Origin of the sequence: Exiguobacterium sp. s157, assembly GCF_018618205.1 — a bacterium.
GTDB classification, from domain to species: Bacteria; Bacillota; Bacilli; order Exiguobacteriales; family Exiguobacteriaceae; genus Exiguobacterium; species Exiguobacterium chiriqhucha.
The window spans coordinates 1-57,080 of record NZ_JACSLQ010000007.1 but is presented as its reverse complement, the minus strand read 5'-3'; the positions used below and the strand labels follow the sequence as shown (position 1 = coordinate 57,080).

The 57,080-nt window shown below is 51.6% G+C and carries 60 protein-coding genes and 3 riboswitches (1 of these 63 running past the window's edge); of the genes, 46 read left to right on the top strand and 14 right to left on the bottom strand.

Features of this window, described 5'->3' with window-relative positions; translation table 11 throughout:
• The 4 genes from KNP67_RS12740 to KNP67_RS12725 all read left to right on the top strand — a co-directional run.
• Positions 1-1,162 carry the final stretch of a bifunctional 2',3'-cyclic-nucleotide 2'-phosphodiesterase/3'-nucleotidase gene (locus KNP67_RS12740; RefSeq protein ID WP_214756727.1) on the top strand. 1,577 nt of this gene lie to the left of the window's left edge, so 1,162 of the gene's 2,739 nt are visible here — the last part of the coding sequence; its start codon lies off the left edge, out of view; its stop codon occupies positions 1,160-1,162.
• A 207-nt stretch (positions 1,163-1,369) separates the two neighbouring features.
• The gene (locus KNP67_RS12735) at positions 1,370-2,812 is read left to right on the top strand and encodes a carbon starvation CstA family protein (protein ID WP_021065477.1); all 1,443 of its coding nucleotides are present in this window, start codon (positions 1,370-1,372) and stop codon (positions 2,810-2,812) included.
• A 95-nt stretch (positions 2,813-2,907) separates the two neighbouring features.
• On the top strand, positions 2,908-3,579 hold the full coding sequence (gene trhA / locus KNP67_RS12730) for a PAQR family membrane homeostasis protein TrhA (protein ID WP_214715917.1): 672 nt from the start codon (positions 2,908-2,910) through the stop codon (positions 3,577-3,579).
• A gap of 157 nt (positions 3,580-3,736) precedes the next feature.
• Positions 3,737-4,654 carry a proline dehydrogenase family protein gene (locus KNP67_RS12725; protein ID WP_029595082.1) on the top strand — a complete coding sequence of 306 codons (918 nt, stop codon included), beginning with the start codon at positions 3,737-3,739 and terminating at the stop codon, positions 4,652-4,654.
• A gap of 15 nt (positions 4,655-4,669) precedes the next feature.
• Here the strand turns inward: KNP67_RS12725 and KNP67_RS12720 are convergent, their stop codons facing one another.
• The 4 genes from KNP67_RS12720 to KNP67_RS12705 all read right to left on the bottom strand — a co-directional run bounded on the left by KNP67_RS12720 (position 4,670) and on the right by KNP67_RS12705 (position 6,879).
• Entirely contained in the window at positions 4,670-4,891 is a 222-nt protein-coding gene (locus KNP67_RS12720) for a YcxB family protein (RefSeq protein ID WP_029595083.1), read from the bottom strand.
• Between the two features lie 78 nt (positions 4,892-4,969).
• A complete protein-coding gene (locus KNP67_RS12715; RefSeq protein ID WP_131472371.1) occupies positions 4,970-5,242 on the bottom strand; it encodes a hypothetical protein in 273 nt (90 codons plus the stop codon).
• A gap of 57 nt (positions 5,243-5,299) precedes the next feature.
• Entirely contained in the window at positions 5,300-5,854 is a 555-nt protein-coding gene (locus KNP67_RS12710) for a YcxB family protein (protein WP_131472373.1), read from the bottom strand.
• 122 nt (positions 5,855-5,976) lie between these two features.
• Positions 5,977-6,879: an SDR family oxidoreductase gene (locus KNP67_RS12705; protein WP_214715906.1), complete on the bottom strand. Its 903-nt coding sequence runs from the start codon at positions 6,877-6,879 to the stop codon at positions 5,977-5,979.
• Positions 6,880-7,093: 214 nt separating this feature from the next.
• Here KNP67_RS12705 and KNP67_RS12700 point away from each other — a divergent pair, with 214 nt between their 5' ends.
• The 6 genes from KNP67_RS12700 (at position 7,094) to gcvH (ending at position 14,142) form a co-directional block, all read left to right on the top strand.
• Positions 7,094-9,505, top strand: coding sequence for a 3-hydroxyacyl-CoA dehydrogenase/enoyl-CoA hydratase family protein (locus KNP67_RS12700; protein ID WP_214756726.1), 2,412 nt, complete (start codon positions 7,094-7,096; stop codon positions 9,503-9,505).
• Positions 9,506-9,524: 19 nt separating this feature from the next.
• Positions 9,525-10,697 carry an acetyl-CoA C-acetyltransferase gene (locus tag KNP67_RS12695; RefSeq protein ID WP_021065484.1) on the top strand — a complete coding sequence of 391 codons (1,173 nt, stop codon included), beginning with the start codon at positions 9,525-9,527 and terminating at the stop codon, positions 10,695-10,697.
• A gap of 13 nt (positions 10,698-10,710) precedes the next feature.
• Entirely contained in the window at positions 10,711-12,495 is a 1,785-nt protein-coding gene (locus KNP67_RS12690) for an acyl-CoA dehydrogenase family protein (RefSeq protein WP_029595088.1), read from the top strand.
• Positions 12,496-12,582: 87 nt separating this feature from the next.
• The gene (locus KNP67_RS12685) at positions 12,583-13,311 is read left to right on the top strand and encodes a hypothetical protein (protein ID WP_021065486.1); all 729 of its coding nucleotides are present in this window, start codon (positions 12,583-12,585) and stop codon (positions 13,309-13,311) included.
• A gap of 45 nt (positions 13,312-13,356) precedes the next feature.
• Positions 13,357-13,719 carry an arsenate reductase family protein gene (locus KNP67_RS12680; protein ID WP_021065487.1) on the top strand — a complete coding sequence of 121 codons (363 nt, stop codon included), beginning with the start codon at positions 13,357-13,359 and terminating at the stop codon, positions 13,717-13,719.
• Positions 13,720-13,758: 39 nt separating this feature from the next.
• The gene (gene gcvH, locus KNP67_RS12675; protein WP_021065488.1) at positions 13,759-14,142 is read left to right on the top strand and encodes a glycine cleavage system protein GcvH; all 384 of its coding nucleotides are present in this window, start codon (positions 13,759-13,761) and stop codon (positions 14,140-14,142) included.
• Between the two features lie 42 nt (positions 14,143-14,184).
• On the opposite strand, the gene KNP67_RS12670 is transcribed toward gcvH, so the two are convergent.
• The gene (locus KNP67_RS12670) at positions 14,185-15,237 is read right to left on the bottom strand and encodes a PTS sugar transporter subunit IIC (RefSeq protein ID WP_029595091.1); all 1,053 of its coding nucleotides are present in this window, start codon (positions 15,235-15,237) and stop codon (positions 14,185-14,187) included.
• Between the two features lie 187 nt (positions 15,238-15,424).
• Here KNP67_RS12670 and KNP67_RS12665 point away from each other — a divergent pair, with 187 nt between their 5' ends.
• The 15 genes from KNP67_RS12665 to KNP67_RS12600 all read left to right on the top strand — a co-directional run bounded on the left by KNP67_RS12665 (position 15,425) and on the right by KNP67_RS12600 (position 29,625).
• Positions 15,425-15,682: a thioredoxin family protein gene (locus KNP67_RS12665; protein WP_021065490.1), complete on the top strand. Its 258-nt coding sequence runs from the start codon at positions 15,425-15,427 to the stop codon at positions 15,680-15,682.
• Positions 15,683-16,134: 452 nt separating this feature from the next.
• Positions 16,135-16,240: riboswitch (SAM riboswitch) on the top strand.
• Positions 16,241-16,317: 77 nt separating this feature from the next.
• Positions 16,318-17,346: a methionine ABC transporter ATP-binding protein gene (locus KNP67_RS12660; RefSeq protein WP_021065491.1), complete on the top strand. Its 1,029-nt coding sequence runs from the start codon at positions 16,318-16,320 to the stop codon at positions 17,344-17,346.
• On the top strand, positions 17,336-17,998 hold the full coding sequence (locus KNP67_RS12655; protein WP_021065492.1) for a methionine ABC transporter permease: 663 nt from the start codon (positions 17,336-17,338) through the stop codon (positions 17,996-17,998). Before KNP67_RS12660 ends, KNP67_RS12655 begins: the two co-directional genes overlap by 11 nt.
• A gap of 30 nt (positions 17,999-18,028) precedes the next feature.
• Positions 18,029-18,862 (top strand): MetQ/NlpA family ABC transporter substrate-binding protein, encoded by an 834-nt coding sequence (locus KNP67_RS12650; protein WP_029595094.1) that lies wholly within the window; start codon positions 18,029-18,031, stop codon positions 18,860-18,862.
• A 101-nt stretch (positions 18,863-18,963) separates the two neighbouring features.
• A complete protein-coding gene (locus tag KNP67_RS12645) occupies positions 18,964-20,178 on the top strand; it encodes an MDR family MFS transporter (protein ID WP_021065494.1) in 1,215 nt (404 codons plus the stop codon).
• Between the two features lie 172 nt (positions 20,179-20,350).
• Positions 20,351-21,112, top strand: a complete 762-nt coding sequence (gene sufC / locus KNP67_RS12640; protein WP_087576453.1) for a Fe-S cluster assembly ATPase SufC — start codon at positions 20,351-20,353, stop codon at positions 21,110-21,112.
• 12 nt (positions 21,113-21,124) lie between these two features.
• Positions 21,125-22,393 (top strand): Fe-S cluster assembly protein SufD, encoded by a 1,269-nt coding sequence (gene sufD / locus KNP67_RS12635; protein ID WP_021065496.1) that lies wholly within the window; start codon positions 21,125-21,127, stop codon positions 22,391-22,393.
• Between the two features lies 1 nt (position 22,394).
• Positions 22,395-23,615, top strand: a complete 1,221-nt coding sequence (locus tag KNP67_RS12630; RefSeq protein WP_214756725.1) for a cysteine desulfurase — start codon at positions 22,395-22,397, stop codon at positions 23,613-23,615.
• Positions 23,605-24,039, top strand: a complete 435-nt coding sequence (gene sufU / locus KNP67_RS12625; RefSeq protein WP_024372279.1) for a Fe-S cluster assembly sulfur transfer protein SufU — start codon at positions 23,605-23,607, stop codon at positions 24,037-24,039. The genes KNP67_RS12630 and sufU overlap by 11 nt, the downstream gene beginning before the upstream one ends.
• Positions 24,040-24,058: 19 nt before the next feature.
• The gene (gene sufB / locus KNP67_RS12620; RefSeq protein WP_029595099.1) at positions 24,059-25,456 is read left to right on the top strand and encodes a Fe-S cluster assembly protein SufB; all 1,398 of its coding nucleotides are present in this window, start codon (positions 24,059-24,061) and stop codon (positions 25,454-25,456) included.
• A gap of 134 nt (positions 25,457-25,590) precedes the next feature.
• Positions 25,591-25,965, top strand: a complete 375-nt coding sequence (locus KNP67_RS12615; protein WP_214756723.1) for a YciI family protein — start codon at positions 25,591-25,593, stop codon at positions 25,963-25,965.
• 90 nt (positions 25,966-26,055) lie between these two features.
• Positions 26,056-26,170, top strand: a riboswitch (SAM riboswitch).
• A 111-nt stretch (positions 26,171-26,281) separates the two neighbouring features.
• The gene (locus KNP67_RS12610; protein ID WP_214756721.1) at positions 26,282-27,664 is read left to right on the top strand and encodes an LVIVD repeat-containing protein; all 1,383 of its coding nucleotides are present in this window, start codon (positions 26,282-26,284) and stop codon (positions 27,662-27,664) included.
• A 69-nt stretch (positions 27,665-27,733) separates the two neighbouring features.
• Entirely contained in the window at positions 27,734-28,153 is a 420-nt protein-coding gene (locus tag KNP67_RS12605) for a hypothetical protein (protein WP_051627703.1), read from the top strand.
• 58 nt (positions 28,154-28,211) lie between these two features.
• Positions 28,212-28,541 (top strand): DUF6678 family protein, encoded by a 330-nt coding sequence (locus KNP67_RS15585; RefSeq protein WP_051627704.1) that lies wholly within the window; start codon positions 28,212-28,214, stop codon positions 28,539-28,541.
• Positions 28,542-28,650: 109 nt separating this feature from the next.
• A complete protein-coding gene (locus KNP67_RS12600; protein WP_214756720.1) occupies positions 28,651-29,625 on the top strand; it encodes an L-lactate dehydrogenase in 975 nt (324 codons plus the stop codon).
• 35 nt (positions 29,626-29,660) lie between these two features.
• On the opposite strand, the gene KNP67_RS12595 is transcribed toward KNP67_RS12600, so the two are convergent.
• Positions 29,661-31,043, bottom strand: coding sequence for an alanine/glycine:cation symporter family protein (locus KNP67_RS12595; protein ID WP_131472383.1), 1,383 nt, complete (start codon positions 31,041-31,043; stop codon positions 29,661-29,663).
• A 92-nt stretch (positions 31,044-31,135) separates the two neighbouring features.
• Between KNP67_RS12595 and KNP67_RS12590 the strand changes: the two genes are divergently transcribed.
• The 9 genes from KNP67_RS12590 (at position 31,136) to KNP67_RS12550 (ending at position 39,624) form a co-directional block, all read left to right on the top strand.
• Positions 31,136-31,408: an acylphosphatase gene (locus KNP67_RS12590; protein WP_214756719.1), complete on the top strand. Its 273-nt coding sequence runs from the start codon at positions 31,136-31,138 to the stop codon at positions 31,406-31,408.
• Between the two features lie 241 nt (positions 31,409-31,649).
• A complete protein-coding gene (brnQ, locus tag KNP67_RS12585) occupies positions 31,650-32,969 on the top strand; it encodes a branched-chain amino acid transport system II carrier protein (protein WP_029595106.1) in 1,320 nt (439 codons plus the stop codon).
• A gap of 114 nt (positions 32,970-33,083) precedes the next feature.
• A complete protein-coding gene (locus KNP67_RS12580) occupies positions 33,084-34,265 on the top strand; it encodes an MFS transporter (protein WP_021065505.1) in 1,182 nt (393 codons plus the stop codon).
• A 17-nt stretch (positions 34,266-34,282) separates the two neighbouring features.
• Positions 34,283-35,128, top strand: a complete 846-nt coding sequence (locus tag KNP67_RS12575) for a DUF72 domain-containing protein (RefSeq protein WP_131472387.1) — start codon at positions 34,283-34,285, stop codon at positions 35,126-35,128.
• Positions 35,129-35,142: 14 nt separating this feature from the next.
• Positions 35,143-36,483: a bifunctional metallophosphatase/5'-nucleotidase gene (locus tag KNP67_RS12570; protein WP_242679026.1), complete on the top strand. Its 1,341-nt coding sequence runs from the start codon at positions 35,143-35,145 to the stop codon at positions 36,481-36,483.
• Positions 36,484-36,531: 48 nt separating this feature from the next.
• Positions 36,532-36,912 carry a YutD family protein gene (locus tag KNP67_RS12565; RefSeq protein ID WP_021065508.1) on the top strand — a complete coding sequence of 127 codons (381 nt, stop codon included), beginning with the start codon at positions 36,532-36,534 and terminating at the stop codon, positions 36,910-36,912.
• A 165-nt stretch (positions 36,913-37,077) separates the two neighbouring features.
• A complete protein-coding gene (locus KNP67_RS12560) occupies positions 37,078-37,383 on the top strand; it encodes a hypothetical protein (RefSeq protein ID WP_131472389.1) in 306 nt (101 codons plus the stop codon).
• A 102-nt stretch (positions 37,384-37,485) separates the two neighbouring features.
• Positions 37,486-38,163, top strand: coding sequence for a DUF975 family protein (locus tag KNP67_RS12555; RefSeq protein WP_029334641.1), 678 nt, complete (start codon positions 37,486-37,488; stop codon positions 38,161-38,163).
• 255 nt (positions 38,164-38,418) lie between these two features.
• Positions 38,419-39,624, top strand: coding sequence for a YibE/F family protein (locus KNP67_RS12550; protein WP_131472391.1), 1,206 nt, complete (start codon positions 38,419-38,421; stop codon positions 39,622-39,624).
• A 199-nt stretch (positions 39,625-39,823) separates the two neighbouring features.
• Here KNP67_RS12550 and glpX read toward each other — a convergent pair whose 3' ends face one another.
• Positions 39,824-40,804 (bottom strand): class II fructose-bisphosphatase, encoded by a 981-nt coding sequence (gene glpX, locus KNP67_RS12545; RefSeq protein ID WP_214756718.1) that lies wholly within the window; start codon positions 40,802-40,804, stop codon positions 39,824-39,826.
• Between the two features lie 158 nt (positions 40,805-40,962).
• Here glpX and KNP67_RS12540 point away from each other — a divergent pair, with 158 nt between their 5' ends.
• Complete coding sequence (locus KNP67_RS12540) at positions 40,963-41,406, top strand: DUF86 domain-containing protein (RefSeq protein WP_214717638.1); 444 nt, start codon at positions 40,963-40,965, stop codon at positions 41,404-41,406.
• Between the two features lie 4 nt (positions 41,407-41,410).
• Positions 41,411-42,181: a TIGR01457 family HAD-type hydrolase gene (locus KNP67_RS12535; protein WP_021065513.1), complete on the top strand. Its 771-nt coding sequence runs from the start codon at positions 41,411-41,413 to the stop codon at positions 42,179-42,181.
• Between the two features lie 34 nt (positions 42,182-42,215).
• On the opposite strand, the gene KNP67_RS12530 is transcribed toward KNP67_RS12535, so the two are convergent.
• The gene (locus tag KNP67_RS12530; RefSeq protein ID WP_228617585.1) at positions 42,216-42,473 is read right to left on the bottom strand and encodes a NifU family protein; all 258 of its coding nucleotides are present in this window, start codon (positions 42,471-42,473) and stop codon (positions 42,216-42,218) included.
• A 96-nt stretch (positions 42,474-42,569) separates the two neighbouring features.
• Here KNP67_RS12530 and KNP67_RS12525 point away from each other — a divergent pair, with 96 nt between their 5' ends.
• On the top strand, positions 42,570-42,863 hold the full coding sequence (locus KNP67_RS12525; RefSeq protein WP_029595112.1) for a DUF1462 family protein: 294 nt from the start codon (positions 42,570-42,572) through the stop codon (positions 42,861-42,863).
• Positions 42,864-42,901: 38 nt separating this feature from the next.
• On the opposite strand, the gene KNP67_RS12520 is transcribed toward KNP67_RS12525, so the two are convergent.
• The gene (locus KNP67_RS12520; protein WP_214756717.1) at positions 42,902-44,332 is read right to left on the bottom strand and encodes a S8 family serine peptidase; all 1,431 of its coding nucleotides are present in this window, start codon (positions 44,330-44,332) and stop codon (positions 42,902-42,904) included.
• 237 nt (positions 44,333-44,569) lie between these two features.
• On the bottom strand, positions 44,570-45,625 hold the full coding sequence (locus KNP67_RS12515; protein ID WP_034778394.1) for an NAD(P)/FAD-dependent oxidoreductase: 1,056 nt from the start codon (positions 45,623-45,625) through the stop codon (positions 44,570-44,572).
• Between the two features lie 97 nt (positions 45,626-45,722).
• Between KNP67_RS12515 and KNP67_RS12510 the strand changes: the two genes are divergently transcribed.
• From KNP67_RS12510 to KNP67_RS12500, 3 genes are all read left to right on the top strand, one after another.
• Positions 45,723-45,959: a YuzB family protein gene (locus KNP67_RS12510; protein ID WP_021065517.1), complete on the top strand. Its 237-nt coding sequence runs from the start codon at positions 45,723-45,725 to the stop codon at positions 45,957-45,959.
• Positions 45,960-46,169: 210 nt separating this feature from the next.
• Positions 46,170-47,381: a NupC/NupG family nucleoside CNT transporter gene (locus KNP67_RS12505; protein WP_214756716.1), complete on the top strand. Its 1,212-nt coding sequence runs from the start codon at positions 46,170-46,172 to the stop codon at positions 47,379-47,381.
• Between the two features lie 63 nt (positions 47,382-47,444).
• On the top strand, positions 47,445-47,990 hold the full coding sequence (locus KNP67_RS12500; RefSeq protein WP_029595116.1) for a 2'-5' RNA ligase family protein: 546 nt from the start codon (positions 47,445-47,447) through the stop codon (positions 47,988-47,990).
• 91 nt (positions 47,991-48,081) lie between these two features.
• Here the strand turns inward: KNP67_RS12500 and KNP67_RS12495 are convergent, their stop codons facing one another.
• Entirely contained in the window at positions 48,082-48,609 is a 528-nt protein-coding gene (locus KNP67_RS12495) for a nucleotidyltransferase family protein (RefSeq protein ID WP_131472412.1), read from the bottom strand.
• A 129-nt stretch (positions 48,610-48,738) separates the two neighbouring features.
• Positions 48,739-49,326: an ECF transporter S component gene (locus KNP67_RS12490; protein WP_029595118.1), complete on the bottom strand. Its 588-nt coding sequence runs from the start codon at positions 49,324-49,326 to the stop codon at positions 48,739-48,741.
• 159 nt (positions 49,327-49,485) lie between these two features.
• A riboswitch (FMN riboswitch) is annotated at positions 49,486-49,627 on the bottom strand.
• Between the two features lie 97 nt (positions 49,628-49,724).
• Between KNP67_RS12490 and KNP67_RS12485 the strand changes: the two genes are divergently transcribed.
• Positions 49,725-50,081: a HesB/IscA family protein gene (locus KNP67_RS12485; protein ID WP_029595119.1), complete on the top strand. Its 357-nt coding sequence runs from the start codon at positions 49,725-49,727 to the stop codon at positions 50,079-50,081.
• Positions 50,082-50,122: 41 nt separating this feature from the next.
• Here KNP67_RS12485 and KNP67_RS12480 read toward each other — a convergent pair whose 3' ends face one another.
• Positions 50,123-50,365, bottom strand: a complete 243-nt coding sequence (locus KNP67_RS12480) for a hypothetical protein (protein ID WP_029595120.1) — start codon at positions 50,363-50,365, stop codon at positions 50,123-50,125.
• Positions 50,366-50,494: 129 nt separating this feature from the next.
• Between KNP67_RS12480 and KNP67_RS12475 the strand changes: the two genes are divergently transcribed.
• Positions 50,495-51,349, top strand: a complete 855-nt coding sequence (locus KNP67_RS12475; protein ID WP_214706587.1) for an NAD-dependent epimerase/dehydratase family protein — start codon at positions 50,495-50,497, stop codon at positions 51,347-51,349.
• Between the two features lie 35 nt (positions 51,350-51,384).
• Here KNP67_RS12475 and KNP67_RS12470 read toward each other — a convergent pair whose 3' ends face one another.
• Positions 51,385-52,362, bottom strand: coding sequence for an NAD(P)/FAD-dependent oxidoreductase (locus tag KNP67_RS12470; protein ID WP_034778371.1), 978 nt, complete (start codon positions 52,360-52,362; stop codon positions 51,385-51,387).
• A 266-nt stretch (positions 52,363-52,628) separates the two neighbouring features.
• Between KNP67_RS12470 and KNP67_RS12465 the strand changes: the two genes are divergently transcribed.
• The 4 genes from KNP67_RS12465 (at position 52,629) to ptsG (ending at position 56,979) form a co-directional block, all read left to right on the top strand.
• Positions 52,629-53,840: an NAD(P)/FAD-dependent oxidoreductase gene (locus KNP67_RS12465; protein WP_021065525.1), complete on the top strand. Its 1,212-nt coding sequence runs from the start codon at positions 52,629-52,631 to the stop codon at positions 53,838-53,840.
• 126 nt (positions 53,841-53,966) lie between these two features.
• A complete protein-coding gene (locus KNP67_RS12460) occupies positions 53,967-54,284 on the top strand; it encodes a YuiB family protein (RefSeq protein ID WP_029595123.1) in 318 nt (105 codons plus the stop codon).
• Between the two features lie 105 nt (positions 54,285-54,389).
• Positions 54,390-55,235, top strand: coding sequence for a glucose PTS transporter transcription antiterminator GlcT (gene glcT / locus KNP67_RS12455; protein ID WP_021065527.1), 846 nt, complete (start codon positions 54,390-54,392; stop codon positions 55,233-55,235).
• Positions 55,236-55,452: 217 nt separating this feature from the next.
• On the top strand, positions 55,453-56,979 hold the full coding sequence (gene ptsG / locus KNP67_RS12450; protein WP_021065528.1) for a glucose-specific PTS transporter subunit IIBC: 1,527 nt from the start codon (positions 55,453-55,455) through the stop codon (positions 56,977-56,979).
• Positions 56,980-57,080: the final 101 nt, after the last annotated feature.

Genomic DNA, 57,080 nt, shown 5'->3' with positions numbered 1-57,080 from the left:
TCCTGCCAAGTTCGATATCGGTGGAACACTGAAAAACAAAGATGCGAACCGCGTCAAGAACGTGAAGTATAACGGCAAGCCGATCACACTCGACCAAGAGTTCCTCGTCGCGACGAACAACTATCGCGCTGGCTCGACATCGTTCCCGGGTCTCGGTGGCGGGAAGAACATCGTTTACCGTTCAGCGTATGAGACACGGAACGTGATTTCGGACTATATCGTCTCAGGCAAGCTCGAATACAAAGCGGACGACAACTGGAAAATCGTTGCCGACGCGAAGCGGACAGCCAAGTTCGAGACGGCCGATGCCGGCAAACAGTACGTCGACCTGTATGAAGGCATCGAAGCGACCGAGACGACACGTCCGGATGCGGCGAATCGCTTGTTCCGCACATACACGATCGAACTCGATCAAGCGGCAGTCGAACTCGCCCTCACGGTGAACACGATCAAGCCGGGCGCAAAAGCGGTGACAGGGACGACGACACCGAACGCGAACGTCACGTTGAAAGATGGCGACAAAGTGCTCGCGACAGCGAAAGCGGATCAAGACGGTGCGTATACGCTCGTGACGAAACCGCTCAAGCTCCGTCAATCGCTCACCATCGTCTCTGAACTCGATGGCGCTTCGGTCACGGAAACGAAAGTCGTCGGTGCTGGCTTCGTCGGCACACCGGCGCTTGCGTCGAAGTTGACGTACGCCAACACGAACGTCATTACCGGAAAAGCGACACCGGAGACGAAGTTGACGCTCAAGCGTGACGGCAAAACGATCGCGTATGCGACGGCTGACAAGAACGGATTGTTCGAATTCACGAAACGGGCCGGCTTCATCTATGGCGACTATGAAGTCGTCGCCAAAGATGTGACGGGAACGGTCGTCAAAGCGAAGGCGTTTACGCTCAAGAAAGCGGCCATCGCGACACCGAAGAACACGAAAGGTGTCAAAGCCGGCACGAAAGCAATCATCGGGAAAACGACACCGGGAGCCGTCGTCGTCTTGAAAGACGCGAAAGGCAAACAAGTCGCCAAAGTGAAAGCGAGCTGGGCCGGAACGTATACATTCACATTCAAAAAAGGTCTCGCCAAAGGAAGCTACGCGGTCATCGCGAGCGACTATACGGGCGCAGGGGCGAAGCAAGCGAAGTTCGCCTTGAAATAAGCGATTCAACCGAGACGGCGTCCTGCGGGGCGCCGTTTTTTCGTGTTCGAAAAAGTGTCAAAAAAATGAACGAAACCCCTTACAAAAAAGTGGTAACTGCTGTATAATCAGTCACGTAAGCGTTTACATTATACGTGTAAAACAACGGGATTCATTTTTCGGGGCCGACGGGGATCGGCTACATATGCACAAAAGGGGACAGCACACATGATTACATTCTTTATTGCCTTGGCGATTTTATTCGTCGGGTACAAAGTGTACGGCAGCTATGTCGAGAAGACGTTCGGCATCAAAGAAGAACGCACGACGCCTGCCTATGCGTCACAGGACGGCATCGACTACGTGCCGATGGGGAAAAAACGGAACTCGATGATTCAGTTGTTGAACATCGCCGGCGTCGGACCGATTTTCGGACCGATCATGGGGGCGCTATACGGACCGGTCGCTTTCCTCTGGATCGTCTTCGGGTCGATTTTCGCGGGAGCGGTACACGACTATTTGACGGGCATGATCTCGCTTCGTAACAACGGAGCGCACTTGCCGCAACTCGCTGAGAAGTTCCTCGGCCGCTCGCTCCGCCACGTCGTCAACGGGTTCGCACTCTTGCTTTTACTCTTGGTCGGGACAGTATTCGTCACGTCACCGAGTAATATGATCAACAACTTGTTCGACGGCAATGCGACGACGCTCACGATCGTCATCTTCGCCGTGTTCGCCTACTACATCTTGGCGACGCTCCTTCCGGTCGATAAAATCATCGGACGCATCTATCCGTTCTTCGGGGCGCTCCTCATGATCAGCGCCGTCGGGATCGCTGTCAGCCTGTTCGCACAAGGCTACCAGATTCCAGAGATGACACTCACGAACATGCATCCGGATGGCTTGCCGATTTGGCCGCTCCTCTTCTTCACCATCTCATGTGGGGCGTTGTCTGGTTTCCACGCCACGCAGTCACCGATCATCTCGCGGACGACGATGAAAGAAAGCAATGGCCGTGAAATCTTCTACGGCATGATGATCGTCGAAGCGGTCATCGCCATGATTTGGGCCGCGGCAGCCATGGCCATCTTTGAGCCAGGCGAATTGCTCGGGTTGATTCAAACGGGTACACCGGCACTCGTCGTTCAAGAAGTGGCGACACTCATGCTCGGCAGCATCGGCGGCACACTCGCCATCCTCGGTGTCATCGTCTTGCCAATCACGTCAGGTGACACGGCATTCCGTAGCGCGCGGATGATTATCGCCGACTACATGAGCATCGCGCAGAAGAAATTCTCGTCACGCCTTTGGATCGCACTTCCACTCTTCGTGATCTCATACGCGCTCACGAACATGGACTTCCAGATGCTCTGGCAATACTTCAACTGGGCCAACCAGACGACGGCGGTCATCGCCTTGTTCGTCGGGGCGATGTACTTGTACATCAAAGGGCGCAACCACTATATCGCGCTCATCCCAGGGACGTTCATGTTGTATGCCGTCTGGTTCTACATTTTGACGGCACCGATCGGCTTCAAGATGGATGGGGTCATCCCGTACGTCATCGCCACCATCGGGACAATCACGTTGCTCGTCTTGTTCCACATGCGCGCGAAAGCGATGCGAGCACAAAATATGGAATGTGACGTTCCGGTGAAGGAAGTCGCATAATTCACAGACATGGGTCGCTTCGGCCCATGTTTTTATTTGCGTTGAAATCGGGAAATGACCATACTAGAGGAATAGATTTGAAAGGTGGGACCTGAATGGATCAAGAGAAGCTAAAAGACATGCTCCATGCCGATACGCTTGGAGAAGAGATTGCGAGCGCCATCACCCACGGGCTTGGCGTCATCTTCAGCATCGTCGCATTCGTTCTGCTTGTCATGACGGCAACCGAGACGGGAAGCACAGGTAATGTCATCACGGTGAGCGTGTTCGGGGCATCGATGATTTTACTGTATCTGTTCTCGACACTCATGCATGCGATTCCGCACCCACGGGCGAAGCGCGTGCTCCAAGTGTTCGACCATGCCGGGATTTACTTACTCATTGCGGGGAGTTATACGCCGTTCGCGCTCGTGTCGCTCAAAGGGACGCTCGGCTGGACGTTGTTCGGGATCGTTTGGGGCGTCGCCGTGCTAGGTATTGTCTGGAAGTTGTTCTCGACGGGGAAATACATGTGGGTGTCGAACGTGACCTATCTCGGCCTCGGCTGGATTTGTCTCATCGCCATCCGCCCGCTGTACGAGTCGCTCGGTCATAACGGCTTCATGTTGCTCCTCGCCGGAGGGATCGCCTATTCGGTCGGGATCATCTTCTACGTATGGCAGAAGTTGCCGTTCAACCATGCGATTTGGCACTTGTTCGTCCTAGCCGGAAGCGTGTTCGTTTTCCTTAGTATCTTGCTCTATGTGGCACCGAATACGGGCCTGTGAAACGGACGTCCTGCGGGGCGTCTGTTTTTTCTGAATAGAGGGAAATGAAATCCTGAAAACGATTACAAAATTACAGACGAATTGACGTTTGTATGTCATAATAATTTCAGACATCGTCATAGAGATAGATGGGTGTAAACGTAAGGGGGAAAATCAGATGGAAAAAGTGTTGCGCGATGGATTTATTTACATGTCTCAAAACAAAACACTCAACAGTTTGGCTAAAAAATACGGGCTTCGGTTCGGGGCTTCGCGCTTTGTGGCGGGGGAAGATTTTAAGACGTCGGTACCGACGATTCGCGAGTTGAATGCGAAAGGCTTATCGGTCACGGTCGACCATCTAGGAGAGTTCATCACGACGGTCGCGGAAGCGAACGAGAACCGCGATGAAATCATCCGGGCGATTGAAATTATGGCAGAAGAGCAGCTCGACGCCTACATGTCACTCAAGTTGACGTCACTCGGCTTCGACATCTCGGACGAGTTGATTGAAGACAACATGCGTCAAATCTTGACGACAGCGCAAGCGGTCGGTGTGTTCGTCGCCATCGACATGGAAGACGAGACACGCTGCGAGAAGACGCTCGACTTGTTCAAAAAGTTGAAAGCCGACTTTGAGGGACTCGGGACGGTCATCCAGTCATACTTGTACCGTTCGGAAGATGACATCAATCATCTCGCACCGCTCAAGCCGAACCTTCGCATCGTCAAAGGGGCATACAAAGAGCCGGCGACGGTCGCATTCCCCGAGAAGGAAGACGTCGACCACAACTACTTGAAGCTCGTCAAACTCCATCTTGCGAACGGGAACTACGCCTCTATCGCGACACATGACGACCATATGATCGATGCGGTCATCGAGCATGTGAAACTGAACAATATCCCACTCGACCAGTTCGAGTTCCAAATGCTATATGGCATCCGGGTCGAGCGTCAACTCGAGCTCGTCCGCCAAGGCTACAAAGTTCGTGTCTACGTGCCATACGGCCGTGACTGGTACGGCTACTTCATGCGCCGCCTCGCGGAACGTCCGGCGAACGTCGCGTTCGTCTTAAAAGGAATGGTCAAGAAATGAAACAAGCACACGAGTTCAATGTGAACTCGTGTGCTTTTCTGTGTTCATATGTTTGTCGAGGATCCGCTCGATTTCACTCTGTTCGACTTCTGTGACCCCATCTTTTACTTTCGGGATAATCAACGCCTCATCCTCTTCGTAATAAAGGAAGCGATGCGTCTCGTTCTCGTTCACTTTGAGAATGGATGCCCATGGGACTTGAGTTGTTCGATGGATGTTGCCACGAATGGCCTGCATTTCGATGTGCGTATCAGAAAGTTGAAGCGTGACGTCTTTTGGCCAAGTGTCCTGTTTGTTGAGGACACGACGGGTTTGCTAGAGGGCGAGCGGGGCATGCAAATCTTTTAGCAACGGTCTGAGTAATAGCGCGAACAGCAGCCCGATTCCGACCGTAATCAATAAAAAGGCAATCGTCGACTCGGGGCGCGGTACGAGGAAGAATGCGGCTGCATAACCGAGAGCGAAAAGCGGGATGTTCATATATCTCAACCATGCGCTGCGAATTCGTTTATATTGATCGGAATGGTGAATCATGTCGTTTTGGAAAGCTAAAAAATCGTCAAGCGTCAGTTTATACGTGGTGACCATTGCATCCACTCCTTTGTGATTCGTCATAATTACGTACTGATTGAATACCTTTGTCGCTTAGAGTGTGATGCCTAAGTGTTTTTGTAGCAGATCATTCATTCGAATTCGCTCCGTCTCGTCGAGCATCCGATTTTGCTTCGGGACGATAATCGCTTCCGCCGCTTCAATAAATATATAGTGATGGGTCTCGTCCTCGTTCACTCGTTCAATCGCTTCCCACGCGACTTGAACCCGTTTGTTGACGGCATTGTGGAGCGAATTGACTTCAATCCCGTCCTCATGGATCGACAACGTGACATCACGTGGCCATTTCGAGTCCTGTCGAAGTATGGATCGCAACTGTCTCAACCTCATCGTGGAATACACTTTCTTGAAGAGCGGGAATAAGAGTAGCGCCGGCACCACAGCGGCACTGACGGCGAGTGCGATGATGACAGGGGCGGAAAGCGTTTGCGGTAAAAAGACAATCGCGAGGGCAAATCCGTAAAAGGCGGTCAGTAACATGAGTACAAGCGTGACAAGTATAGATTTTCGTTTATTGGGAACCGAGTTTTCGATGAAGTTCTTTTGTAACGTGAAAAAATCATCTTGTGTCAATCGATAATGAATCATCCATCATTGGCTCCTTTCTGTCGTCTAAATGACAAGCTAACGCCTGCAAATTACGCTAACATAGGATGGATGAATTTTCCATACAAAAGGCCCAGTGACTGAACACTGGGCCTGCGACAATATTATCCGTTGATGACCGTCCCACCGTTGACATGCATGACTTGCCCGCTGACGTACGTCGAGTCGTCGCTCGCGAGATAGACGTAAGCCGGGGCGAGTTCTGCCGGTTGGCCCGGACGTTTCATCTCGGCCGAGTCACCGAACGAGGCGACTTTTTCTGCCGGGAACGTCGCTGGGATGAGCGGCGTCCAAATCGGACCTGGTGCGACGCCGTTGACGCGAATTTTCTTCTCGGCCAAGTTCTTGGCGAGCGAACGCGTGAATGCCGTGATTGCACCTTTCGTCGACGCATAGTCGATCAATTGGTCGTTACCTTCGTACGCTGTGATCGACGTCGTATTGATGATGCTCGCGCCTTCGTTCAAGTATGGAAGGGCGGCTTTCGTCAAATAGAACATGCTGAAGATGTTCGTCCGGAACGTACGCTCGAGTTGGTCGTCCGAGATGTCGAGGAGCGACTCTTGTGGATGTTGCTCGGCGGCATTGTTGACGAGGATGTCCAAATGTCCGAACGTCTCAAGCGTCTGTTTGACGACGTCTTGGCAGAAGGCCGAGTCGCCGATGTCCCCTTGTAGCAACAGACAGGCTTGGCCGAGTTCCTCGATGCGCTCTTTCGTCGCCTCGGCGTCCTCGAGTTCGTTTTGATCTTTATAGACGATGACCGTGTTCGCGCCTTCGTGGGCGAAGAAGATGGCGACCGATTTCCCGATTCCCGAGTCGCCGCCTGTGATGATGGCCACTTTATCTTTTAGTTTATCGCTTCCTTTATAGCCTTCACGCTCATAGATCGGGAACGGCTCCATCTTCGAGTCGATCCCCGGTTGATGGGCCTGCTCTTGGCCGTCCTTCTTGAACGATTCAAAATCATGTCGGTTCCCCACTGTGTTTAAACGATTATCACTCATGTATACATTCCCCTTTCTAAAATTGACTCTTTGTGTCTATACCACAGTGACCGAGAAATAAATCGTCCTCAGTGAAATTGGAACGAATTTGAAAAATGAACGCTTGCGAATGAATTGTCATTCATTTATGATAGAAGAGTAAACACGATGGTGATTGCGATTTTTTTTACGCTTGAAATGAATCACTATTCATTCTCATTGAGGGGGGAACAATATGACGAGTCACATCGAACAATCAGCCGACCTCCGTTTGACGAGCAATATCCGTTTTGCGGTCGTCATCGGTTCAGGAGTAATGGGGGCGGGGATTGCGGCTCACTTGGCGAACGCGGGGATTCGTTCGCTCATGCTCGACATCGTACCACGTGAATTGACGGCGAAAGAAGAAGCGAAAGGGCTCACGCTCGAATCACCAGAAGTGCGGAACCGCATCGCTTCCGAGAACCGTCAGAAGCTATTGAAACAAAACCCGGCACCACTCGCGACAGCGGAGCACTTGAACTTCATCGACGTGGGGAACTTAGAAGATGATCTCGAGCGCTTGAAGGAAGCGGACTGGGTCATCGAGGTCGTCGTCGAACGGCTCGACGTGAAACAACAGCTGTTCGAAAAAATCGCACCTTACATCCGTGAAGATGCGATTCTCAGCTCGAACACGTCTGGTATCTCGATCGAGGCGATGGCGAGCGTATTGCCGGAAGGCTTGAAGACACGTTTCCTCGGAACACACTTCTTCAACCCGCCACGTTATTTGAAACTGCTCGAACTCATCCCGACGGAGCAGACGGCACGTCCGGTCATCGATTTCATGGCCCGCTTCGCGGAGGACCGTCTCGGGAAAGGCGTCGTCGAGGCGAAAGACACACCGAACTTCATCGGTAACCGCATCGGTACGTACGGACTCCTCGTCACGTTCGAAGAGATGCTCAAGCAGAACGCCTCGATTGGCGAGATGGACTCGATCACCGGACCGCTCATCGGCCGGCCAAAATCGGCGACATTCCGTACGCTCGACGTCGTCGGCATCGATACGTTCGTCCACGTCGCTGGTAACGTCTATGAGACACTCGACGCAGGTGAAGAGAAGGACACGTTCGACGTCCCAACTGAAATGAAGACGCTCGTCGAGAAGGGCTGGATCGGTCAAAAGGCCGGACAAGGCTTCTATAAGAAAGACGGCAGAGTCATCCAAGAACTCAACCTTCACACATTCGAGTACGAGCAATTGAAAGCGATTACAGGCCCAGAGCTCGATCAAATCAAATCGCTCCCGGGCTCGAAAGCGAAGTTGAAAGGTGCCATCTTGAACAAAGGACGCATCGGACAACTGCTCTGGCCGGTCACGGCGAAGACACTCGTCTACTCGGCTCGTCTCACAGGCGAAATCAGTGATTCGATCGTCGCTATCGATGACGCGATGAAGTGGGGCTTCGGCTGGAAGTTCGGACCGTTCGAGACGTGGGACGCACTCGGTGTCGAGAAATCGGTCGCCCGCATGAAAGCGGAAGGTTATGACGTCCAGGCGTGGATCGACGAGATGCTCGCTGCCGGACACACATCTTTCTATAAGGGAGACCAGTATTACGACCAAGCGTCACAGACGTACGTTGAGAAGACCGTCAACCCGAAAGAAGTGAAACTCGCGCCGCTCGCCAAGTCGAACGGCATCGTGCTCGAGAACGGTGGGGCCCGCCTCATCGATATCGGAGACGACGTCGTCGCTCTCGAGTTCACGTCACCGAACAATGCGATCGGTGTCGATATCATGCAGATGATTGAACAGTCAATCGACCTCGTCGAGACAGACTTCAAAGGACTCGTCCTCGCCAACGACGGCAAGAACTTCTGTGTCGGCGCCAACCTCGCGATGATGCTCATGGAAGCGGAAGACGAGAACTGGTACGAGCTCGACTGGATCATCAACAAGTTCCAACAAGTCGTCCAGAAGATTCGCTATGCGGGTCGCCCGGTCGTCGTCGCGCCTTACGGCATGACGCTCGGCGGTGGGACAGAAATCAGCTTGCCGGCCGCACGCATGCAGGCGGCGCTCGAGACATATATGGGTCTCGTCGAAGTCGGTGTCGGCCTCATCCCAGGTGGGGGCGGAAACGTCAACACGTACCGTCGACTCCTCGAGCAGACGCCGAAGTCGATGCAAAACATCGAGAAAGCGGCGCAACAGACGTTCGAAAACATTGCCATGGCGAAAGTATCGAAATCGGCCTATGACGCGAAAGCGCTCGGCTATCACCGTCCGATCGACGGCATCTCGATGAACCGCGACCACTTGACGTTCGATGCGAAACAGACGGTACTCGGTCTCGCTGACGGCTATACGGCACCGGTTCGTGAGAAGTTGCCGGTCGTCGGTCGAACGGGGAAAGCGACGCTCGAACTCGCGGCGTACGAGATGTTCTACGGTGGCTATATCTCTGAACACGATTTGAAGATTGCGAAAAAACTTGCCCACGTCATCAGCGGCGGCGATTTGGCATACGGTACGATGGTCGACGAGCAGTACTTCCTCGACATCGAGCGCGAGGCGTTCCTAAGCCTCATCGGGGAACCAAAATCGCAGCAACGGATGCAACATATGCTCGTCAAAGGCAAGCCACTTCGGAACTGACAAAAGGGGGACTTAACAGATGAGAGAAGCAGTCATCGTGGCCGGCGCACGAACGCCGGTCGGAAAAGCAAAACGCGGTTCGTTCCGAAATGTTCGCTCGGACGAACTCGCGGGTCATGCGATTAAAGCGACGCTCGAGCGGTCTGGCTACACGGGACCAATCGACGACGTCATCATGGGATGCGCCATGCCGGAAGCGGAACAAGGGATGAACATCGCCCGCTACGCGGCCGTCCGGGGCGGCTTGTCGCACGAAGTACCAGCCATCACGATCAACCGTTATTGCTCGTCAGGCCTCCAAGCCATCGCCGACGCGGCAGCGAAAATCATGATCGGCCAAGCGACGGCGGTCATCGCCGGCGGTATGGAATCGATGAGTCTCGTCCCAATGGGCGGACACGTCATCCGTCCGAACCCGACGATCATGGAGACGGCACCGGAATACTATATGAGCATGGGCCACACGGCAGAACGTGTCGCGGCCGAATATAACATCTCGCGCGAAGACCAAGATCTGTTCGCGATCGACAGCCACCAAAAAGCGGCGGCGGCGATTGCGGGCGGCAAGTTCGAAGAAGAGATCGTCCCGGTCACGGTCGTCGAGCAAGTGCTCGGCGAAGACGGGAAAGTCGCGGAACGTGAATTCGTCGTCAAACATGACGAAGGCGTCCGTGCCGACTCGACGCTCGAGGCGCTCGGTAAACTGCGTCCGGCGTTTAAAATTAAGGGCTCAGTGACGGCGGGGAACGCGTCACAAGTGTCAGACGGCGCAGCGGCCGTGCTCGTCATGGAGCGCGAAGAAGCCGAACGTCAAGGCTTGAAACCGATGGCGAAATTCCTCTCGTTCGCGGTCGGTGGTGTCCGTCCGGAAGTGATGGGAATCGGGCCAGTCGTCGCCATTCCGAAAGCGCTCGAGATGGCCGGCGTGAAGCTTGAAGAAGTCGGATTGTTCGAATTGAACGAGGCGTTCGCGAGCCAATCGCTCGGCGTCATCCGTGAACTCGGGATCGACCCGTCGAAAGTGAACGTCAATGGCGGCGCGATCGCTCTCGGGCATCCGCTCGGTTGCACGGGCGCGAAACTCGCGGTCTCGATCTTGCATGAGATGAAACGACGCAATGAAAAGTATGGGGTTGTGACGATGTGCATCGGTGGCGGTATGGGTGCTGCTGGCGTCTTCGAATTACTATAAGGGGGAATTGACAATGGAACGTACAGAACACGAATTGATTAAAGGCGGTAGCTTCGTCATCGACGCACTCGACGCGGATCGTTTGTTCACACCGGAAGACTTCTCAGATGAGCACAAAATGATTGGCGACACGACGGCGAGCTTCGTCGACGACCGTGTCATGCCTGTCCTTGGACGCATCGAGAAACACGAGTTCGATCTCTCGGTCGAACTGTTGAAAGAAGCGGGCGAGCTCGGCCTCCTCGGCGCGGACGTGCCAGAAGAGTATGGCGGTTATCAGCTCGATAAAATCTCGTCATCGATCATCACAGAGCGATTCGCCAAAGCGCGTTCATTCGCCCTCAGCTACGGCGCCCACGTCGGCATCGGGACGCTCCCGATCGTCTTCTTCGGGACAGAAGAGCAAAAGCATAAGTACTTGCCGAAACTCGCAACTGGCGAATGGATTGCCGCCTACGCGCTCACAGAGCCAGGCTCAGGCTCGGACGCGCTCGGTGCGAAAGCGACGGCCGTCTTGAACGAGGCCGGCACACACTACGTCTTGAACGGGGAGAAACAATGGATCACGAACGCTGGTTTCGCGAACGTGTTCGTCGTCTACGCGAAAATCGACGGCGACAAGTTCAGCGCCTTCATCGTCGAGCGTGAATTCAAAGGTGTCTCGACAGGCGCCGAAGAACAGAAGATGGGCATTAAAGGCTCATCGACACGGACGCTCATCTTAGAAGACGTCGAAGTCCCAGTCGACAACCTCCTCGGAGAAATCGGCAAAGGCCACGTCATCGCCTTCAACATCTTGAACGTCGGTCGTTACAAACTTGCGGTCGGTGCGGTCGGTTCGTCGAAACGTGCGTTCGATCTTTCGGTCCAGTACGCGAACGAGCGCAAACAGTTCAAGACACCGATCAGTCAGTTCCCGCTCATCCAAGAGAAACTCGCGACGATGGCTGCGAACATTTATGCGATGGAGAGCTCGGTCTACCGGACGGGCGGTCTGTTCCAAGACAGCCTCGACGCGCTGGGCGACGACAACATGCGTGACGGTTCGAAAGTTGCCCAAGCCATCGCCGAATACGCGATTGAATGTTCACTCAACAAAGTGTTCGCCTCGGAGACGTTTGACTACGTCGTCGACGAAGCGGTTCAAATCCACGGCGGCTACGGCTTCATGACTGAATATGAAGTCGAGAACTTGTACCGTGACTCACGCATCAACCGCATCTTCGAAGGAACGAACGAAATCAACCGCTTAATCGTACCGAGCACGCTTCTTAAGAAAGCGATGAAAGGCGACTTGCCGCTTCTCGCCGAAGCACAGAAGCTCCAGAAAGAGCTCATGAGCTACATGCCACAAGAACTTGACGGGTCGCCGCTCGCACGTGAGAAGATGCTTCTGTCGAACATGAAGAAAATCAACTTGATGATTGCCGGAACTGCCGTCCAGAAATATCAGCAGGCCCTCCAAAACGAGCAAGAGATCCTCGCGAAGATTGCCGACATCATCAGCGCCATCTATGCGCTTGAAGCGGCCATCGCACGGACGGAGAAAGCCATCGCTCGCACAGGCGCTGAGAAGAACCAGCAGAAAGTCCGCTATACAGAAATCTTCGCCGAGCAAGTGTTCAAGCAAGTCGAACTCATGGCGAAAGAAGTCTTGTATGCGGCCGCATCGGGCGACGAGCAGCGCATGCTCTTGTCGGCGATGAAGAAGTTCAGCCGCTATCAGCCGATCAACGTCATCGGCACGAAGCGCGAAGTCGCAGCGAGCCTCATCAAAGCGAACAAGTTCATCGTATAAGCAAGCGAGAGAAAGGGTGGCCGGACGCGGTCGGCCCTTTCTTTTTGCTGTCTGCGGACGATACAATGGACGAAGGAGGGGATACGCATGAAACGAGATGACTTATTAGAACGGATGGATGCAATCGGCCGCTCGGTCGCCAAGCATGAGGGCACGCTCATGCTCCTCGCGCTCGGTTCAATTGGACTTGAGATGGATCGGCTCGACGACTATTCGGACCTCGATTTCTTTTTGATCGTCGAGGACGGGCATAAGGCCCGCTTCATCGACAATTTGGACTGGCTCGCGGTCGAGCCGTTGGCGTACCAGTTCCAAAACACGAAAGACGGGCACAAGGTCATGTATGAGGACGGCATTTACGCCGAGTTCGCCGTGTTCGAGATCGTAGAGATGCCTGGAATCGCTTATACACCGGGTCGTGTCGTTTGGCAGCGTGACGAGGCGCTCGATACGTTTGCGACGCCGAAGCTTGTTACACGCCCTTCAGACGCCGCACATCGCTACGAGGAAGCGCTGACGAACCTATACGTCGGACTGCTCCGGGAACGGCGCGGTGAACAGCTCGCTGGCTTCGAACTCATTCAAGTCGCGGCTGTCAACAACGTGTTAATCGCGTACGGGGAGACGAGCGACCCGTTCAACCCGACGCGACGGGTCGAAGGGACACATCCGGAGCTCGTCGCACGTCTACAGGAGTGGTTACCCGGTTACGGAAAATCGGTCGAGGCGGCCGCAGCCATCCTCCGCCACATCGAGGCGCACCACTCGGTCAATCCGGCGCTCAAGCAAGAGATTGTGCGCTTGCTTGAAACGTGAACCGACGAATCGGAATATGCTACAGTAACAGGAGAGGTGATGAACATGGTGACACTATATGGCTATCCGCCATGCAGTACGTGTAAAAAAGCAGAGAAGTGGTTGAAAGAGAACGGCATCGACTATACATATATCCATATCGTCGAGGCGACGCCGTCGAAAGACGAGTTGGCTGAACTATGGAAACAGTCGGGTCTCCCGCTTAAAAAATTCTTCAATACGAGCGGACAAGTGTATCGGAACGAAGGCATTAAAGACAAGCTACCAAATCTATCAGAAGACGAACAACTCGAGCTTCTTGCGAGCAATGGTATGCTTTTAAAGCGCCCAATCGTGACAGATGGTCAAAAATCAACTGTCGGATTTTCAGAAAAGTCGTTTACAGACGTTTGGGGCGAAGTGCTATAATACTCGTGTGAGTCTAATTCATTTGAGGGGGAAGTTAAGATGAGCAAAGTACCTGCCAATCTACGTTATTCAAAAGAGCACGAATGGGTGGAAGTGAACGGAAGCGTCGCCCGCATCGGGATCACGGATTTCGCACAAAGCGAACTAGGGGATATCGTCTTTGTCGAACTTCCTGAAGTCGGTGGCACGATCTTACTCGATGAGCCATTCGGTTCGGTTGAATCGGTCAAGACCGTATCAGAGCTTTACGCACCGATCTCTGGGAAAATCACAGCAGTGAACGAATCACTTGCCGATTCACCAGAACTCGTCAACGAAGCACCGTTCGAAGGCGCTTGGATGATCGAAGTCGAGTTGAACGACGCGTCAGACGTCGACAAGCTCATGTCAGCCGAAGAATACGAAGCGATGATTCAAGGCTAAACAAAACCCGGTTTCTCTTTACGAGAAGCCGGGTCTTTTTGATTAATCGAAGTCGAGACGGTAATGATCAGGCTCGATGAGCGACGTCCGGTTGAACAAACGATAGAACAGAATCCCGAGTGCGATTGGGATGAGCCCGAACAAGACGACGACAAGCATGACGTTCCAGAGCGCGAATCCTCCCGGCATCAAATGCAAGGCGTTGACCGGACCGATGAGACCCGAGACGCCGAATCCGGCACTGATTGGCGTGCCTTCAATCCGAAGGATACCTGCGAGCGCTCCAAGGATGGCCGCATTGGCGAGTACCGGCAACATCATGATCGGACGACGGACGAAGTTCGCCATTTGAATCTTCGGTGAGCCGAGGAAGTGGGCGATCGACGTTCCGGTCGCGTTCATCTGCCAGCCAGCGATGGCGAGACCGAAGCCGGCAGCGACGACGCCAAGGTTGGCGGCCCCTGCAGCGACACCAGACAGGCTGATCGCTGTGGCAATCCCGACCGTGGAGATTGGTGAGACGATGATGAGCGAGAACGCCATCGCGATCAACATGCCCATCACGATTGGCTGCAGTTCCGTCATCGTCATGATGATCGTTCCGACGTACGTCGTGATTTGTGAGATGTATGTGAGCAGGAACGCCCCGATACCTCCAGCGACGACGATGACCGTCATCGGCAAGACGAGCACCGTGTATGTCTTCAAGCGTGGCGACAACTGCATGACGAGGAACGTCGCGAGAGCGGCCGTCACACCGGCCGTGATGACGTCACCGATTCCGGCCATGAGGAACGCGCCTTCCTCGATGCGGATGGCGCCACTTCCGACCTGGGTCGCGATGCCGATCGTCCCGGCCTCGAGCGCCGAGCGTCCGAACTGCATGGCGACGGCGACACCGATGATGACCGGTAAGAGGCGCATCGCAATCGTCGTCGCATCTAAGATGAACTGCAAGGACGGAAAATACGGCAAGATGGCTTTCGTTAATTCACCGAGCAAAGCGCTCGGGATGAGGGCAATGAGAATGGCAAGACTGAGGCCGTTCAAGACGTTCATTAAAAATTGTTTTCCGGTAAGCTTCTCTTCCGTCATTGGGGATTCACCTGTCCTTTTCTACTGGTTTGCTGTTATGTACAAAAGCGATAAAGTTAATGACCATACTATGCCTCTTTCTGCTGAGCGTCAACAAGAAATGTTGAAATGTTCAGAATTTTCCATTTGAGCACAACTTTTGAACCGACTGGGCCGGATTCATATACTTAGAAGAGAGGTGAGCAAAATGATGACAGACGGATTCTTATATATATACGCCCCAATGTGCGGTACATGCGCCGTGGCCGAGCGGATGCTCTCGGTCGTCGAGGCGGTCGACCCAGAATTGAAGATTGAAAAACGCGATGCCAACTTTATCCCGAACGAGCTCGAGGCATATCAGGTTATGAGTGTCCCGGCGCTATTGAAGCTGGAGAATGGCCAAGTTCGCGATCGTTTGTACGCGTTTCAAAACGTCCAGCACGTCCTATCTTTCGTTAAATGAGATAGGATGATTAGAATAATCTGAAAATTTTAAATAATCAGTTGACACAGAAAGTTCACGAATGATATATTCATTACAACATCTTACTTGAACACAACATAGGACGAGATTTTCCCGTCATCAAGACGTTTTCGAACAACCGCTGCATGAGCTTACGCGATTTCAGGTGGACCTTCCCTTCGATTGTCCCCCAAAAAAATCAAGCGTCGGGGCACCGGTCGCGTAATTGCATGGTCCGTTCGAAGACCGAGTGATGGTTGGGTAAAAATCCCCCATATAAGGATGAATGCTCTGATCGGGCAAAAGAGGTTCATCTATGGGTTGTCCTTCAGTGACTCAAGGTGCTACGTTCTGTGTCATCCTCGGATGGCACCTTTTTTATTTTTTCGCATAAAATAGTTTGACATGAAAATAATATGTCGCTATGATAAGGCTAATCGAATACGCAACCACTCTTATCAAGAGAGGCTGAGGGACTGGCCCTATGACGCCCAGCAACCGCGGAGCAATCCGAAATGGTGCTAATTCCAGCAAGGTGAGAACCTTGGAAGATGAGAGCAATCGTTGTCCGTACGATAAAGTACGCACGTTTGCTCAAACGTGCGTACTTTTTTTGTTGTCAGGAGGGAAATGGATTGATTCAATTACGCAATGTGGCCAAATGGTTCGACACGAAAAACGGTCGGGTCCAGGCGGTCGATGATGTGTCGCTTACAATCGAAAGCGGCGAAATTTTTGGAATAATCGGATATTCAGGTGCGGGGAAGTCGACGCTCATCCGCTTGCTCAACCGACTCGAGGCACCGTCAAGCGGTGAAATCGTGGTCGCCGGCAGCGAGCTGACGAAGCTCACACCAAAGGAACTACGCGGGGTACGTAAAAACGTCTCGATGGTGTTCCAACACTTCAACTTGTTATGGTCGCGCACAGTCGCTGAGAATATCAGCTTCCCGCTCGAACTCATCGGGGTACCGGCGAGCGAGCGCAAACGCCGCGTCCAAGAACTCGTCGAGCTCGTCGGCCTCGCCGGACGAGAAGACAGCTATCCGTCACAACTATCGGGCGGCCAAAAGCAGCGAGTCGGGATAGCCCGTGCGCTCGCTACGAATCCAGAAGTGCTCCTCTGCGATGAAGCGACGAGCGCACTCGACCCGAAGACGACGGATTCGATTCTCGAACTGCTCGTCAGCATCAACAAGAAACTCGGGTTGACGATCGTCCTCATCACCCATGAGATGCACGTCATCCAAAAGATTTGTCACCGTGTCGCCGTCATGGAGGCCGGAAAGGTCGTCGAGACCGGGCAAGTCGCCGACGTGTTCCAACACCCGGAACAGCCAATCACGAAAGAGTTCGTCAAACAGATCGGCGCGGTCGAAGACATGTCGCTCACGTTCGAACATTTGAAAGCTCGTTATCCGAGCGGTCAAATCGTCAAGCTCAAATTCTTGAACGAGACGGCCGAACAACCGATTCTGTCGGAAGTGTTGAAGCAGCATGACATCGGCTTCAACATCATCGGCGGAAACGTGACGCAGTCACAAGTCGGTGCCCTCGGGACATTATTCATCCAATTGATCGGAGAGCCGGCTGAAGTCGAGCGGGCCATCGCCTCAATCCGATCACAGGCAGTGGAAGTGGAGGTAGAAAGCGATGTTTCCTAATGTAGATTGGCAAGTCATGTTAGAACAGACGTGGGAGACGCTCTATATGACGCTCGTCGCCGGAGCCGCGACGTTCGTCATCGGTCTCGCCCTCGGGATGCTCCTATATGTCACAAACGAGCCGCTCATGATGAAGAACCGTCCGATTTACACGGTCATCAGCGCGGTCGTCAACATCTTCCGGTCGATCCCGTTCATCATTTTGATTATCTTGCTCATCCCGTTCACGTTACTCGTCGTCGGGACGATGCTCGGGTCAACGGCAGCACTGCCGGCACTGATCATCGGTGCGGCCCCGTTCTATGCGCGGATGGTCGAGCTCGCGCTTCGCGAAGTCGACCGCGGCGTCATCGAGGCGGCTGAGTCGATGGGTGCGACAAAATGGCAGATCGTCTATAAAGTGTTGTTCCCAGAAGCATTGCCGGCCATCGTGTCAGGCATCACGGTCACGATCGTCGCGATCGTCGGTTACACGGCGATGGCAGGGGTCGTCGGCGGTGGAGGACTCGGGAACTTGGCGTTCCTCGAAGGATTCCAGCGTTCACAAAGTGACGTCACGTTCGTCGCGACCGTCTTAATCTTGGTCATCGTCTTCGTCATTCAGTTCATCGGCGATCGACTCGTATCTGTAATTGATAAGCGTTCTGCTTAATCTAAATAGAAAATTTGGAGGGGTTTTATAATGAAATCATGGAAAACAGTACTCGGTTTAACGGCAGCTTCAGCACTTACGATTCTCGCGGCTTGCGGCGGTGGGGATTCAGAATCAGGTTCAGGCGATGACAAGACACTCGTCGTCGGCGCATCAAACGTCCCGCACGCTGAGATTTTAGAGCACGTCCAAGACGAATACGAAGAGAAGGGCTATACGCTCGAAATCAAGAAGTTCCAAGACTACGTCCTCCCGAACAAGACGCTCGCAGACGGGGAGTTGGACGCGAACTACTTCCAACACGAGCCGTACCTCGAGTCGCAAATGGCTGAAAACAAAGACTACAAATTCGCTTCAGCCGGCGGCGTTCACATCGAGCCGATCGGTGTGTACTCGAAAGACTACGCGTCACTCGATGAGCTTCCAGAAGGCGCGGAAATCATCATGAGCTCGTCGGTCGCTGACCACGGACGTATCCTCACGATGCTTCAATCTGAAGGCTTGCTTACACTCGCGGAAGGCAAGACAACGGACGCGACGGTTTCAGACATCGTCGACAACCCGAAAAACTTGGAGTTCAAGACGGACGTCGAAGCGGCACTTCTCCCGCAAGCGTTCAACAACGGTGAAGGGGACGCGGTCCTGATCAACACGAACTACGCGATTGATGCCGGCCTCAACCCACTCGAAGACGCAATCGCTCTCGAAGGCGAAGATTCACCTTACGTCAACTTGATCGTCACACGTGAAGGCGACGAAGATGATGAGCGCGTCAAAGCACTCCTTGAAGTCCTCACGTCAGAAGAGACACAACAGTGGATCTTGGATGAGTACAAAGGTGCGGTCGTACCGGTCAAACAATAATTTCGTCAAGGCCCGGGCTATCCCGGGCCTTTTTTATTTGGAGTAGTTTTGGTTCACCAATAGAAGTACACTACATATATGTAGGAAAAGGGGGGATCCGGATGAACATACGACACATTCATCCGCTGACGCTGGGTGTCTTGTTTGGCACATTTTTTGCCCGGCTGTCGACATTTTTTGTTATGCCGTTTTTTGCGATTTATCTCGCGACGCTCGGTTTCTCGGCGAGTGTCATCGGGACGGTGTTCGCCATCTCGGCGCTATCGGGTCTGTTCATGAGCTTTTTCGGGGGAACGCTGTCTGACCGGTACGGGCGCAAACAGTTGATGCTGATCGGCATCGTCTTGAACGCCTTGACGTTCAGCGGCTTCGCGCTCGTGACAGAATTATTTTGGTTTTACATATTTTCGGTACTCATGGGTGTGTCGCGGTCGTTCCTCGAACCGGCGTCTCGCGCGCTCATCAGCGATACGACGCAGCCGGACCAGCGCGTCATCGTCTATAACGTCCGCTACTTTTTAATCAATATCGCGGCGGCGATTGGGCCATTGCTCGCGGTCGTTTTGTCGCTCACCGGCGCAAAGAGCGCCTTCTTCGTCGTGACGGGCGTTTACGTGATGTACGGACTCGTCATTTCGACACTGTTCCGAAAGTATCCGTTCGAGGAAGGGGACGGCGTCAAAGTCCGGCCGCGCTTGACGGAGACGTTCCGTGTGTTACAACAAGATAAGACGTTCCGCTTCGTCATCATCGGGATGATTTTTGCCATCATCGGCTATAGTCAGTTCAATGCGACGTTGCCACAGTTCATCGCTTTCCATGACGGATTCAGTGACGGCTCGCGTTTGTTCGCCTATCTATTGACGGTCAATGCGATCACCGTCCTTGTCGTCCAATATCCGATTATGCGATTCGGGATGCGGGTCTCACCGATCAAGTCACTCTTCTTCGGTGTCGCCACGCTGTCGTCGGGACTCCTCCTGATCGGCTTCGCGACCGAGACGTGGATTTTATTCGTCGCGATGGTCATCTTCACGGTCGGCGAGGTGCTCATGTTCACGATGACGGACGTGTTGACGGACGAATTGGCACCGGCCCATCTGCGCGGGACGTATTTCGGGGCGATGGGGTTGACGGCGCTCGGTCAGACGATTGGCCCCGTCATCGGAGGAGTGTTGCTTGATGGATTCGACAATGCAGCGTTGCCAGTGTTTGGAAGCTTGGCCGTATTGACGGCGTGTGGCGCCTTCTTCTTCACCGGCGCCTTGAAAGAACGGAAAGCAAGTTTGGCGTTAACCGAGGAAAAAGTTGGATAATGTCTTGATTTCCCGATATTCTCATTCTCAACATTTATGTTTTATTGAGAATGAATAATAAGGTGAGTCGCTTGAAATAAAAAATTGCCTAGATTAAGATTAGAATATATCTAATCTACGCCAAAAATGGCGAGAAAACGGAAGGGGTATCCGAATGTCTAACGTACCACACATGAAAATTGATGACCTCCGCGTCTCAATCGAAGGAAAAGAGATCGTCAAAGGTCTTAATCTTGAAATTAAAGGTGGCGAAATTCACGCCATCATGGGTCCTAACGGAACGGGTAAATCAACACTCGCATCGGCACTTATGGGTCATCCATTGTATGAAGTAACAGGCGGAAGCGTCGATTTGAACGGTGAAGACGTACTCGAGATGGAAGTCGACGAGCGCGCGCAAGCCGGAATGTTCCTCGCGATGCAGTATCCTGCTGAAATCAGTGGTGTCACGAATGCCGATTTCTTGCGTTCAGCAATCAACTCGCGCCGTGAAGAAGGCCAAGAAATCTCGCTCATGAAGTTCATCCGTGAACTCGATGCGAAGATGGACGTCCTTGAAATCCCTTCAGCAATGGCACACCGCTATTTAAACGAAGGTTTCTCAGGCGGAGAGAAAAAACGTAACGAGATTCTTCAGATGATGATGATCAAACCGAACATCGCTATCCTCGATGAGATTGACTCAGGTCTTGACATCGATGCGCTCAAAGTCGTCGCGAAAGGCGTCAACGAAATGCGCAACGAAGAGTTCGGCTGCTTGATCATCACGCACTATCAACGTCTCCTCAACTATATCGAGCCAGACTTTGTTCACATCATGATGGACGGAAAAATCGTCATGTCAGGTGGCAAAGAGCTTGCACAACGACTCGAAGCAGAAGGTTACGACTGGGTGAAGCAAGATCTTGGAATGACAGTAGACACAGAAGCGTAAGGAGGCTGTACGATGACCGTACAATTTGAATTGGATGCACAAGCAGTAGCGGCACGTGCAGAGGCGCTCGGTGGACCTTCATGGATGGTCAACCGTCGCAAAGAAGCAGCAGAACTTGCGCCGACTCTCGCCTTGCCAAAAGTTGAAAAGATCAAGATTGATAAATGGGACTTCGTCTCTGGAGACGTCGAGCTCACGAAGCATGACGGCTTGACGCCTGAAATCGAAGCACTTCTTGGAGACCACCGTACAAACGTGCTCGTTGAACGCAACGGTCATGTCGTCTACAACGAACTTGCGACGCCAGAAGGTGTCCTCTTCATGGGCATCAACGAAGCGATGGAACAACATCCGGACCTCGTCGAGAAATACTTCATGACGGAAGGTGTCCGCGTGGACGAAGAACGTTTGTCTGCGTTGAACGCTGCCCTCATGAACGGCGGTGCGTTCTTATACGTACCGAAGAACGTTCAGTTGAAAGACCCGCTCCAAGCCATCTTCACGATGGAACAAGCGAACGGCGCGCTCTATCACCACACGATCATCGTCGCAGACGAAGGCAGTGAATTGACGTACGTCGAGAGCTTCCTCTCGAACACGAACGAGCCGCACACGGTCAACGCCGTGACGGAAGTGTTCGCTGGCGCGAACGCGAAAGTCGTCTTCGGTGGCGTCGACCAGCTTGCTGAGTCGGCTCTATCGTTCATGAACCGCCGCGGTGTCGTCTATGAGAACGCACGCCTCGAATGGGCGCTCGGTCACATGAATGACGGCAACTCGGTCGTCGAGACGAAAACGCACCTCGTCGGAGACAACACGTTCTCAGACACGAAAGCGGTCACGATCGGTCGTGGCGCACAGAAACAAAACTTCAACATCCGGACGGACCATTTCGGGAAGTCTTCAGAAGGGTTCATTTTGATTCACGGTGTCCAAAAAGATTCGGCCACGGCCATCTTCAGCGGGACATCGATGATTCACCATGGCGCTTCGAAATCGAACGGCGTTCAAACGGAACGTGTGCTCATGTTGTCTGAAAAGGCACGTGGGGATGCGAACCCGATTCTCCTCATCGATGAGGACGACGTCATGGCAGGTCACGCCGCTTCGGTCGGACGCGTCGACGACGTACAGCTCTACTACTTGATGAGCCGCGGTCTGTCACGTAAAGAAGCCGAACGGTTGATCATTCACGGATTCTTGAACCCGGTCGTCGAGCAACTCGCGATCGAGTCGGTCAAAGACCGTCTCCGTGAAGTCATCGAAGGGAAAGTACGTTAAGATGATTGATGCCTCGATTCGTAAACAGTTCCCGATTTTAGATCAGGAAATCAACGGTCATCCGCTCGTCTATCTCGACAGCGCGGCGAGCTCCCAAAAACCGCTTGCTGTCATCGAGGCGATCGAGGATTACTATCGCCGCACCCACTCGAACGTGCACCGGGGCGTCCATACGCTCGGGACGCACGCGACGGATGCGTATGAAGGGGCGCGGGAGCGCGTCCGTTCATTCATCAACGCCGCCGTCCCAGAAGAAATCATCTTCACACGCGGGACGACGACGGCGATTAACCTCGTCGCGTCAAGCTACGGGGACGCCAATGTCGGCGCGGGGGACGAGATCGTCCTCACACCGATGGAGCACCACGCCAACTTGATTCCATGGCAACAGCTCGCCAAGCGTAAAGGGGCCACGCTCCGTTACGTCGAATTGACGCCGGACGGTCGGGTCACGCTCGACGCGGTCCGTGCCGTCTTGTCGGACCGGACGAAAATCGTCGCCATGAGTCACGTCTCGAACGTACTCGGCACGATCAACCCGATCGCCGATGTGGCGAAGCTCGCCCATGAAAAAGGCGCGGTCATGGTCGTCGATGCGGCGCAAAGCGCACCGCACCGGAAACTTGACGTGCAAGCACTCGATTGCGACTTCCTCGCCTTCTCAGGCCATAAGATGCTCGGTCCGACCGGGATCGGTGTCTTATACGGGAAGAAGCAGTTGCTCAAAAACATGGAACCGGTCGAATTCGGTGGCGAGATGATCGATTACGTCGACTTGTATGAGTCGACATGGAAAGATATCCCGTACCGATTCGAAGCAGGGACGCCGATTATCGCCGGCGCCGTCGGTTTGGCAGCGGCCATCGACTTTTTAGAAGACCTCGGTCTCGAGAACGTCGAAGCCCACGAACGGGCGCTCGCGACGTACGCCATCGAACAGATGCGTACGATTGAAGGCATTGAGATTTACGGACCAGAGGAACGGGTCGGACTCGTCACGTTCAATTTAGGCGACGTGCACGCCCACGACTTAGCGACCGTCTTGGATATGCAAGGCATCGCGGTCCGGGCCGGCCACCACTGTGCCCAGCCGCTCATGCGTCTCCTGAAGCAATCATCGACAGCCCGAGCGAGCTTCTACTTGTATAATACGAAAGAAGAAGTTGACCGCTTCATCGAAGGGCTACGTCAAACGAAGGAGTATTTCAATTATGAGTTTTAACAATCTCGACATGTTGTACCGACAGGTCATCATGGATCATTATAAAAACCCAAGAAACCGTGGCGTCATCGAAGATGGCGTGACGGTCGACTTGAACAACCCGACATGCGGGGATTCACTCCGACTCCAACTCCAAGTCGAGGACGGAATCGTGAAAGATGCCAAGTTCGAAGGTGAAGGCTGTTCAATCAGTCTCGCGTCGGCATCGATGATGACTCAAATCGTGAAGGGCAAGTCTGTTGACGAGGCACTCCAATTGGCCACCATCTTCTCGGAGATGGTCCAAGGGAAAGACTATGATACAGACACGTTCGACCTAGGCGACATCGAAGCGTTGTCTGGCGTCTCAAAGTTTCCGGCTCGCATCAAGTGCGCCACACTCGCGTGGAAAGCGCTTGAAAAGGGAGTCGACGAGGAAGCGTAAGTAGAAGGAGGAGACCGATATGGCGAAAAACATGCCTGACATTGGCGATTATAAATATGGCTTCCATGACCGAGACATCTCGATTTTCCGTTCAGGCCGCGGCTTGACGAATGAAATCGTAGAGACGATCTCGCGCATGAAAGAAGAACCGGCATGGATGCTCGAGTTCCGCTTGAAATCACTCGAACAGTTCCGCAAAATGCCGATGCCGACATGGGGCGGGGATCTCACGGCACTCGATTTCGATGAGATCACGTATTATGTCAAACCGTCTGAAAAGACAGAGCACTCGTGGGACGAGGTTCCTGAAGAAATCAAACGTACGTTTGACAAGCTCGGAATCCCGGAAGCGGAGCAAAAATACTTGGCAGGCGTCTCGGCTCAGTATGAGTCTGAGGTTGTCTATCACAGCATGCAAGAAGACTTTGAAGCGAAAGGTGTCATCTTCAAAGATACAGACACGGCGCTCAAAGAAAACGAAGACCTCTTCCGTGAGTACTTCGGAAAATTGATTCCGCCGACGGACAACAAGTTCTCGGCGCTCAACTCGGCTGTTTGGTCAGGTGGCTCGTTCATCTACGTACCAAAAGGCGTGAAGCTCGAGCAACCGCTCCAAGCTTACTTCCGCATCAACTCGGAGAACATGGGTCAGTTCGAGCGGACGCTCATCATCGTCGACGAGGGCGCTTCTGTCCATTACGTCGAAGGATGTACAGCACCGGTCTACACGACGAACTCACTCCACTCAGCGGTCGTTGAGATTTTCGTCAACAAAGACGCATATTGCCGCTATACGACGATCCAGAACTGGGCGAACAACGTCTACAACTTGGTCACGAAGCGTGCTGTCTGTGAAGCGGGTGGATCGATGGAATGGATCGATGGCAACATCGGTTCGAAACTCACGATGAAATACCCGGCCGTCATCTTGAAAGGTGAAGGCTCACGCGGTATGACGCTCTCAATCGCTCTCGGCGGTAAAGGGCAGCACCAAGACGCGGGCGCGAAAATGATTCACCTCGCACCGAACACGTCGTCGTCAATCGTCTCGAAGTCGATTTCGAAACAAGGCGGAAAAGTCTCGTATCGCGGAATCGTCCACTTCGGTCGTAAAGCGAAAGGTGCACGTTCGAACATCGAATGTGACACACTCATCATGGATAACGAGTCGACGTCGGACACGATCCCGTACAACGAGATCTTGAACGACCAAGTCTCACTCGAGCACGAAGCGAAAGTCTCTAAAGTGTCAGAAGAGCAACTCTTCTACCTCATGAGCCGTGGAATCTCGGAAGAAGAAGCGACGGAGATGATCGTCATGGGCTTCATCGAGCCGTTCACGAAAGAATTGCCAATGGAATATGCCGTCGAAATGAACCGTCTCATCAAGTTTGAGATGGAAGGATCGATTGGATAATCCTGAATAGATGAGGAAAGACGGTTGACATGATTTCATGTCGACCGTCTTTTTGTGTAGGCAATGCCTGTAAACAGGGAATAGGGAATGGGATAAGATGATGCATGACTGTAGATTCGAGAGGAGAAGATCACATGATGTTCTTGGTAACGGGATATTTCAACGCTGACAAAATGAACGAAAAGACCGACCTAGAAATCGATCAAATCATGGCGACGTGTGAACCATACTTACAGGAGCTATATGCAAGTGAACAAGTGTTGTTGGACATGAGGCTTGAAGCGAGCATGAAGCAACTCAAGCGGGAGTCACAGGAGATTTCGATTACGGATGGGCCTGTTACGGCATCGAAGGAAGTCATGGGAAGTGCGTTCGTGATTGAAGCGGTGGATATGGAGGACGCGGTCAGAATCGCTTCCATCCATCCGACGACCCAAGTGCCCGAAGCGGAAGCGTTAGGGTGGAGGCTCGAGATTCGGCCGGTTCACTATTATCGGGAGCGAGAGTGAATGAAAACTTCACCTGTAAAGATTATGCAGAAAAATATATTGACATTCCATGGAAACGTCGTCATAATACAAAGTAATTTGATATGAATACTCTTATTAAGAGCAGGTGGAGGGAATTAGCCCTATGAAGCCCGGCAACCATCCGTACTGAATCGCCAGTACGGAAACGGTGCTAAATCTAACAGCGAACGCTGAGAGATGAGAGGAAATCGGAATTTTTAGGAATCCTTCTGTCTCGTTTATGAGTTCAGAAGGATTTTTTTGTATTCTGCCTCTAACAGAGTTTCTATCAAAAAAATATAAGGGGGAATTTATTTTGAAAGGAAAATTCTTATTAAGTGCAGCGCTCGTCACAGGGTTAACGGTCTCGTCAGCTTTACCGGTTACATATGCGCATGACGAGCTTGGGGACATCATCATTGAGAAAGGGGAGCGCAATTCGGATGAAATCAGTTCGGTTCCCGTGACGGAAGGAAGCAAGAACGTCAAGTATCTACATGAGACGGCAGCAGTATCATTAAAGGAAATCCGAGAAGGCGTAAAAAATAGTACGGCCGACGTGTACGCCCATAAAGGGTTCGCATACACAGGAACACATACTGCCGGTGGAGGAAACGGCGGGGTTCGCGTGTTTGACTTGAAAGATCCATCCAACCCGAAAGAAGTCGCTGTATTCGCCGACCAAGACATTCCTGGGACTTGGCAGGAAAAAGTAATCGTGAAGACGGTGAACACAAAATCGTTCAAAGGAGATTTGGCGGTTGTATCGGCACAACAACTCGACTCTAAAAATCCGAATTCTAAAGGTGGATTCCTGATTTATGATGTGACGAACCCGTATGAGCCGAAGAAGTTGGGTTTCTATGAAGTGACGAAGAAAACGAGAGGCACACATGAGCTTTACTTGACGACACAAGGGGACCGGGTATTGGTCCTTGCCTCGAACCCTTACGCGGACTACTATTCACACGGTAAAGAGAAGGACTTCCAACTCGTCGATGTCACCAACCCGGCGGAACCGAAGAAGCTATATGAGTTCGATCCACGCTCATTAGCAGAAGTCGATGAAAGCTTTGACGGATACAACTGGAACGCACCAGATGGCAAGAAGAGACCGGTCTTCAATCATAGCGCCTATGCGGATGAGAACGGGAAAACAGCGTTTCTCTCGTTCTGGGATCTTGGAACGATCATCTTGGATATTTCAGACCCAGATAACGTGACATACGAAGGACGCACAGCGTTCGCATCGGATCAACAAGGCTCGGCGCACTCGGCGGCACTTGCAAAAGGCGGCACGGTACTCGTTGAAACAAGAGAAGTGTATGCACCGGTTAAATCAGGCTACGAACAAGCTTACGGATACACACGGATCTTCGACATTAAAAACAAAACGAATCCAAAACTATTGAGCGAATTCAAGACGGATTTGACAGAAGACATCTCTGAGAATCCGGCTGAACAAGTGACGTTCGGTAAAACGGTACACGATCCAAAAGTACATGGGAACACGTTGTACTTGTCTCACTATGCGGGCGGGGTTCGAACTGTTGATATTTCGAATCCAAGTCACCCGGTACAAATCGGAAAATACGTGCCGGCCGATGCGAATATCTGGGGCGTGTACGTCGATCAAAACTATGTGCTCGCGTCTGACATGGGTACAGGGTTGAAAGTGCTCCAAAAAACCAACAAGTAATGCCATCTCGACAACCAGCGAAGCTCGACTTCGCTGGTTTTTTGTATAATGAAACGAGGGGGCGATGTCGTGACCAATCGATTTTTATTAGAGAGTCGAGAACTGGAGACGTTCATGTCTCAAATGTTTGTGATTTGTCCACAATGTGGGGGCCGAGCGGACGTTTTGGAGAAGATTAATGAGGTACGCCTGAGCTGTTTCCATTGCGGTCATCTGCAAATGAAGCAAAACGGTACAAAATATATCGGTGGAGCTATCGATGTTCATTTCGGATTGCCGCTCTATCTACAAACAGGTTGTTGTGGTCATGTACTATGGGCTTACAACCAAGAGCACCTCGGCTACATGAAGCGTTATATCGAGGCGATGATACGGACAAGCGACAGGGCGAATCGCAGTATTGAGAGTCGCTTGCCTAAGTGGATGAAGAAAAAGCAGAATCGGGATGAAGTATTACGAGCGATTGTAAAATTAGAACAAATACGGTAGAGGTGAATTGGGTGGACCGACGAAAAGAACTGCATGAAATCGAGCTCTATCAGAAGCATTGTGTTATGCGCTCCCGTATCAAATCAAATACTTAGGAGAAGATACGTTATTTCCAAGTGAGTCGTTGTCTGAGTACGAATTGTTATGGGGAGAGTGGGAAGACATTTGGATAGAGTCTTCTCTACAATCAATCGAATGGATTCGATTGCGACCAAAGGTGTTAGTCTACAAGGGAGCAATCGTCGAACCGGACGTATGTGACATGACCGATGAAATAATATTTATTTTAACGAAAGAACGAATCCCGTTTATACAGGACAATAAAACGATTCAAATTTTTGGCTATGTTCGAGATACGGGAATATTTGAACCGAAACGTGACGTATAGCGTAATCCTGTATTTACTTTGTATATACTGATTGTTTAGTTTTTGTCGTAAAACGAAGGCGAGTCGGGTATGCTAAGTAAGAGAACACGTTTAGAAAGGGATGAAGCATATGGATCACTTGAACACGATTGACCCAGAAGACATCACCCGCATCGCCGTCGTCGGCGCCGGCTGGGTCGGCGTCAGTTTCGCCTATCAACTTTCGATGGCCGCGCTCTGTGAAGAGCTCGTCTTGATCGACTCGAACCACGCCAAGGCCGAAGGGGAGGCGATGGACCTCAATCACGGGATATCATTCGCCCCGAGTCCGGTCCGAATTTGGGCAGGTGACTACTCGGACTGCCGCGACGCCGATATCGTCATCATCACGGCCGGTGCCGCTCAAAAGCTCGGTCAGACCCAGATGGACCTCGCCGAACAAAATGCGAAGGTCATGCAACATGTCACGGAACAAATTATGGCGAGCGGATTCGACGGTATCATCGTCGTCGCGACGAACCCGGTTAATGTCATGGCACACGTCGTCTGGAAGGCGTCCGGCTTGCCGAAACATCGCGTTATCGGTTCAGGAACAGTCCTTGATACGGCACGTCTCCGTTATAAGGTAGGCGAGTACTTCGACTTGTCGTCACGGAACTGCCACGTCTATTATATGGGCGAGCATGGTGCTGGGGGCTTCGTCGCCTGGGACAACGCCCGCGTTTACGGGAAGTCGATGAAGCAGCTACTTGAGGAGAATGAATCGTATCGCCAAGAAGATTTGGACGCCATCTATCAAGGAGTCCGCGATGCGGCGAATCAAATCATCGAATATAAGAGCGCGGCGTACTACGCGATCGGGCTCGGGCTCCTCCGAATCGTCCGCGCCATCGTCCGGAATGAGAACTCCGTCGTGACAATCGGTGCCCATCTCGATGGCGAATACGGTGCCTCAGGTCTCCATATCGGCGTACCGGCCTTGATTGACCGGACTGGTATCCGCCAAATCGTCGAGATCGAACTGACGGACGAGGAACAAGGACAGTTCGATGCCTCGGTCGGACGGATTCGCCAAGCGATTGACAACATCGAATCATCAACATAAAAAGGACCCGGCTGCAATCGCAGCCGGGTTTGTCATTACGACGCCTTCTTCTCGGCGACGTCTTTCTTATAATATTTCTCGGACGTGAAGAACTCGGTCGTCAAGCGCTTCACTTCGCCGCTCAACATCAAGACGGCAATCATGTTCGGGATAAGAATCATCGCGAGCATCAAATCAAGGAAGTTCCAAATCATCTGTGCTCCACCGATTGCACCGATGACGATTGAGCCGATATAGACGACTTTCATCAGGAAGCCGGCCTTCAAACCGAATAAGTACTCGGCTTGGCGCGACCCGTAGAAGATGATGACGATAATCGTCGACAAGACGAAGAAGATGAGCGAGATTGTGACAAGCAGGCTGCCCGTGTACCCGAAGTACTGTTGGAACGCGATTGTTGTCAGGGCTGCTGGATCGTTCATCGCATCGGCCCGTGTCCATACACCGGACGACAAGACAACGAACGCCGTCGCGCTACAGATGATGAGCGTATCGATGACGATCCCGATCACGGCCCAGAAGCCTTGCCGGACCGGATGATCCGTTTGCGCAGCGGCGTGGGCAATCGGTGCCGTCCCGAGTCCTGCCTCGTTCGAATAAAGACCACGGGCGAAGCCCCAACGAATCGTCTCGGCGATGGCGGCACCAGCGAAACCACCGAGCGCGGCCATCGGTTGGAATGCGTATGAGAAGATGAGCCCGAGTACTTCCGGGATTTGTGAGAAATTCATCAAGACGATAATGAAACCGGCACCGACATAGACGAGTGCCATCGCCGGGACGATGACTTCCGTCACTTTCGCGATGCGTTTCATACCGCCGAAGACGACGAGGGCGACGAGCCCGGCGACGATAATCCCGGTCACAAGGGTATTGCCGTTGAACGTCTCTCTGACGGCCGAACTGACGGCGTTTCCTTGAACCATGATACTCGGGATGAGTTCGATCATGAGAGCGAAGGCGAACCATGAGGCGAGCCATTTCAGCTTCAAGCCTTTCGCCATATAGTAGACGGGACCGCCGACAAATTCACCGGCCTCGTTCTTCTCGCGGTAACGGACGGCGAGGACGCTCTCCGAGAACTTGATGGCCATCCCGACGACGGCGATGACCCACATCCAGAAGATGGCGCCCGGACCGCCGAACATGATGGCGGCTGGTACCCCGATGATATTGGCGGCACCGATCGTCGAAGATAAGGCCGACGTCAATGCCTGGCGGGGACTGATGTCACCTTCACCTTTTGGTTTTTTGAAAACACTGCCTAACGTTTGTTGCATTATGTAGATGGGGTATCGGAATTGGAAGAATCCTAAACGAATCGTCAAATAGAGTCCAGACAAAACGAGTAACGAGATGATTGGCACACCCCATAGCCAATCTGAAATTGTCGTCACCACAGTCACAAGTTGTTCCACATCACCACTCCTATCCAGTATTTTACTTATACATTGTTGCCTAACGAGACAGAGGCTAAACCCATTCTTTCAAATTAGAGGAGGAGACTTATATGAAACAAGCACAGCATCTCGTCGTATCGGGTCGGGTCCAAGGGGTCGGTTTCCGCTATTTCGCGCAAGCGACTGCCCTTGAATACGGCATCACAGGTTGGGTCCGGAATTTGAATGACGGGACGGTCGAACTTCAAATCGAAGGAGACGCGGAGAGACTCGAATCATATAAACGCGCCCTCTATGACGGCAATCGTTTTGTCGGGGTCGAACGGATTGAAGCGGAAGAGGCGACGATCGAATCATTCCGGAAGTTTGATATCCGTTATTGACCATTTTTCTCATTTACAGCTAGTCAGTGAGTGCGACCAACCGATAATTTGTAAATTAAGGGAACGGTTCCATACAATAAATCCACATTTCAAAAAAATAAACATCATTTTTATGGATAGGGTGGTCAAAAAAATGAAAGTGTGTATAATGAAATAGACCAAGCGGTTTATTGTCAGAAAATTTAGTCATTTGATTCATTGGGTAACACGGAAGGTATTACATGTATGTGGAGGTAGTTGTATGAAAAAATCGACATTATTCCCGTTAGCATTCACGATTTTCGCATTATTCTTCGGGGCCGGGAACTTGCTGTTCCCACCGATGCTAGGTGCGATGGCAGGACAGAACCTCGTCCCAGCCCTAGTCGGCTTCGTCATTACCGGCGTCGGGCTACCATTACTCGCGCTCTTCGCAGTCGCGCGGGTCGGCGGTGGATCTGACCAAATCGCTCGGTATATTCCGAAGCGGCTTGCGCTCGTCTTGACGGGATTAATGTACGTGGCGATTGGACCGTTCTTTGGGATTCCTCGGACGGCAGCAGTCACGTATGAGATGGGAGTCGTACCGTTTCTCGGTGCGCCATCTACGCTCACGCTCGCAATCAGTTCAACTGTCTTCTTCGGTTTGACGTTCTTCTTGACGTTACGTGCTCAGAAATTGATTGAAGTCATCGGACGCATCATCACGCCAATCCTCTTGCTCTTGCTTGCGGCAATCGGAATCACGAACCTCGTGGCTCCACTCGGGAAGCCGGTCGCACCAGCAGAAGGATATGAGACGTGGATTGGTGCCCTCGGGGAAGGCTTCAAACAAGGCTACTTGACGATGGACGTCTTCGGCGCTCTCGTCTTCGGTGCCATCGTGCTCGTCACGCTCAAAGCGAACGGGATGACGGACCAAAAAGAAGCATCTTCACTCCTTCGGACGTCTGGAATGCTCGCTGTCACGTGTTTGATGCTCGTCTATATCTCGCTCGGGTCGATTGGAGCGAACATGACAGGCCAAACAGGAACGACGGACGGAGCAAGCTTGCTTCAAGCGTTTGCAGGTTCGTCTTTCGGACAAGTCGGAATGCTCGCGCTCGGGGCTGCGGTCTTCCTCGCTTGTTTGACGACAGCGGTCGGACTCATCACTGAGTTCTCACGCTTCATCAGCAACACGTTCGAATCACTCAAGTATTACCAAGTCGTCATCGCGACGACGTTGTTCGGCTTCATGATTTCACTCGTCGGACTCGGTATGTTGATTGAAATCGCAGTACCGCTTCTCACGCTCTTGTATCCGGTCATGATCGCACTCGTGCTCGTCTCGATTACGGAGCGGATTCAACGCAACCCGCATGTCGCCATGAAGGCGACTGTATATACGGCTCTCGTGCTCTCGCTCTTCGAGACGACACACGGATTGGCGCCGTCAGCAGCAACAGCTTGGATCACGAACTTGCCGATGGCTGAGATCGGACTTGCTTGGGCAGTTCCAACATTGATCGTGTATGTGATCACACTGTTTTTACCGAAAAATCGTTCCAACCAAGCACTCGCTCAATCACGCATCTCATAAGCAAGTGTTTGAACACCCATCCTCTGGTCAAGGATGGGTGTTTTGCTGTCTTATCGTTTGCTCATTTCATTCATCAACAAGTAAAATGAAAGGATGAAAAGGAAGTGACATACATTGACGACTAAACAAAAGAAACAATTGGCGATTCTCATGTTGAACATGTTCATCGCTGTAGCAGGATTCGGGATTATCATCCCGATTATTCCTGATTATTTGAAGATGATTGGAGAAGGCGGAACCGCTGCCGGACTCATGATTTCTGTCTTTGCCGGTGCCCAGCTGCTCATGTCGCCGATTGCCGGGAAATGGGCGGACGTTTACGGCCGCAGGCTCATGATCATCCTCGGACTCATCGGGTTTACTATCTCGATGGGCGTCTTTTACTTATCAGACAACTTGACCGTCCTGTTGATTTCACGGGCGATTGGCGGCGTCGGGGCCGCTCTCTTGATTCCGGCCATCTTTGCTTACGTGGCCGATATCACAACGCTCAAACAACGGGCGAAAGGGAACAGTTATATTTCCGCGGCAATGTCGCTCGGGATTGTCATCGGCCCAGGAATCGGTGGTTTCTTCGCCGAATTCGGGTTGAAGGCACCGCTCTTGTTATCGGCGATCGTATCATTCGTTGCCGTCATCTCGTCAATCATTCTATTGAAAGAACCGGACCGTGAACCGTATGTCCAAACGAGTGAGAGTGAATCGTTACCGCGTCAACTCGTGTCGTCGACACGGAAACCGTATTTCTTCGTGCTCGTCATCAACTTGGTCATGGCATTCGGTTTGATGGCATACGAGTCGGTCCTCGGTCTGTTCGTCAGTGAGACGTTCAGCGCAACGCCGCAACAAATCGCGGTCATGATCACCGGGACGGGAATCGTCAGCGTTATCGTCCAACTGTTCGCGGTCGACCGTCTCGTCTCGCTGTTCGGTGAGATTAAAGTCGTGCTCATCTTTATCATGCTCGCCGCGCTCGGCTTCTTGTTCTCACTGTTTGCCGGGTCTTACACGATTTTCTTCGCGGTCACGTTGATTATCTTCTTGTCGACGTCAATTTTACGACCGGTATTGAATACGCTCGTATCGAAAATGGCAGATAAAGAGCAAGGGTTTGCGATGGGGATGAACAATGCTTATATGAGCATCGGGAATATCGTCGGACCGACGCTTGCCGGAATCGCCTTCGATATCGATATGCGCTATCCGTTTGTGATGGGGCTCGTTCTGTTGCTCGTGACGTTCGCGGGAACGTTGAATTGGTCGAAACGGAACACTGCGGCCACGTTCGAACAATAAGTTGAGGAGGGAATGTGATGATTTATGTCGGTGTGACGGGGTGGGGAGACCATGATTTACTGTATACGACCCCAGAAGAACGAAAACATAAACTGTCGACCTATGCGGGACATTTCCCGACCGTTGAAATCGATTCCTCGTTTTATGCGATTCAACCGGTGAAGAATTACGAGAAGTGGAACTTGGAAACACCGGAGACGTTCCAATTCATCGTCAAAGTTTCCAGGGAAATGAGCGGCCATGACCGGGAGCCGAAGCTACCTCTCGCCGAGCTGTTCGAACGGTATCGAACGTCTGTCGAACCGCTGAAACAAGCTGGGAAGCTACGAGCCGTGCTCGTCCAACTCCCGCCCTGGTTCGATGTCTCGAAGCCACATCTCGATTATTTACGGACGATCCGTGACGAGTTGCACGACTATGACATCGCCATCGAGTTCCGGAACCCGACGTGGTTCTCCGAGGCGTTCCGGGAGCGGACGCTTGCGTTCTTGTCGGAACAACGTTTCATCAATACGATTTGTGATGAGCCGCAAACGAAAGAGAGCAGCATCCCGTTTGTCCCGGTCGTGACCAATCCGGACGTGGCCGTCGTGCGCTTGCACGGCCGTAACACCGCCGGCTGGCTCCGAAAGCCGGGCATGACGAGCCAAGAATGGCGTCACGTCCGCTGCCTGTATCGCTATAGTGAGGATGAACTGCAGGAGCTCGCTGCGGCCCTCAAACAAGTCGACGAAACAGCGAAGTCGGTGTACGTCTACTTCAACAACAACTCGGCCGGCGACGCGGTACCAAACGCCAAACGGTTGATTGAGATTCTCGGTGCTGAATATGAACTCGCCCCGAGCCAAATCAGTCTGTTCTAGGAAGGGGGATCGTCTTGAGAACGATTACGATGTTCCATTATAATGACTTACATTCGAAATTCCATAACTGGCCGCGGTTCGTCTCGTTTTTGAATGAGCATCGGACGGACGAGACGCTCGTCTTCGATCTCGGCGACCATGCCGACCGCACCCATCCGGCGACAGAAGTGACGCGCGGACAAGTGAACGTCCGACTGCTCAACCGGATTCGACCGACGGCGGTCACGATCGGCAATAATGAAGGCATCACGTTCCCGCACGACTGGCTCGCCCATCTGTATGACGAGGCCGCGTTCCCGGTCCTATTAGGGAATGTCTATCAAGCAGCTGGTGAACGACCAGAATGGGCGTCGGAGACGCTCATCGTCGAACGAGAGGGAATTCAGATTGGGCTGTTCGGGGTGACCGCGCCGTATGAAGAGCTTTATCCTGAACTCGGTTGGGCCATCGAAGCACCACATGCGGCAACGGCGCGTGCCCTCGAGACACTTCGAGACTGCGACGTCATCATCGCGCTCAGCCATCTCGGCTTTTATGCCGACGAACGGCTCGCCGAGGCGTTCCCAGAAATCGATGTCATCCTCGGAGCCCATACCCACCACGTACTCGATGAAGGTGTCGTCACGAACGGCGTCCTGATTGCGCAGGCCGGCAAATACGGGCAGTACGTCGGGCAAATCGAGCTAGCCATCGAAGGAAAGCGGGTCATCGAGAAACGGGCTTGTCTCCACGATGTATCGGAGCGCGAACCTGATGAAGCGACGGTCGCGGTCCTAGCCGCAGAGTATGGTCAAGCCGAGCGTCTGCTCGATGTGACGATTGCCGAGACACCAGGTTATGAAAGTGACTGGTTCGGTCCGTCAGCCATCGGAGACCTATTGGCGAGCGGACTCGCGGACTGGTGTGACGCCGAGTTGAGTATCATCCCATCCGGTGTCTTGTTAGAAGGTTTGCGCCCGGGCCACGTCACGCTAAATATGTTGCACCGGATTTGTCCGCATCCGATCAACCCTTGTCTCTTGACGCTTGACGGGGCGACCCTCGTCCGATTTTTGAACGACGTCCAAGAAGATGCGTTCACGACAATGCATGTCCGTGGCCTCGGTTTTCGCGGGACGGTGCTCGGTAGCCCGATCCTCCATGGAATCGACAGCCGACAGGGTCGCTATTCGATTAATGGTGAGGAAATCAAGCTAGACGGGACGTATCGTGTCGCCACGGTCGACATGTTCACGTTCGGACCGCTCCTTCCGTATTTGGCCGATCAGCCGAAGCGTTACTTTATGCCTGAACTGCTGCGTGACGTGTTACGCGAGACGATCGTGACCCGTCATAATGCCATCCGAAAAGGATAGGGACGGGACCGGTCGGCATGCTATGATAGAACAGTGGAGGTGTGAAACATGATTAGAGTGAATCGCCACGGCTATACCGTCATTGAAGAGAAACGTGACGGTTTTGACGAGGAAGCGTTCATCGCACGCTATAGCGACGTGCTTGATAAATACGATTATATCGTCGGGGATTGGGGCCACGGACAGCTTCGGTTGAAAGGGTTCTATGAGACGAAGTCCAAGTTCGCGACGTATGATAATCGAATCGATCACGTGATGGATTACGTGTATGAATACTGTAACTTTGGGTGCCCGTTCTTTGTACTCAAAAAAGAGACGGAAATCGATGAAGCGGAAGACGGTCCAGTCTTCGGTGGCACGAAACAACCGCTCAAACTGAAACGCAAATTCAATAAATCGGAAGAAGCCGAGCCTTCGACCGGTACATGACGCGCTGATGACATCAGCGCTTTTTTGTTACATTTATTTTCCAAATGTTTCTTTTAGGTGAAAAGACGGTGTGACAGGTTTAGGGATAGGAAAATTGTGATAACTTATATTTAAGGTTATTGTTTCTGTTCGGGTTTTTGTGGGTTTTGGAAGTGAGGTGGAAGTATGCAACACGTACAAACGGCGACCGTCGGTGACCGCGATGACGTCCATAATCGAATTCATAATTTCGGCTTGGGCGTACTAGCGATGTTGTTCTTCGGGTTCGGGAGTATCATGACGTTTTACTTCACCGCCGCAGTCCTGATCTATGAGGTTGTCCACGTCTTGTTCATCCGTCGCTTCGAATACCGACATGCATTTTTAAGAACTCGTTTATTCAAGGCCACGTCGCTCGCGGCGGTTGCCGTCGGGGTGCTCTTATTGATCTTATCGATGTCGCAATTTTTCTTAGGCAACGTGATGTACTGAAGGGAAAGGGAAAAACCTTTTCCCTTTTTTCGCATTCTCCTGAAACTTTTTCATTGTTTTCACGTACACTAAGAAAAGACTGATAAAAAAAGGGTGGAACATATGACAGCACAATGGAAACAACACGCACGACACATGTTAAAAGGGAAATGGTGGCTTCTTGCCGGGATTTTGATCGTCTTCACCGTCTTGAACGCGATCCCGCAGACGTTCGCCCCGACGGTGGACCCAGAAGTGGCACCTACGGCGACGGAAACATCACTGACACTCTTGTCACTTTTGCTCACAATTTTGATCGCACCGCTCACGCTCGGATGGTCTTGGATCGTCCTGTCGGTATCACGTGGCGACAAGCCGGCCATCTCGCAACTGTTTGAACCGTTCCGGAACGGTTACGTGAAGCACGTTCTGGCACCGCTCCTCATGGGGATTTTCATCTTCCTCTGGTCGTTGCTTTTAATAATTCCAGGAATCATTAAAGCGTTCTCGTACTCGCTCACGTATTACATCATGCGTGACGAGCCGGAACTTTCGGCACTCGAAGCGATCACGGAGTCTCGTCGGTTGATGGACGGCCACAAGATGCAAGCGTTCAAGCTCGTCTTGTCGTTCATCGGTTGGTTCTTCGTCGGGATTTTGACGCTCGGGATCGGATTCTTGTTCATCTATCCGTACTTCTCGACGGCGTATGCGACGTTCTACGATTCGATTCAGCAAGATCAGCGACCAGAACCGCAATATATGACCGACCATTCAACGGATGCCCCGACAGGATTCTAAATCTGTAAACGCATAATATGATGAAAGCGACTGTCCCTTATAATTAAGGGGCGGTCGCTTTTTGTAGTGGATGGATCATTTCCAAGCGCTTGGAAATGAGCGGAGGAACACAGGAGGTAGTAAGTCAGAGTCAATCATCCTTATGTTACAAAATAATTTTAAAATGGAGACGCGACACAAATAGTCGTACTCCTTTGTTATAATAGGTTCTCATTGTCTGTCAGCTTGAACTCGCACAAAGGAGAAATTAACACCATGCTTCGATTAATCACGCTCATTATATTCACGTTTCTAATCGTTCCTTCGACTGCCCTTGCAAGCTATACGCCACCGCCGATGAACCCTGGCGAAGAGGAAATGATGTATGAGATGCCAAATACCGTCAACACAACCGCCCGTGTTCTGGAAGTCATTGAGGAAAGAACAGAAATTGAGGAAATCACACAAGAAGAAAGAGAATTTCAACTATTGAATGTCGAGATTTTATCTGGAGAATATAAAGGCCAGGAAATCGAGGTCGAAGGTTTCAATTACGTCGATACGTATTTTGCGAACAGCAACTTCTGGTTTGAAGAAGGTGACCGCATTACCGTCGGGCTTCAAATTGAAAATGGGGAGATCACCCGGGCTTATCCGATCGGATATACGAGAGACGTTCCAACCTATATTCTAGGTGGGTTGTTCATCGCGCTGTTGCTCTTCTTTGGCAAGGTGAAAGGCCTTAAGTCTGTGATTACGTTAGGGTTGACTGTCTTTATTCTCTTCAAGTTTATGATTCCTTATTTGTTGGAAGGCTATAATCCGGTCTTGCTCGTACTCATTACAGGCGCGATTGTCACGACGCTGACTTTCGTGATTGTGAGCGGAATTTCTTGGAAAACGCTTGCTGCGATTGCCGGAACCGTGGGCGGATTGGGCGCGGCGGCTTTGATTTCCTTTATTTTCATGAGTCTGATGAAAATGTCCGGTTTTCATGGGGAAGAAGAAATCATGCTCGGGATGCTCGATTCGGAAAATTCGATCGACCTTTCTGGCCTGTTGCTTGCTGGGATCATCATTGGAGCGCTTGGCGCTGTCATGGATGTCGCGATTTCGATTGCTTCATCACTTGAGGAAGTAAAACGTAATAACCAGAAGGCGTCTTATAAAGACTTGTTCAAGTCAGGAATGAACGTAGGCGGAGACATCATGGGTACGATGGCGAATACGTTGATCTTAGCTTACGTAGGCGCCTCCCTCCCAATTCTTTTATTGATGAATGCCTACGAGTATCCTTTCGGAGAATTGATTCATATGGAGGTTTATAGTGTAGAAATCCTGAGGACGCTTGCCGGGAGCATTGGTCTCGTGCTTGCCATTCCGATTACCGCTTTCGTATCAGCTTTGCTTTTAAGTAAGCAGGAGATAAAGGCAGACCAAGATGCAACGATTGTGATTGGTGACCGAAATACAGGGTCGTAAATAATATCGAGCGATTCAAAGCTCCTTTTAACCAAATCGATTGTCGTATCGATGATGTAGTCATCAGTTGGCCCCGGCGTTTGCTCCGGGGTCATTTTTTTTAGATTCCATCGCTTATATCGATTCGAACACAAAAAAACCTGAATGCGCACCTTTTATCAAGTGTCGATCATTCAGGCTTCGGTTCAGCGAATATCAATTAGACGTTCACCGGCTGTTTCTGTAAATATGGTTTAAGCGAGAGCGTATGCTCGGCAACGACTTTGCGAATCGTCTTCGTCTTCGAGCGCATGACGAGCGATGTCGTCTCGACGATATCGTCCGTCAAGAACTTGACACCATCGAGCAGCTCACCCGTCGTGACACCTGTCGCCGCGAAGATGCAGTCGTCGCTCTTGACGAGATCGTCGAGTGTGAGCAGTTGAAGCGGGTCTTCGATACCCATTGAGATGACGCGTGCCGTCTCTTCTTCGTTCATCGGGTGAAGACGAGCTTGCATGTCACCGCCGAGCGCTTTGACGGCGGCTGCCGTGATGACGCCTTCCGGTGCGCCGCCCGTCGAGATGAAGATGTCGATCGGGTTCGATTTTACGGCAGCGGCGATTCCGGCTGATACGTCACCATCTTCGAACAATTTGACGCGAGCGCCCATTTTAATGGCGGCTTGGCGTAAATGCTCATGACGGTCCCGATCCTGCATGATGACCGTCACTTCCTCGATGCGTTTCCCGTTATAGAGGGCGGCTTTCTCGATGATCGACTCGAGCGGCTCGTCGAGAGAGACTTTCCCTTTCAAGTTCGGTCCGACGACAAGTTTATCCATATACATATCAGGCGCGTGGAGGAGGGCGCCTTTATCAGCGACAGCGATGACGACCATCGCGTCCCCGAGCCCTTTGGCGACAATCGATGTGCCTTCGAGCGGGTCGACGGCGATATCGACTTCAGGACCGAACGTCGTACCGAGACGTTCACCGATATAAAGCATCGGTGCCTCATCGAGTTCACCTTCACCAATGACGACAGTTGCATCCATATTGATCGTGCCGAGTACTTCACGCATGGCCGATGTCGCTGCGTCATCCGCTTCGTTCTTTTGCCCACGACCAATCCATTTCGATGAGGCCAATGCTGCTGCCTCGGTTGCTCGTACGATCTCTAACGCTAATTCTCGTTCCATAGTGTTGTACCCTCCACGTGATATCTTTTTAATGTGACATACTAATAGTTGTGTTAATCCGTGGATTAGTGTATCACAATTACGTAAATGATGTAAATAGGAGAGATTCTTTTCTCGAACGAGAAAAAGGATTACTATAGGAGGCAGGGGGGATTGCGATGTATTTTGTAAACAGAGAAAAGATTAACGAGACGTTGACCCATATGGAGACGATGCTCAGTCGACTCGATCAATTAGAGGGGGACGCGTTCACCATCGAGCTGGCGAAACAACGTTTGGCCGTTCACTTGATGGAGGGCGTGATTGACGTCGGCAACTCGATGATTGACGGGTTCATCATGCGTGACCCGGGCAGCTATGAGGATATTGTCGACATCTTGCTCGACGAGCGTGTGCTCGACGCTGAGACGGCGGAAGCGACGAAAGCGCTCGTCGGATTACGGGCGCACTATGTCAGGGAGTTCGTCACGGCAGATTCGGCCCGGTTCGACGCCTGGGTCGACCGTGATAAATCAACGTTCGAGGCATTCCCGGAGCAGGTCCGACGCTATCTCGAGGTGGAGCTCGGTCCTGTATCAGCATTTTTACCAGAAAGCGAGTGATTGGATGAATCCGATTAAAGGATACTTATTTGATTTAGATGGCACGATGTATGCGGGGACGGCCCCGATTCAAGCAGCGGTCGATTTTGTGAATCGACTCGAGGCGACCGGCTTCCCATACTTATTCGTCACGAACAACGCGTCGATGACGCCGGAGCAAGTGGCGGATAAACTTGTCTCGATGGGTGTGCATGTGACGCCTGAGCACGTATTGACGAGTGCGATGGCGACGGCCCGTTATATCGAGAAGATGACGCCAGGGGCGACGATTTACATGATCGGTGAAGATGGCCTGCGCCTGGCGCTCGAAGAACGCGGTTTCCATGTGACGGAAGAGGCGAAGGCGGATTACGTCGTCGTCGGGCTCGACCGACACATCACATACGAAAAGTTGGCGAAAGGCGCGCTCGCGATCCGTTCCGGCGCTCGTTTCATCTCGACGAACGGCGATATCGCCATTCCGACCGAACGCGGCTTTTTACCAGGGAACGGTGCACTCACGTCCGTCTTGACGGTAACGACGGAAAAAGATCCGTTCTTTATCGGCAAACCAGAACCGGTCATGGTCGATATCGCGCTTGAGATGATTGGTCTCACGAAAGAAGAAGTCGTCATGGTCGGGGATAACTACCATACCGACATCTTGTTCGGGATCAACGGCGGGATTCGGACGCTCCACGTCAACTCAGGCGTACATGGTCCGGCTTTCATTCAGGAACAAGAAAAACTCCCAACCTATATGGTCGAGAGCTTGGACGAATGGACACATGCATGAAAAAAAGGGATGACATGATTGTCTCCCTTTTTGTTTAGAATACTTGTTCGACTTCAACGATGCCAGGTACTTCTTCAATGAGCGCGCGCTCAATCCCGGCTTTCAATGTAATTGTTGAAGATGGGCAGCTGCCGCATGCACCCATCAAACGAAGTTTGACGATGCCTTCTTCTACATCAACGAGTTCGACGTCACCGCCGTCGCGAAGCAAGAACGGGCGTAATTTATCGAGTACTTCTTGGACTTGATCAAACATTTCCATGGTATCTACCCCTTTCTGGTTCTCTTTCATTCTAGCAAGTTTGAGATTGTTTCTCAATCATTAACGCTGAGCGTTTTGTGACGATGCAGCTTCTTGATTTTTGTATAATAGGAAAGAAGAGGGGGAATGGATATGAAAATCACGGTATATGGGGCCGAAGTACAGTGTGCGAGCTGTGTCGGGGCGCCGAGTTCGATTGAGACATACGAATGGTTGCAAAGCGCATTGGCACGGAAATATCCGAATCAGGCGTTTGAGTTCGAGTATATCGATTTTGAGACGGCGGACGATGACATCGCCGAAGCGATCAAGCAGGACGAGTGGTTCTATCCGCTCGTGCTCATCGATGGGGAAGTGGTGGACGAAGGGGTCGTCCAACTACGGAAAGTCTATTCGGCCATTGAACAGACGACAGCATGAAAAGAGTCGAGCGACGATTGTCGTTCGACTCTTGTGCGTTATAGAAGACGGAACGACGACGTCGCCGAACCTGCCGTGTAACCAGTGAGCGTCGCATCAGATTTTACTTGATACGTCCCACGTTGTGACGAAGAGCTTGTCGAGAGCGTGAACGTGATGGCGCCCGTTGAACTTGTCTTGCCTGTTCCTGTGAGCGTCGCGCCGTTTGGCTGTGTGACCGTCACACGGACGTCGGCGTTCGCGACCGCTTGGCCGTTCGAATTCCGGACTGTTGAAGAAATCGAGACGACTTCACCAGCGTAGTAAGTTGATTTCGATGTCGATACTGTCGTCGTGAGCGCTTGGACCGGTTGCGTCGTGCCGCCAGACGTCGGTGCTTGCACGAGTCCGTTCCCGAACCAGGTGTCACGGCCGGCCGTTCCGAGGTCGATCGAATCTTGTGACAGTTTCGTGCGGAGTTGCGAGCTCGACAACGTCGGGAACGCTTGCTTCATGAGTGCGAGGTTACCGGCGACGTACGGAGTCGCCATCGATGTCCCGCTCATTTGGCCGTATCCGCCAGTTGCGAGTGTCGAGTTGATGCTCACGCCTGGTGCCGCGACTTCGACCGTGCTGCCTGTAGCCGAGAATGAGGCGCGATTGTTGTTGATGTCCGTCGCTGCGACAGCGATGGCCGAGCTGTATCGGGCCGGGTAGTTGACGAGGTCGCCCGATCCGTCGGTGCGTCCGTTGTTACCGGCTGCCGCGACGACGAGGATGCCAGCATTATTGGCACGGTCGACGACTTGTTGGAGCGTTGAGGATGGACTCGTCGTCCCGAGACTCAAGTTGATGACGTCCATATCGTTCGTGATTGACCAATCGATCCCGGCGATAATACTCGATAGGCTACCGCTACCGTTCGCCTCGAGTGCCTTGACGGCGTAAATGCTCGCCTCGTGGGCAATCCCGACGGTCCCAATGCTGTTGTTACGGGCCCCGATAATACCAGCGACGTGCGTCCCGTGACCGTTGTCATCCGCGTATGAGCTCGTGACTGTACTGAACGAGGCACCACCAGAAATCGTCAAATCAGGGTGCGGCGAGATTCCGGTATCAACGACCGATACTTTCACGCCTTTCCCGGTGTAGCCACTCTGCCAAGCTGATGGAGCTTTCAACTTCGGAATGCCCCAGTCTTGCGTCTGATTTTCGATTTGTACCGTTTGATCGACTTCCATGTGGGCGACGTTCGGGTTGTTCTTCAAGCCATTCAAGGCAGCCTTCGGTACTTCGAGCGCTGCGGCCGGAATGTTTTTGTACTGTTGGCGAACTTCCATGCCTTCGATTGAGAGCGGGATGTTCTTCGCTGACTCTTTGAAGACGACGATGACGCGTTCTTTCGATTTGTTGGGAGCAGCTTCCGCGGCTTCCGGGACGGTTGACAAGACGAGCAATGAGGCGAGGACGGTGCTACAGATTTTTTTCAACTTGTTTCCTCCTTCGGGTTATGTAGGCGAGGCGACACGAAGTCGTTCGGCCGTGACCCTAGAGTAACAAGTTTTGCCAACGGGTAGAATATGTCAATCGAATCAATAATCTGAATATTTAGATAAGGATACAGGGGATTCAGATACAAGACTTTTGGCTCAACACGACGGTGGCTGAACGACAAATGGATTGCTTTACACTAAAAAGGATCGACCGAGATGGCCGACCCAGGCATGTTATTTAATGACTTTATGTTTCCAAAGAATTCCGGACTTGAGCAATCGCGCGACTTTTCCGGTGAGCGACTGCTTGCCCATGAAGACGCCGAATCCGGCCTTCTTCCCAAGCGATCCTAACGTGCCTCGGAGTTTGATATCCGGCAAATCTGGATACCCGACACCTTTCCATTTACAGAGTAGCACTTGGACGATCTGTTCGGCCTGCGCTTCCGCGAGCTGACCCGAAGGTGCATACGGCAGGCTGGCGTTGTCCCCGACGACGAAGATGTCGGGCTGTTCCGGGACGTAGTGGTGTGGTGTCAATTTGACACGTCCACCCCCGTCGAGTTCCCAACCTTGGTTGCGGACGACGGCGACCGGTTGAATCCCGGCGGTCCACACCGTCAAATCGGAAGCGAAGTGCTGTTCATGGTTCCATAACCCATCGGCGTCGACCCGGACGATGTTCGAGTTATTGATGACTTCGACACCATGTTCCTCGAACCAAGACTGGACATACATCGAGACGCGGTTTGATAGGAACGATAGGACGGACGGGCCGCGGTCGAACAAACGGACCGTCAAGTCGGGACGACTCTCGCGCAGCTCGCTGGCGAGCTCGACACCGGACAGGCCGGCACCGACGATCGAGACGACCGATCCCGGAGATAGGCCGTTGATTGCTTGCTGGGTCTTGCGTGATTCTTCTAACGTTTGGATGCTGTACGTGAACTCGGCGGCACCGGGCACGTTGTGATACTTGTCCTCGCAACCGAGGCCGATGACGAGGTCGTCGTACGGCACTTTTTCCCCGCTCGCGAGCAGGACCATTTTGTCCCCCGTATCGATATCGGTGACTTGGCCGTATATGTAGTCGACCTCTTCTGGAAAATCGATGCGGATGTCACGATCCGACACGGTCCCCGCCGCAAGTGCATAATACTCTGTTTTTAATCCATGGTAAGGTAGACGGTCGATGAGTGTGATCGATACGTCCTTCAGCTGATGGCCGAGGACACGTTCGATTACACGCATACCCCCGTAACCGCCTCCCAAGACGACTAATTTGCGCATAAAAATCCCCCTTTGTTACACTTCAACTGTATCATGTTATAATACGCCGTAGAAGAACCATTTTCCTGCTTTGAAGGAAAGGGGAAGGGTGAATGACATGATGAATCCGATCATTGAGTTCTGTGCCTCCAATTTAGCGATGGGTTCACAAATCGCCCGCGCCAAATTAGAGTCCGATCCAGACTTAGACGTCGTCGAATATGGCTGTACGGGCTACTGCGGCGTCTGTTCGCTTGACTTGTTTTGTCTCGTCGATGGTGAGGTCGTGACCGGGGATACACCGGAACAACTCGTGACGAATGTATATGAAAAAATTGAAGAAATGGCATGGTGAAAAAGTTTGAAGGACCTTCAAACTTTTTTTATTTTGACCGTTTTGACCCGTTGCATTTTTAAAAAGGGTCTGTTATATTCAAAGAGGTTCGAATGTATGTTGTCTGACGTTTAACAACAGAAAAAGAAAGCGTTTCAAACGGTAGGACACATCTCGATTCGGGTATATCACATTATCAGGTTTCCCCAATATGAAAGGAGCACAACACCAATGAATATCATGAGCGTGGTTGGTATTTTGGCACTAATTGGAATCGCTTACATCTTCTCGACCAACCGTAAAGCCATCAAATGGCGCACCGTGCTTGCCGCTTTCGCGGTACAGTTTACGTTCGCCTTCCTCGTCCTCTTCACTACAGTAGGACGTAACGCGTTAGAATGGATCTCAGGAGGCGTCCAGAACGTCTTGAACACGGCGAACGCCGGGATTAGTTTCGTCTTCGGTACAGCTGTCGGCGGAGACAACTTCGTCTTCGCGTTCCAAGTGTTGACGATTATCGTCTTCATGTCGTCACTCATCGCACTTCTCTACTATGTAGGTGTCATGCAGTGGGTGATCCGTATCCTCGGTACGGCTCTCGCCAAAGCACTTGGCACATCACCTAAAGAATCGCTCTCAGCGACAGCGAACATCTTCGTCGGTCAGACGGAAGCACCGCTCGTCATCAAACCTTACCTTCCAACGATGACGCAATCGGAACTCTTCGCTGTCATGGTCGGTGGTCTCGCCTCGGTTGCCGGTTCAGTTCTTGCTGGATACGCTGCTCTTGGTGTACCGCTCGAGTACTTGCTCGCAGCGAGCTTCATGGCTGCTCCTGCTGGTCTCATGTTCGCGAAAATCATCGTCCCGGAAACAGACGTACCGGATGACGATATCGAAATCGCTGAAGATGAAGAGAACAAGGCAGCGAACTTCGTCGATGCAGCCGCTCGCGGTGCCTCTGACGGTCTCTTCCTTGCATTGAACGTCGGTGCGATGCTTCTCGCCTTCGTTTCATTGATCGCGCTCGTTAACTTGATTCTCGGTGGAATCGGTGGCTTGTTCGGTTTCGACGGTCTCACGCTTCAATTGATTCTTGGTTATGTGTTCGCACCGCTCGCATTCGTGATCGGTGTGCCATGGGCAGATGCTGTTCAATTCGGTAGCTTCCTCGGACAAAAACTCGTGTTGAACGAATTCGTCGCTTTCTCTGAATTCGCACCAATCATCGGTTCTGGTGACCTCTCGGCACGTACGGAAGCTATGATCGCGTTCGCACTCTGTGGATTCGCTAACATCTCGTCACTCGCTATCCTTCTCGGTGGTCTTGGTGGAATGGCACCGAACCGTCGGAACGATATCGCGCGCATGGGTGTCCTCGCGATTCTCGCAGGTACGCTTGCTAACTTGATGTCAGCCACGCTTGCTGGTCTGCTTCTCTAATCAAATACGATATACTCAGAGTGATCACTTCGGTGGTCACTCTTTTTTGGGGAGGAATGACATATGTATGGAATGATAGCGCTTTTTGATGAACAAACGGAGAAACGAATTCAAGAGGTATGGGAAGGCTTGAAACAAGAAGGAATTACTTCTTATGCATATGAAGTCTCGAATCGACAACCTCATATAACATTAGCTAGTTACAGTAGTTTGAATGTTGAGGCGTATATCGAACTGATGGACAGCTACTATCAATCGAAGGAGATTATAAATCTAACATTTAGTACGTTGGGTACGTTCATTCAATCGAGTGCACTTTTTCTTTCACCTACAATCTCATCCGGATTGAGGAGCCTCCACTTAGAGCATTATTGTATATTTGGGGAGTTTAATGATAACGCTGAGTCCTTATATTTGCCGGACTCATGGATTCCGCACTGTACACTGGCAAACAGATTGTCTAAAGAAAAGATGAAAGATGCTTTTGAATATTGTACTGATATTGTAAAACCTATAGCTGGAAAAATTGTAGAGGTGGCATTAATTGAATTAGTAACACCGATTCACGTTCGAGTATTACATAGAGTAAAATTATCCGCACAAAAGTAACAAAGCTAAGTTACTTAGGTGCATTCTTCTGTCAGGTTTGTCATATGTGACTAGGACCGATAGAAGGGATTGACCAGGAAACGGTGGGGTTTTATCGTTCCTGACGAGGTATATCCACTTCTTGGAGTCTCGGCCAAGTGGCTTGCCAATTCTTTTTATTGATCCGGACTCGATAAATATGATGGTGTGAAGCGTCGTTCGCAAAGGCCGGGGTCGGTCGTAACTTTAGTTCGACTATGTCGTCGATACCGTAAGGGGCGGCCAGCTTCAAGCGTCCGCCCGCACCAAGACTGACACCGATGGCCGTGACCGTCTCAGGGAAATGGGCCAAGGCATCGACCGCAGATTGATACGGTGGCAATTGATTGACCAGATGCATGCGGGCCTGGTTTTTGACCGACCAAGGGACGTTCGGTAACAGGTCGTGCAGTTGTGCCTCATACTGTTTTTCAATCGCCTCGTCGATGTGAGATCGGTCAAAGTAGATGACATCGACGTCCTCGATCGGCGTCGGTACTTCGTAGCCGTGCGCGTCATCCCATATTTTTGCCCGCACGTATCCGGCACAAATCCACCAATCGGGTAAACCGAGCGAAGCGACGATTGTCAACAGACGCATCAGTTCCACATCAGTCTCTAAAAAATGGGTCACATCTTCAGTCGTGTTCAATCCATCTCCTCCTATTCTCTCATTAGCATAGCGTACCTATACAAAAAGCACCTAGACCCCGGTCTAGGTGCTTGTCAGTTACGCTTGAAGTTGCATGCGCTGGCGTTCGATCCACGGCTTCAATTTGAGGAAGAGTGGGACGAACAAGGCGCTGATCAACAAGGCCTTAATGAAGTTGAACGGCAAGATACCGTATAGGACGAGGTCCGTTTTGACTGCCGGTTGCGCCATCTCGGTCATGCCGAAGAAGAACGCGTAGGCTGGTAAGATGAGCAAATAGTTCAAGATTGCCAAGCTGAGTGCCATCGTGATCGTACCGGCCACGAGGCCTGAAGCGAGCGCTTTATTCGTTTTACGTTTATGGTAGAACCATGCGACCGGATACATGAAGGCGACGCCTGCAAAGAAGTTCGCGACTTCGCCGACCGGAACGCCGCCACCGTTGAAGACATAGTAGAGGACGTTTTTTAGAGCGACGACCACGACGCCTGCGAGTGGGGAGAACACGATCCCGGCGACGAGCGCGGGAATGTCACTGAAATCCACTTTTAGGAACGGTGGTAGGAAAGGCAGCGGGAAGTTAAAGAGCATGAGGACAAAAGAAATGGCCCCGAGCATCGATAGCGTCACCAGTGTTGTCAATCGTTTGTTGCGCGTTGTTTTCATCAAAATCTCTCCTTTTGTCGCTCCTTGATGAATGGCACCCGTCGCATAGAAAAACCCGATTGTATCAAACAATCGGGAGAGTTTACGCGCATACGAAATAGATGTTCTCATCGGTGTTTAGACCACGCCGAAGAAAACATCCGGATATCGGTCGGATGCCGCCATCTTCTCCCATCCAGACTTTACTGTCGGCTTTCGAATCTCACGAAATCAGCAAGCAACGCCTTGCTCGCTCACGGGCTGAGAAGAACTTGTCTTCAATACCGCCGGTCGGGAATTTCACCCTGCCCCGAAGATGGAACGATTTAATTTTTTTTGTTACAGTTTAGTTATACAAGATATTTCACAAAATCTCAAGTCAGTTGACTTGAAGTTAAGATAACGAAGGAGGAGTTCAGATGATTCATTTGACAGAATCAGCCGCATTACAAGTCATCGATATGATGAAACAGACCGAACGCCCCGACGACCAGTACTTGCGGATCAAAGTGCAAGGGGGCGGGTGTACCGGCCTGTCTTATGGGATGGGGTTTGATGAGGATAAGACAGACAAGGACGTTCAGTTTGACCACTATGGTGTCCGTGTCATCGTCGCGGAAGCCGATCACGGGGTCGTCGACGGTCTCGAGATTGACTATAAGCAGTCGATGCTCGGAGGCGGCTTCACGATTAAAAATCCGAACGCCATCGCCACGTGCGGTTGCGGCTCGAGTTTCCGGACGGCATCGAACGCCGGGACACCTGGGGATTGCTAAACGAAAGGCCAATCATGTCTCATGATTGGCCTTTTTTGTATTCAGTCTGTCTCTTCAATCAGAATTAATCGAATGAGTTTCGAAGCCGCGTCTAACTCGATTTGATGTTGCCAAGGACGAAACGCTGTGATTTTACACGTGTCGTTCGTGATGCGGAACGAACAGACGCTCTCTTCCTCTTGGTCAAGGACCGAGTAACGGCTGAAGTCCGATAAGCTTTGGTAAATGGCATATTGTGTCGGTAATTCACACGACCATCCTTTTTCTAATGTGATCTGATGCATGCGTCTCGCCTCTTTCTTCTCTATATATATATAAGAATAACAAAAATATTCAAGGATGTGGAAGATTAGTCGAGAGGATGCAAGGGAAAATGAAAAGAGATGTCATTTCATGTAGGAGGGGCAGGGACGATGAGAAAAGTATTGATTTTCGGTGGCTCACGCTATTTTGGAAAGCGGTTGGCGCTTCGGTTGGCGGAGGCCGGTGACGATGTGACGATTGTGACGCGTGGACAACTGCAAGTACCCGAGGCGGAGGGCATCCGGTCGATCAGAGGGGACCGACAGTCGGTGGCGACGATGAAAGATTTGTCACGCGACCATTACGACCTCGTCTATGACAATATTTGTTTTAACCCGTACCAGGCAAAGATCGCCTCGGACGCTTTCATGGACCAAGTCGGTAAATATGTGCTCACGTCGACGATGTCGGTTTATGCGCCAGGCGCCGAGTTGAAAGAAAGTGATTTCAATCCGCTCCATCATGACTATCATCTCGAATCCGAACATGATTACGGGCAAGGGAAGCGAGAGGCTGAATCTTATTTCTTCCATCGCGCCTCGTTCCCGGTCGCGACGGTCCGCTTGCCGATCGTGCTCGGACCCGACGACTATACAGACCGTCTCAAGTTTTATATCGACGCCGTCCGACGGGAAGAGCCGATCGTGCTGCATCACCCGGAAGCGAAGATGGGGTTCATCTCAAGTTTTGAGGCGGCCGCCTTTCTAGAATGGGTCGGTCGGGCGAACGTGACCGGGCCGTTCAACGCGGCGAGTGAAGGGGTCATCTCGCTCGGGGCACTCATGGAACGGATCGGTCATCACTTAAATAAACCGGTCCAGATCATCAAAGATGGCGAGTCATCGCCGTACGATACGGACGTCGACTATTATATGTCGATCGCCGAGGCGAAAAAGGCCGGTTTCGTCTTCACTCAACTCGACGACTGGCTTGACCGGGTCATTGTGCAAACAATCCGCAAATGAAAATGGCCCTCATCATCGCGATGAGGGCCACATCATTATTTCCCGGCAAATACCGAAGTCGAATGTTGCGGGTGACGCGCTGTCGGGTCGACGAGCTGCTTCACTTGGTTGATGGCGATCGGGGCTTCACCGAAGCCTGTCGCAATCAATTTCACTTTTCCTTCATAAGTCGCGATGTCACCACAGGCGAAGATGCCGGCGACCGTCGTCTCCATGCGTGAGTCGACGCGGATCGTGTTCTTCTCGAACTCCATGCCCCAGTTTTTGATTGGGCCGAGCGATGAGACGAAACCGTAGTTACAGATGAGGTCGTCGATTTCGACGAATTTCGATTCGCCGTCTTTGTCCGTCAATTCGACCGACTCGATGTGTGTCTCACCTGAAAGTGACTCAATGTTATATGGCGTCCACACGTTGATCGTCGAGGCCTTCATTTGCTCGACCGTATGCTCGTGGGCACGGAAACGGTCACGGCGGTGAACGATATGGACTTCCTTGGCGATGCCTTCAAGCATGAGCGCCCAGTCGACGGCAGAGTCGCCGCCGCCAGCGATCATGACGCGGCGGTCGCGGAACTTCTCCATGTTGTCGACGAAGTAATGAAGGTTGGCATAATCTTCGCAACCATCGAGACCGAGTGGTCGTGCGGCGAATGCCCCGTTCCCAGCCGTGATGATGATTGCTTTCGTATGGTACTCGTCTTTATTCGTCGTAATCTGGAACGTGCCGTCCTCGAGACGCTCGACTGTTTCAACTGTCTCCCCGAGGCGATAGTCCTGCTCGAACTGATCGGCTTGGGCTTTTAATTGGTCAATCAAATCTTGGGCTTTCACTTTCGGGAAGCCGGCGATGTCGTAAATATATTTTTCTGGATACAGTGTCGATAATTGTCCGCCGAGCTGCGGCAAACTTTCAATCAACGCCGTATCGAGTTGGCGCATACCTGCATAAAATGCGGTGAACAGTCCGACCGGGCCGCCACCGATGATGATCACATCTTTCGTCGATTTCATCGAATTCCTCCTCAAAACGTATACATCCATTATAGTGACAATCGTGAATTAAATCCATTCTGTACAAACATCCTATACATTCAAAAAAAATTCAAGAAGATAAGCTTTTCCATTGAGAAAACGAAATAAACAGCGTACAATGAACGAGAAGCAATTGTGAACATTGGTTGAACAAGGTTTAGGCTTTATTGTGAACATTCATGTGAAAAAACACACAACATGATTGTTCAAGAAAACAAAACTATCAAAACAAGGTGGAAATGAACATGAAACGACCTAACATTGTTATTCTTGGCGCAGGTTTCGGTGGACTCATCACAGCGGTGAACCTCCAGAAGACGCTCTCAGCTGGCGACGCGAACATCACGCTCATCAACAAGCATGATTACCATTACCAGACGACGTGGCTTCATGAGCCAGCGGCCGGAACGATGAAACCGGATCAAGCTCGCATCTACATCAACGACGTCGTGAACCCGTCACGTGTGAAATTTGTCAAAGGGATCGTCGATCGCGTCGATACTACGGCAAAACAAGTCTTGCTCGTAGACGGTTCAGCCGTTGAATATGATTATGTCGTGTTCGCACTCGGCGGCGTACCTGAAACATTCGGTATCCCTGGCCTTAAAGAGAACGCGATGACAATCAGTTCATTGAACAGCGTCCGTAAAATCAAAGAACATATCGAGTACTCGTTCGCTCAATATAAAACGAACGGTTCAGCTGACCGCTCGTACGTGACGATCGTTGTCGGTGGCGCAGGATTCACAGGAATCGAGTTCCTCGGTGAGCTCGTCAACCGTGTGCCTGAGCTTTGCAAACAGTATGACGTGCCACGTGAAGCGGTTCGCATCGTGAACATCGAAGCCGCTCCGACTGTACTTCCTGGTTTCGACCCAGAACTCACGACGTACGCGCAGAAATGGCTCGAGCGCAACGGCGTCGAGATGAAACTCGGCAACGGCATTAAAGGCGTTGAGCCTGGTGTTGTCACGTTCGGTCCACTCCAAGGCGACACGACAGAGACGATTGAAGCGAACACGATTCTCTGGACAGGTGGCGTCAGCGGTAGCCCGATCGTTGAGAAGTCTGGCTTTGAAGCGGTTCGGAACCGTGTCATGGTCGAGGCGGACAACCGTGCCCCTGGTCACGACAACGTCTTCATCATCGGTGACTGCTCGGCTGTCATGGATCCGGTCTCAAACCGTCCATACCCACCGACTGCCCAAATCGCGACTCAACAAGCGCACAACGTGGCGAAAAACATCGCTGCCCTCATCAACGGGAAATCAACTTCGAAATTCACGTATGAGAGCAAAGGGACAGTCGCATCACTTGGCCATAACGATGGCATCGGCATCGTCATGGGCAAAAAGATCTTCGGTCGTAACGCTTCATTCATGAAGAAAGTGATCGACAACAAACACTTCCTCGAATTGAAGAAGTACGGTCTCGTCCTTAAAAAAGGTAAATTCTAAGCCATATATCTGAGTGGCCCGCTCATAGGAGCGGGTCACTTTTTTATTGTCGGTGGCGTACGGTTCACCTTTGACCTAAGCGCAAACGATTCGGTATAATAGACAACGGGAAAAGGGGGCAATCGCATGCATATTATCCAGGCTGTCATTGGGGCGATTCTTTATTTGGTCATCTTCTTCAGCATCGGCTTCATTTTGAACATGCTGCTTAAAAAAACATGGACGCTCGTGTTCATCTATCCGATTTTCGTCATTATGATGATTGATAACGTCAAGCTCTCGAGTTACATCACTGAGACATCGACTGCGCTCGCCAACGTTTACGAACGCGTGCTCGGCCTTCAATTTCTGGATGTGTTCATGCTCGGTTTCGGGTTGCTCGGTGCGATTTTGGCTGGAATCACGATTCGCTACTTGCGCAAGAGTGGTTATTCAATGTTTTAAAGACGACAGAAATGTTCGTCTTTTTTGTTTTCCGCCTACTTTTTTAGGGGATGAACCGATATACTTAGTACGAAACGATTATAGTGAGTAAGGGATGCGATACGAATGACATTACCGATGTATACGATCAAGAAAGTGTTGAATAATAGCGTTGTCATTTGCCAACATGATCCGGAACCGGAAGTCATTCTACTCGGGAAAGGGATTGGCTTCGGCAAGAAAGCGGGCGATCTCGTCGACCCGGCCAGTGTCCCGGAGAAAGTGTATCAACTGACGGACAAAGAAGAGCAATCGCAATATCGTGAACTCGTCAAACACGTCGACGAGGACTTTATTGCTTTCATGCAAGAAATCGTCGGCTTTATCGAGAACAACACCGGTAAAAAAGTCGACCAACATATTCATATCGGTTTGACCGACCACTTGTTCTTCACGATGAAGCGGATTGAACAAGGGATGGAAGTCACGAATCCGTTCTTGCTTGAGACCGAATCGCTCTATCCGAACGAGTACGCGCTCGCCGAACGTATCGTCGATATGATTCACGAGCGGCTTGACGTGTTATTGCCGGACGCGGAGATCGGTTTCATCGCGCTCCACATCCATTCGGCGACGACGTTCAAAAACGTCCTCGAGGTCAATCGACACAACCAAATTATCGGGCAGATCGTTCAGACGATTGAGAGTCGTTTGAACGTCAAAATGGACCGGAGTTCACTCGATTATAAGCGCTTACTTCGGCACTTAAGGTACGCCGTTGAGCGGGTTGCGACGGGTGAGATGGTGGAGGCCCCACAAAAAATTGAAAAGGTATTGCGCGAAGAATATCCGCTATGCTATAGTACTGCTTGGGAGCTGATGGGCATCATGGAACGCGAATTAAAGCGTCCGGTCCCGCGAGGTGAAGCGACATATTTGACGATGCATCTCCAGCGCCTAACAAGTAGATAACTGATACCACGTATCTTACGTGTTACTGATTCGATCAGGCATGAGTAAGGAGTGGAACGCACCGATTTCTCTATTAGGAGAGGTCTACGTTCTATACCTTATTCATGCCTGTTTCTGTTTTTATAAACGTTTATTATGAAAACGTTTAGATACGTCGGTTGTCTGACATCTACAGTCGTCTTTCCGCACGAAACAATCACAAAAAGGAGGATTTATCATGTTTAAGCAGATCTTTGGTGTTCTTCAAAAAGTCGGTAAAGCACTTATGCTTCCTGTTGCGATTTTGCCGGCAGCCGGTCTTCTTCTTGCATTCGGTAACGCGATGCAAAACCCGGCCCTTACATCACGCGCTGGTTGGTTAACGAACGAAGGCGTTGTGAAATTCGCTCAGCTCATGGAGCAAGCGGGTGGCATTATCTTCTCGAACTTAGCACTCTTATTCGCAGTTGGTGTCGCGATCGGTTTAGCAGGGGACGGCGTTGCCGGACTCGCAGCCATCGTCGGATTCCTCATCATGAACAAAGTTATGGGTGTTTGGCTCGAACTCACACCTGAAATCATCGCACAAGGTGATCCGGCTTACGCATCAGTACTCGGGATTCCAACGCTCCAAACTGGGGTATTCGGAGGGATCATCGTCGGTCTGATCGCCGCCTGGGCATATAATAAGTACTTCAACATCGAGTTGCCGCAATTCCTTGGCTTCTTCGCTGGTAAGCGTTTCGTCCCAATCGTTACTGCGGTATTGGCAGTTGTCGCTGGTTTCGTCATGCTTCTCATCTGGCCACCAGTACAGCACGGCTTGAACACGTTCTCAAACTTCATGTTGACTGAAAACCGCACCTTCGCGGCATTCATCTTCGGTTTGATCGAACGTTCATTGATTCCATTCGGTCTTCACCACATCTTCTACTCACCATTCTGGTTCGAGTTCGGCTCGTACACGGATGCAGCGGGTAACATCGTTCGTGGTGACCAAGCTATCTTCTTCGCACAAATTCGTGATGGCGCTGAGCTCACAGCCGGTACGTTCATGACTGGTAAGTACCCGTTCATGATGTTCGGTCTTCCAGCAGCAGCACTCGCAATGTACCACGAAGCACGTCCTGAACGTAAAGCAGTCGTCGGTGGTCTCTTGGCTTCGGCAGCACTTACATCGTTCTTGACTGGTATCACTGAGCCGATCGAGTTCTCATTCTTGTTCGTTGCTCCACTCTTGTTCGCAGTACACGCAGTCTTCGCTGGCCTTTCATTCATGGTCATGCACATCTTGAACGTCAAAATCGGGATGACGTTCTCGGGCGGTTTGATCGACTACCTTCTCTTCGGTGTACTTCCTAACCGTACAGACTGGTGGCTCGTCATTCCAGTCGGTCTCGTGTTCGCAGTCGTTTACTACTTCGGATTCCGCTTCGTTATCCGTAAGTTCAATCTTAAAACACCGGGCCGTGAAGATGAAGTCGTTGAGCAATCAACTGCTACAGGTTCGGAACTTGCACAAGATATCCTCGTTGGTTTCGGTGGTTCACAAAACATCAAACACCTTGACGCATGTATCACACGTCTCCGCGTCGAAGTAAAAGATAAGAGCCAAGTCAACAAAGAAGAGTTGAAACGCCTTGGGGCAGCTGGTGTCCTTGAAGTCGGTAACAACATTCAAGCCATCTTCGGACCACGTTCGGATGCGTTGAAATCAGAAATGCAAGCGGTCATCGCTTCAGGTAACGAAAAGAAAGCTAACTAATTGAAGCTATAAGTAGACTGACCTAGCTATATGAGACACTAATAAAAACACCTTGATTAGGCTGCCGCCACACCATATTTTATCGGTGTGAGGTAGCCTAA

What these genes read in the sequence shown, in the direction of transcription:
- KNP67_RS12735 (WP_021065477.1), top strand. Translation starts at nt 1,370, where the DNA reads ATGATTACATTCTTTATTGCCTTGGCGATTTTATTCGTCGGGTACAAA.
- trhA (WP_214715917.1), top strand. Translation starts at nt 2,908, where the DNA reads ATGGATCAAGAGAAGCTAAAAGACATGCTCCATGCCGATACGCTTGGA.
- KNP67_RS12725 (WP_029595082.1), top strand. Translation starts at nt 3,737, where the DNA reads ATGGAAAAAGTGTTGCGCGATGGATTTATTTACATGTCTCAAAACAAA.
- KNP67_RS12720 (WP_029595083.1), bottom strand. Translation starts at nt 4,891, where the DNA reads ATGCAGGCCATTCGTGGCAACATCCATCGAACAACTCAAGTCCCATGG.
- KNP67_RS12715 (WP_131472371.1), bottom strand. Translation starts at nt 5,242, where the DNA reads ATGGTCACCACGTATAAACTGACGCTTGACGATTTTTTAGCTTTCCAA.
- KNP67_RS12710 (WP_131472373.1), bottom strand. Translation starts at nt 5,854, where the DNA reads ATGATTCATTATCGATTGACACAAGATGATTTTTTCACGTTACAAAAG.
- KNP67_RS12705 (WP_214715906.1), bottom strand. Translation starts at nt 6,879, where the DNA reads ATGAGTGATAATCGTTTAAACACAGTGGGGAACCGACATGATTTTGAA.
- KNP67_RS12700 (WP_214756726.1), top strand. Translation starts at nt 7,094, where the DNA reads ATGACGAGTCACATCGAACAATCAGCCGACCTCCGTTTGACGAGCAAT.
- KNP67_RS12695 (WP_021065484.1), top strand. Translation starts at nt 9,525, where the DNA reads ATGAGAGAAGCAGTCATCGTGGCCGGCGCACGAACGCCGGTCGGAAAA.
- KNP67_RS12690 (WP_029595088.1), top strand. Translation starts at nt 10,711, where the DNA reads ATGGAACGTACAGAACACGAATTGATTAAAGGCGGTAGCTTCGTCATC.
- KNP67_RS12685 (WP_021065486.1), top strand. Translation starts at nt 12,583, where the DNA reads ATGAAACGAGATGACTTATTAGAACGGATGGATGCAATCGGCCGCTCG.
- KNP67_RS12680 (WP_021065487.1), top strand. Translation starts at nt 13,357, where the DNA reads ATGGTGACACTATATGGCTATCCGCCATGCAGTACGTGTAAAAAAGCA.
- gcvH (WP_021065488.1), top strand. Translation starts at nt 13,759, where the DNA reads ATGAGCAAAGTACCTGCCAATCTACGTTATTCAAAAGAGCACGAATGG.
- KNP67_RS12670 (WP_029595091.1), bottom strand. Translation starts at nt 15,237, where the DNA reads ATGACGGAAGAGAAGCTTACCGGAAAACAATTTTTAATGAACGTCTTG.
- KNP67_RS12665 (WP_021065490.1), top strand. Translation starts at nt 15,425, where the DNA reads ATGATGACAGACGGATTCTTATATATATACGCCCCAATGTGCGGTACA.
- KNP67_RS12655 (WP_021065492.1), top strand. Translation starts at nt 17,336, where the DNA reads ATGTTTCCTAATGTAGATTGGCAAGTCATGTTAGAACAGACGTGGGAG.
- KNP67_RS12650 (WP_029595094.1), top strand. Translation starts at nt 18,029, where the DNA reads ATGAAATCATGGAAAACAGTACTCGGTTTAACGGCAGCTTCAGCACTT.
- KNP67_RS12645 (WP_021065494.1), top strand. Translation starts at nt 18,964, where the DNA reads ATGAACATACGACACATTCATCCGCTGACGCTGGGTGTCTTGTTTGGC.
- sufC (WP_087576453.1), top strand. Translation starts at nt 20,351, where the DNA reads ATGAAAATTGATGACCTCCGCGTCTCAATCGAAGGAAAAGAGATCGTC.
- sufD (WP_021065496.1), top strand. Translation starts at nt 21,125, where the DNA reads ATGACCGTACAATTTGAATTGGATGCACAAGCAGTAGCGGCACGTGCA.
- KNP67_RS12630 (WP_214756725.1), top strand. Translation starts at nt 22,395, where the DNA reads ATGATTGATGCCTCGATTCGTAAACAGTTCCCGATTTTAGATCAGGAA.
- sufU (WP_024372279.1), top strand. Translation starts at nt 23,605, where the DNA reads ATGAGTTTTAACAATCTCGACATGTTGTACCGACAGGTCATCATGGAT.
- sufB (WP_029595099.1), top strand. Translation starts at nt 24,059, where the DNA reads ATGGCGAAAAACATGCCTGACATTGGCGATTATAAATATGGCTTCCAT.
- KNP67_RS12615 (WP_214756723.1), top strand. Translation starts at nt 25,591, where the DNA reads ATGATGTTCTTGGTAACGGGATATTTCAACGCTGACAAAATGAACGAA.
- KNP67_RS12600 (WP_214756720.1), top strand. Translation starts at nt 28,651, where the DNA reads ATGGATCACTTGAACACGATTGACCCAGAAGACATCACCCGCATCGCC.
- KNP67_RS12590 (WP_214756719.1), top strand. Translation starts at nt 31,136, where the DNA reads ATGAAACAAGCACAGCATCTCGTCGTATCGGGTCGGGTCCAAGGGGTC.
- brnQ (WP_029595106.1), top strand. Translation starts at nt 31,650, where the DNA reads ATGAAAAAATCGACATTATTCCCGTTAGCATTCACGATTTTCGCATTA.
- KNP67_RS12575 (WP_131472387.1), top strand. Translation starts at nt 34,283, where the DNA reads ATGATTTATGTCGGTGTGACGGGGTGGGGAGACCATGATTTACTGTAT.
- KNP67_RS12565 (WP_021065508.1), top strand. Translation starts at nt 36,532, where the DNA reads ATGATTAGAGTGAATCGCCACGGCTATACCGTCATTGAAGAGAAACGT.
- KNP67_RS12560 (WP_131472389.1), top strand. Translation starts at nt 37,078, where the DNA reads ATGCAACACGTACAAACGGCGACCGTCGGTGACCGCGATGACGTCCAT.
- KNP67_RS12555 (WP_029334641.1), top strand. Translation starts at nt 37,486, where the DNA reads ATGACAGCACAATGGAAACAACACGCACGACACATGTTAAAAGGGAAA.
- KNP67_RS12550 (WP_131472391.1), top strand. Translation starts at nt 38,419, where the DNA reads ATGCTTCGATTAATCACGCTCATTATATTCACGTTTCTAATCGTTCCT.
- glpX (WP_214756718.1), bottom strand. Translation starts at nt 40,804, where the DNA reads ATGGAACGAGAATTAGCGTTAGAGATCGTACGAGCAACCGAGGCAGCA.
- KNP67_RS12540 (WP_214717638.1), top strand. Translation starts at nt 40,963, where the DNA reads ATGTATTTTGTAAACAGAGAAAAGATTAACGAGACGTTGACCCATATG.
- KNP67_RS12535 (WP_021065513.1), top strand. Translation starts at nt 41,411, where the DNA reads ATGAATCCGATTAAAGGATACTTATTTGATTTAGATGGCACGATGTAT.
- KNP67_RS12530 (WP_228617585.1), bottom strand. Translation starts at nt 42,473, where the DNA reads ATGAAAGAGAACCAGAAAGGGGTAGATACCATGGAAATGTTTGATCAA.
- KNP67_RS12525 (WP_029595112.1), top strand. Translation starts at nt 42,570, where the DNA reads ATGGATATGAAAATCACGGTATATGGGGCCGAAGTACAGTGTGCGAGC.
- KNP67_RS12515 (WP_034778394.1), bottom strand. Translation starts at nt 45,625, where the DNA reads ATGCGCAAATTAGTCGTCTTGGGAGGCGGTTACGGGGGTATGCGTGTA.
- KNP67_RS12510 (WP_021065517.1), top strand. Translation starts at nt 45,723, where the DNA reads ATGATGAATCCGATCATTGAGTTCTGTGCCTCCAATTTAGCGATGGGT.
- KNP67_RS12505 (WP_214756716.1), top strand. Translation starts at nt 46,170, where the DNA reads ATGAATATCATGAGCGTGGTTGGTATTTTGGCACTAATTGGAATCGCT.
- KNP67_RS12500 (WP_029595116.1), top strand. Translation starts at nt 47,445, where the DNA reads ATGTATGGAATGATAGCGCTTTTTGATGAACAAACGGAGAAACGAATT.
- KNP67_RS12495 (WP_131472412.1), bottom strand. Translation starts at nt 48,609, where the DNA reads ATGCGTCTGTTGACAATCGTCGCTTCGCTCGGTTTACCCGATTGGTGG.
- KNP67_RS12490 (WP_029595118.1), bottom strand. Translation starts at nt 49,326, where the DNA reads ATGAAAACAACGCGCAACAAACGATTGACAACACTGGTGACGCTATCG.
- KNP67_RS12485 (WP_029595119.1), top strand. Translation starts at nt 49,725, where the DNA reads ATGATTCATTTGACAGAATCAGCCGCATTACAAGTCATCGATATGATG.
- KNP67_RS12480 (WP_029595120.1), bottom strand. Translation starts at nt 50,365, where the DNA reads ATGCATCAGATCACATTAGAAAAAGGATGGTCGTGTGAATTACCGACA.
- KNP67_RS12475 (WP_214706587.1), top strand. Translation starts at nt 50,495, where the DNA reads ATGAGAAAAGTATTGATTTTCGGTGGCTCACGCTATTTTGGAAAGCGG.
- KNP67_RS12470 (WP_034778371.1), bottom strand. Translation starts at nt 52,362, where the DNA reads ATGAAATCGACGAAAGATGTGATCATCATCGGTGGCGGCCCGGTCGGA.
- KNP67_RS12465 (WP_021065525.1), top strand. Translation starts at nt 52,629, where the DNA reads ATGAAACGACCTAACATTGTTATTCTTGGCGCAGGTTTCGGTGGACTC.
- KNP67_RS12460 (WP_029595123.1), top strand. Translation starts at nt 53,967, where the DNA reads ATGCATATTATCCAGGCTGTCATTGGGGCGATTCTTTATTTGGTCATC.
- glcT (WP_021065527.1), top strand. Translation starts at nt 54,390, where the DNA reads ATGACATTACCGATGTATACGATCAAGAAAGTGTTGAATAATAGCGTT.
- ptsG (WP_021065528.1), top strand. Translation starts at nt 55,453, where the DNA reads ATGTTTAAGCAGATCTTTGGTGTTCTTCAAAAAGTCGGTAAAGCACTT.